Below are 57,671 nucleotides of genomic sequence, written 5' to 3' on the forward strand. Positions count from 1 at the left end.
CTCACCCTCAGGAACGGGGCCACGCTTGCCGTAGGTAAGCTCCGACTCAAAAAAGACAACCGGATTATCATCTCGGATAGCGCTCTTAAGCAGCCCCTTCATATCGTAGGGGGTTGCAGGTGCAAGAACGATTAATCCAGGAGTATAGGCATAGAAATGCTCAAATGAGTTGGTGTGCTGAGCTCCAAGCTGAAAGGCCGCCCCGCCTGCTCCGCGGAATACGATCGGACAAGAGATCTGCCCACCCGACATCAGGCGTGATTTCGCAGCTGTATTTAGGATCTGGTCAATAGCGCACAGTGAGAAGTTAAAGGTCATAAACTCGACTATCGGACGGAGCCCCGCCATGGCAGCACCTATGCCGATACCAGCAAAGCCGTTCTCTGCAATTGGAGCGTCGATCACACGCTTAGGGCCGAACTGTGCCAGCATGCCCTTTGAGCACTTATAAGCGCCGTTATAATCACCGACCTCCTCACCGACAAGGAATACGCGCTCATCACGAACCATCTCCTCTGTCATCGCCTCCTGCAAGGCATCACGGATCTGGATCTCACGAACTGCTGGTTGGGACTGGGTATCATTAAGCATGGCGTTAGGCATAGATATAATCCAAAGCGGTTTCTGGGGCTGGGAACGGCGACTCTTCGGCGAATTTGACGGCATCCTGGATCTCATCCTCGATCTGCAGGTCGATCTGCTCACGTAGCGATAGCATTCCAAGCGCATCCATCTTCTCACCGAGAACCTTGATAGGGTCCTTGGACTTCCAGGAATCAACGTCCTGCTGCGTTCTGTACTTGGCTGGATCGGCCATTGAGTGACCACGATAGCGGTAGGTCTTGGCTTCAATTAACGTTGGAAGCTTCTGCTCGCGTGCCCGTTTTGCAGCGGCATGAATACACGACCTAACGGCGAACACATCGTGTCCATCAACGGTATCACGGGCCATCGGATAGGCTAGCGCACGAATTGAGAGATCGTCCGTTGCTGCTGTTTTCTCAAGCGGCGTGCCCATCGCAAAGTAATTGTTTTCGATCACGTAGATAACAGGGATCTCCCAGAGGGATGCAAGTGCCAAGCCCTCATGGAATGAGCCGATATTGATAGCGCCATCACCTAGAAAGCAGATCGCGATACCGTCGCTACCTAGGTACTTCTCTGCAAAGGCGAGTCCTGCGGCAACCGGAATTTGAGCTCCAACTATACCCCAGCCTCCCATAAAGCGGCGCGCAACGTCGTAAAAATGCATCGAACCACCGCGACCCTTGGCGCAGCCGGTCTCTTTGCCCATTAACTCAGCCATACCTGCGCGGGGCGAGCCGCCACGAGCAAGGAAGTGTCCGTGACAACGGTAGGCCGTCATAACGTAATCGCGCTCAGTTAGTACAGAGAGCGCCCCTACCGCTACGGCCTCCTGGCCAATGTAGAGGTGAAGAAATCCACCGATCTTCTTCTCGGTATAGAGGCGCGCAGCCTCCTCCTCGAAGCGGCGAATGCGCAACATCTTGCTATAAAGTTCAGTGAGTAACTCCTGCTCCATCGCTGCTTGATCCTTCATAAACCGTAACTTCGCAGGTTTATACCAGCGCACCGTGGGACTGTCCACCCGCTCAAAGCCACCCTAGTGAACGGCACCATACGGTAACATCCCTGAGAGTACTCGATATATTGCTAAGATCTATTGCCAAGATCAATTGTCAGTATAGCGGGTTAGCCCATCACAGCGTATTATCCAGGCATGCCCCCATACCGACATCTAATGGCCGTTGACCCAAGCTTAACCTGTTCAGGATGGGCGCTCTTTTCGGTAGCGGGGGGGGTGCTTCTATCCGTTGGTAAGCTACGGGGTTTGGGCCCATCGATATCCATGGCACTGCGGCTCGAAAAACTGCAGGGTGATATCGGCCGGGTTCTTGAGGGTCTAGGGCTTGGAGAAGAGGATGTTCTGGTGTGTGAGGCCCCCACTACGATGCGCGACCCTCATAACGCCATTAAAGTAGAGCAAGTGCGCGGGCTCTTTGAATCCCTCGCCAGAGCACGCGGGGTGATTGTGCCGGGGCGCATAAACCCCCGAACGGTACAGTATGAGGTGATGGGGCTACGCGGCAAGCAGACGCTGCGAGCTGAAGTCAAGTTGGCGGCGCTAAGGACCGTCGAATACCTCTACGCACAACCCCTAGCACAGATGGGATTGACAGATCTCTCTAAGCATCAGGATATAGTAGATGCTATCTTAATAGGACGGTTGGCGCTTGTACGTTTGGAGAATGCAAGGAACGGAGGAGGGCCACTTGAATCTAACTTTGAAGCTCAGGCGCAGCAGAATCGCCGTTCATGGAGGGTAAAGGCATGCGGTGTTTCAGATTAATTGACATAGCAGCATTAAGCTACCTGGGTAGGGTAGGGGTGCTTGTAGTTGCTGCAGTGATAAGTGCCCTTGCCCTGCCGGTTGCTAGCGCAGAGGAGGGGGCAGGCGAACAGGGTCAGGTAGAGAGCAAGGGGGCCGAGCATGCTGATACTAAGAGGAAGCCGGCTCTCAAGCCGGATCTGGGAGCAGACACCCGTGGACAGCATGAGTTGACCGTCTGCAGCCAGAACCTTAAGCTCCTTGGTACATTCGCAGCAACTAAGCAGAAGAATATAAAGTACACAGAGCGCCAGCACGAGGAGAAGATCGAGGACCTAGTTCAACGCTTCCTCTCGGTAAAGTGCGATGTAATCGGAGTGCAGGAGGTTCTCGGTGTTAATACAGCGGCGGCTGAGGCAGCCCTGCAACCCCTTGTAGATCGATTGCGTAAGGTTGCCAATCGAACTTATCAAATCCGAGTCAGCCCACCAGCCGAAGGGGGCATGACGCTAGGATTTCTTGTTGCCGAGGACCGCGCGATTATCGGCAGTACCCTCTCCTATGCCCGCATTGAGCTGCCAAAGCTAGTTGCAAAGCAACGGCCAAGACCCTTCTTGCGCGCCCCGCTTGAGGTGCAGCTTTTGGTGCGATCAAGGGGCGGCGAAGTTACAAAAACCGTCTCTATCGTCAACTTTCATCTGAAATCCAAACGGGGTGGGCAGGGAGATCCTACCGGCCTTGAGTGGGAGACATATCGCATGGAGATGGCTGAGGCGATGCGCCGTATCGTTGAGGTGCGACATCAGAAGGCCTTCGCTTCGAGCGAATCGATACTGCTTCTGCTCGGTGATAGAAATAGTAATTTCGATGTTGCGAGTGCGCGCATACTGGAGGGCTCACTCACACTTGCTAACTTTCAAAATGCTGGGGGATGTCGATTAAGTAAGCGCGGCGTGCCGATTTGTCAGGTGGGAGAGGAGAATCCCAAACGGCTCTTTAGCGTTTTAACGAGCAATCAATCCGTGCAATCGTTGCCCGGAACCTTCGTATATAAAGGGGAGTTCTCGTGGCTGGATGATATATTAATGCCCTCAGAGAGTTTATCCTATGCGTGGCAGAGCTCGACCAGCGAGGGACGTTATGAGTCAGGGGTAGTTTATGAACCTAAACAGGCTTCAGACCACGCCATGATATGGGTTAAATTAAACTGGGGTACAGAGTAGAGGAGAAACAGTAGCTCGCGTATTAGGAAGTGGCACTGCTCTGCCGCCAGACAGCCTCAAAGCTCTTATCTAGACTATTAATCAGGCATGGGTCGCGTAGTATCGGGGCGTAAAAAGCCTCTCGAATCTGAGCGCGCATCTCCGTATCCGGCACACCGGCAGCCTTGGCCTTCTTGACCTCATCGATCAGATCTTGAGTATTTTGAAGTATCATATCTAGGTGCTTACGAACTAAAGCGCCGGTTATTGAGCCCCCATACGAAAAACCTATCCCAGAGATCTCTAGGTTCTTAAACTTATTAATCGATTCTATTGATGCAGCTAGGGAATCGTCCGCTCCTGGAGCAGCAAGCTGTCGACCGTTATAGTAGCCGAAGGTTTCATCGGTGATCAGGAACTCATGTGGCACTACGAGGTATGATAGCGAGTGCGATCTATGTCCGGGGGTTGAGATGGTGCGCAGAGCGATCTCGGCACCAAGCGTCACGGTATCTGACTCGACTAGGCTTTTGTCGATCCGCAAAGCGTCACGAAACTCAGCAAACGGTAAGAGACCTGGCCCAAGGTCTTGAGGAAACCAGGAGCTGATTACGGCGTCCTGCTCCCAGATCTCTTTGACAAACTCGATATTTTTAAGAGCAAAATGCATGGCGGAGCTGCCAAATACCTGTAGCGCTGGATTCAGGCGACGCAGAAGCCCAATACCCGCTACTCGGTCAGCATCGAGGTGTGTGATTAGGACCTTATTGACCATGGAGAGCGAAAAACCGCTTCGTTTGAGGCGTTGCTCAAGAGCACCGATATGCGACGTGGCACCAGGATCGGTTAGGGTAAGTAAGCCGTCATCAGCTACGATGGCGTACCGACAGCTAGCACCGAGTGAGATCTGATGAATGCGCGGAAATATCTCCGCTGAGGCACGTAGGAACATAAGGGACAACCACAACTAGTAGGCACAGCTAGTAGAGAGCTAGAGACACGACCCCATTCTACCATACACCTAAGCAGGTGAGTATGAGAGAACAGGCATCCCCCATACTTCCACAGGAGCTGAGTTATACTCAAGGCCTAACTCAAAAGGAACGTTACCTTATAGGGATAACTATGGCCAATTGCGGGTAGTTGTACCATTACAGCAAAGCCCCGTGCACAGTAGGTGCACGGGGCAGCAGTTGCACCGTAGGTGCACAGGACAGCAGTTGCACCGTAGGTGCACAGGGCAGCTAGGTGCACAGGGCAGCAGCAGCACAGCCAAGGAGCGCGCCCTAGCTATTAGCCGCTAGCTTCTTGCGTGAACGTGGGGACCTCTCCGTCTGCGTCTCCTCGCCATCCTCTGGTAGAGCAGGAGTATTCGCAGTTGATGCCGCGTCAGCAGCAGTTGCTACGGAGTCCATGACGAGGGCGCGGATCTGCTTGGCCATCTCTGGGTTCTCACGCAGAAACTGCTTAGCACCCTCCCTACCTTGGCCCATTCGCTCCCCGCGGAAGCTGAACCAGGCGCCCGCCTTATCAACGATCCCCTTGTCAGATCCGATGTCTACGATCTCACCCAATAAACTTACACCCTCGTTGAAAAGGAGATCGAACTCCGCTTCACGGAACGGTGGGGCCATCTTGTTTTTAACGACCTTAACACGAACGCGGTTGCCGATTACGTTCTCTGCGTCCTTGATCGACCCAATACGCCTAACATCTAGACGAACTGAGGCGTAGAACTTAAGTGCATTACCCCCAGAGGTAGTCTCTGGACTGCCGAACATTACCCCTATCTTTATGCGGATCTGGTTTATGAAGATAATGGTTGTATTGGACTTGGCAGTGATTGCAGTTAGCTTGCGCAGCGCCTTACTCATAAGGCGCGCCTGAAGACCGGGCTGTTGATCTTCCATCTCGCCATCTATCTCAGCGCGCGGCACAAGGGCCGCGACTGAATCGATCACTATTAGGTCAACTGCATTAGAGGAAACGATCGCTTCACAGATATCAAGCGCCTGTTCACCGGAATCTGGTTGGCTAACAAGCAACTTAGAGGTGTCTACACCAAGGCGCTTTGCGTAATTAACATCGAGAGCATGCTCAGCGTCGATATAGACTACGGTTCCACCAGCGCGCTGAACCTCTGCGGCAGCGCTAAGAGCAAGGGTTGTTTTTCCTGAGGATTCAGGTCCGTATATCTCGCATATCCTGCCCTTTGGAAGTCCACCGATACCGAGGGCGATGTCGAGCGAAAGGCTGCCTGTTGAATGAGACTCTATCTCCGTGTTCATGGAGGTCCCCAGATTCATAATGGCGCCCTTGCCATACTTCTTTTCTAGTTGTGAGATCGCTGTTGAAAGTGCCTTGCCCTTTTCGCTGCTAGCACCCGATGTCTCTCCATCTCTCGCGTATAGTTCCATCTCTTTCTCCTTAACAGTTGTATTCATAAATTTAACACCTACTCCAACACGTTCATTACATAACGACAATAATTTAGTTAAGCTCTCGAATCACGCCGATCAGACGACCCTGAATCGTAACCTTATCGACCGTAATCGGTTGCATGGTCGGGTTTGCCGGGATTAGCATAACTTGACCGTTCTTCAATCGGCGATAACGCTTAAGAGTTGCGCTCCCATCCTCCAGCAGCGCAACTACTATCTGCCCATCCTCTGCAGCAGACTGTTTTTTGATTACTACAACGTCTCGGTCGCAGATATGCTCATCGATCATGGAATCTCCACTTACCTCAAGGCAATACACCTCGCCACGACCATTGATCATGCTGGGGGGGATCTCTATCGTAGTAGCCTGCTCTATAGCCTCAATTGGCCGTCCAGCGGCGATTACCCCTACTAAAGGTACGGCGCTTGGCCCTAACTCAGGGGTGACACGATCGAGCAACTCAAGCAGCCCTTCGGCTCCCCTGCGAATAAAACCCTTGTTCTCAAGGCGCTCTAGGTGAAAATGAGCGGTTGATGGGGACTTCACCCCGATAAAATCAGCGATCGCCTTTAGAGGTGGAGCATAGCCATGCTCTGCAAGAAAATTCCTAAGAAATTCAAGTGTTTGCCGCTGAACTGGGGCAAGGGTGCTGGACTGGTAGCTTGAGGCTTCAGGTGATAGTTCATCATCGGCCTGTCTAGTCTGTTTACGAGTCTTGTTTTTCATAGCGATATCCTTTGGATGCTGATCATGGTCGTACCATATGCAAAAAGAATAGAATCGACAAGTCTAAAATGTATTTTAATTATTTTCAGGTGCCAAAAAAGCGACATTTAGCTTATTAGCCCCCCTGTCGATAAACTCTATAGAAAGAGAGAGTCGCTCTTTTTTTGGTCGAGATTACGAGGAACTTTAGATGACGATCATTTCAACGGATAAGCCGGTTAGAGCCGGACTTCGCAGGGAGATAAAGCTCCTTGTCGTTGATGATCATCTCGATCACTTTGCGCAGATCCAGGAGTTCACTGAGATGTACCATCCGGAATTCAAGGTAGAGTGTAAGCTCGCAACGAACCCCTGCCAAGCGCTGGAGCTCTCAGCCTCATGGGAGCCCTCGGTCGTGCTGTTAGATCTGCATATGGTTTCAAGCGCCCTCGAGCTGCTCAGGCAGTTATCAAATACAGGGGCCACCGTAGTGGCTACAAGTAACGTTAGACTGCCAGAACTCTCACGTACAGCAGAGGAGTACGGAGCGGTAGGATACCACTCAAAGGGCCATAATCTCGACGGAATCGAAGCGCTCGTGAACTTCGCATCCTCCCTAGCCACCACAACATACCCAACTCACTAAATATATGGTCTAGGGGCGGTGTTGGGGCCCCCTTGGCCCTTAGAAAGTTTCCTGATGGGTAAAGCACCCCCTTTTTTGAAAGCCACGGGCAGAGTATCCTAGCGGTCAAAGACAGAACGAAGTTAGAGAGGTCACCACTATATGTTGAGCAAATATATCTTAGAAAAGATTGCAGGAGTGCTGGCGATGTTCTCGGTGGCCATAGTGGTGAGTGGTACTGATGCGTGTCAGGAGGACTATGCCATAGGAAGCCAGGTAAAAGGAGTTGGGACCGTAACCGGAACCGGAACCGGAACCGCGGCAGCTACAGCATCGAGCACCGCGAGTGTAACCCCAACTGCAACTGTAACTGCAACTGGAAGTATCACTATAACTGTAACAGCAACAACAACGGAGATTTCAGGCATACTGCCTCTCAGCGCCTCTATAGGAAAGGATGGCGACTTACTCGCACAGCTTGCGCAGATTGATGCTCCCGATAACGCCGGTTCCGGCATTGCTGATGGAACATCTAAAACATCAGGAACTAACTGGCTCGGACAGGCCTTCAACAGGGATGCTACGAGCCCTTGGGGCGACTCAGATGGCGATGGATTTTCAGATCTACTTGAGGAGAGCTCCGGTTCCTCCTCTGATGATTCAATGTCGGTGCCAGGAGCGGTAGTTCGTACCGAACTTGATCAACGGGTTCGTGGTAACGATTCGGACCTAGATGGAATTAGTAACGCGGATGAAGCAAAACAGGGCAGCGATCCAGAATCACTCGATAGCGATGGTGATGGTCGTAGCGATGGAGCTGAGCGACTCTCCGGAGGAGATCCGCAGGATGCAGGCGATAACTATCCAGATAGTGATAAAGATGGATTGAGCGACAGCTACGAGCAGGAGCATGGCTCAGACCCTGCCAATATGGACTCTGATGATGATGGGTTGCGTGACGATCTGGAGATCGTAGTTGGCAGCAACCCTAAACTGATTGACTCAGATAGCGACGGCATCTCAGACGGGAAGGAGTTTATACTCGGCTCCGATCCAATTGTTGCTGAACAACAGCCTTAAATGCAACGTACCCGCTCAGCAGAGATATTCGCAAAAGCGAAGACCCATTTTCCAGGTGGTGTTAACTCACCAGTACGGGCATTCCGCTCTGTTGGGTCAGATCCATTTATCGTCAAATATGGCAAAGGTCCTTTCCTGTTCGACGTCGATGGAAATCGCTACGTCGACTATATAAATAGTTGGGGCCCGCTCGTTCTTGGGCACGCCCACCCGGCAGTAGTTGAAGTGTTGCATCAACAGGCGCAGCTCGGTACAAGCTACGGCGCATGTCATGAGCGTGAGAGCGAGTTAGCTGAGGTTGTTAAAGGGCTATTCCCCTCACTGGAGATGTTGCGCTTTGTTAACTCCGGTACCGAGGCCGGAATGGCCGTTATTCGATTGGCGCGTGGTTTCACAAACCGCAGTAAAATCATAAAATTCGAGGGGTGTTACCACGGACACGCCGACACCCTACTAGCCAAAGCGGGCTCCGGCATATTAACCCTCGGGCTGCCCGATTGTGCAGGGGTTCCAGCAGCAGCGGTTGCAGATACCCTCGTCGCTCAATTTAATAACCTCAGCTCGGTCGAGCAAATTTTTAGTGAGTGCGGAGATCAGATCGCAGCGGTTATTCTAGAGCCAGTAGTCGGCAACTGTGGGCTACTCGTTCCGCAGATAGAGTTTCTCCAGGGCTTAAGAAGTATTACGGAAAAACATGGCGCACTCTTAATCTTTGATGAGGTTATGAGTGGATTCAGGGTGCACCTCGGGGGTGCTCAAGCTCTTTACGGGATAAAGCCAGATCTGACGATGCTAGGAAAAGTTATCGGAGGGGGGTTGCCGGTTGGGGCGTTTGGTGGGCGTCGAGAGATTATGGAATACTTGGCACCCTTAGGGCCAGTGTATCAGGCCGGAACCCTCTCAGGGAATCCTCTTGCGATGGTTGCGGGGCTTGCAACGCTGCGTGAATGGCAGAAGCCCGGAGTATTCGAAAGGACCGCTGCAATAACAGCGCAGCTAATAGAGGCGCTGCGCAGCAGCGCCGAGAAGCACGGCGTTCCACTGCAGGCGCAAGCGCTGGGAACTATGTTTGGGTTCTTTTTTAGCGACCGCCCCGTGGCCTCATTTCGAGATACCCTCGCAACTGATAAAGAGGCATTTAAGCGATTTTTTCACGCAATGCTTGATCAGGGTGTATACTTTGCCCCCTCTGCGTTTGAAGCTGGATTCGTCTCCGCTGCACATGAGGGAGAGGCGCTAGAACTTACTATCGCAGCGTTGGATAATGGCTTTAGCGTAGCGTCTAGCTAAGACACCTCGAATAACGATGAGAAGAACGTTCCAATACGGAGCGACGTATCCGGATAGAGCGCCTCAGCGCAGGTAATGCCAACTATAAACGATCCGATCAGAAGTGGTATACACAGCAGCGCCAGCAGATAAGCAGTTATGGTAGGGGTTTTTCCAATGGCACGAATAGCTCCGACAAACACCAAGAAACCGAGCGCCATCGCGGTGTAGATCAATAAAGGAAAGAGCCCGGTCAGCCAGTCTCCCTCCGATATTTGGCCGGTGCAGAGAAAGGAGAGGATCGTAAGCTCGCCATTAATGGCATAATTTGCGATATAATATCCAAGCATAATAGGGATAGCTGCAACTAACGAATACATAATTGCAGCGATTACCTTAATAATTGCGGCAGAGATGCCTAATATTCGCAACATAATGGTTGTAGAGATGACAAAAAAAACAAAGCTTATCGCAAGTGTTGTTAGGAGCGCATATATTAAACTTCCCTCGGGGGTTGGAAGCTCGTTTTGGTATTGGTAAATAAGAGAGGGCAATACTAGAACAGAGAAGAGCGCCAGGCAGGATGAGATGATGTAGGGAGGATAGGGGCGCTCGACAAGCAGATGCCGCATCGTTCCCTCTTTATCGAGGATTGAGGAGGTCAGAAGATCGAGTAATCCAACTTTTCTTTGATAACTCTTCATATGTTAGGCCCTTAGCTAAAGAAACCTTAGTGTGTAGTTATTTCAAGGTGTTTGGCGAGCCCTAAAAATTGGGCGCAATTGCCCTACGGCTAGAGCGTTGCATTTTATCGCGTTTTGGTGTTCAATCCAAATATCGAACGCGACTAACTGTTGCCGTTGAATTAACGCCTCTTCCCACCCAGGAACGAGGAGTTACTTGAGCGGGAGTAGCTCAGTTGGCTAGAGCATCAGCCTTCCAAGCTGAGGGTCGCGGGTTCGAGTCTCGTCTCCCGCTCCATATTTCTCACGCGGTGCTGCATTTTCCAAGCGGTGCCGTGCCTCTTCAGAGGCCGATCGCTGACATGGAGTCAGGTGCTTACTTACGCTATACTATTGTAATGGGCGCACTAAGTTTTGCTATCCTAATTGTTTTTCTTTGGGTGCTGCTCGTGGTTTACCTTGTATTCACGATAGTTGCGATATTTGCGGGCGCTGCACCGATCCCCTCAGCTGAGTCAACCGTTAAGTGCATGATGGACCTTGCTAATATTCAACCAGGAGAGCTGCTGCTAGACCTAGGCTCCGGAGATGGGCGAATTCTTATCGCGGGGGCAAAAAGAGGAGCGCGGTGTATCGGATTTGAGATTAATCCAATCCTTCTTTGGTACACTCGGCTGCGCGCTAGAATTCAGGGTTTAACCTCTATTTCGGTTCATGGAACGAATCTCTGGGATGCTGATATCAAAGATGCGGACATCCTTACCATATATATGGTGCCAATTTACATGGAGAGGCTGCGAAAGAAGATTCAAGCAGAGATGAAGCCGGGCAGCAGGGTGATCTCCGGAGTGTACCCATTCCCAGATTGGGAGCCTGAAAAAACCAATGGCCGCGTATATATGTACCGGGTCTCGTAACTGAGTGCTAACATGGATTGGCACCGTTTTTATTTAGGGGATCCTTATGCGCGCGAGTATCACAGCTTTGGGGCTAGAGCCCCTTAATCCGGGAGCTTTCGGCCGATCTGTTATCATAAACTCCTCTGGCAAGCAGCTACGGGTTACCTCGCCCATAGATGGCGCAGAGATAGGCCGTGTAATATGTGCCGATGACGCCGCATACGAGCAGGTCATAAAGGATGCGCTTGAGGTCTTTAAGGAGTGGAGAAAGGTCCCCGCCCCCGAACGCGGGGCTCTGGTGCGTAAAATCGCAGATGCCCTAAGGGACTCTAAGCAACTGCTCGGGAAACTCATCTCTATCGAGAGCGGCAAGATCCTCTCCGAAGGAGAGGGCGAGGTTCAGGAATCTATAGATATCGCCGATTTCGCCGTCGGACTCTCTAGGCAGCTGTATGGCAAAACCATGCACTCAGAGCGCCGTAACCACCGCATGTATGAGCAGTGGCACCCCCTTGGAATTATCGGCGTTATTACCGCGTTTAATTTCCCCGCCGCAGTATGGGCCTGGAACGCCATGATAGCGGCGGTGTGCGGCGATGTTATCGTGTGGAAACCATCGGAGCTTACACCGCTTACCGCAATTGCAATTAATAATATCTGTCGTGAGGTTGCAAAAAGCTTAGGCTTTGAAGGGGTGTTCTCGCTGTTGATCGGTGATGGGCCCGATCTAGGTCAAAAGCTCGCAGACGATCGCCGAGTGCCGTGCATCTCTGCAACCGGCTCGTGCCGTATGGGGCGCCTCGTAGCACAAAAGGTCGCAGCACGGCTTGGACGCTCTATCCTTGAGCTCGGCGGAAATAACGCAGTGATAGTCCTGCCCGATGCCGATCTGCAGCTAGTAACCTCCGGAACGCTCTTCGGTGCCGTCGGTACAGCGGGGCAACGGTGCACAACAGTTCGGCGCGCATTGGTGCATCAGGAGATAGTTGAACCATTTATAGAGCAACTCGTCGCCGCCTATAAACAGGTGAAGATCGGAGACCCATTAAAGCAGGGAACCTTAATGGGGCCACTTATCCATGCAGGTGCGGTTGAGGCGTATCGCCAGGCGATCGCACGTGTGCCACAGGAGGGCGGAGAGGTAATCTACGGTGGAAAGGTGCTGGCAGGCATGCCATCCGATCTCTACGTTGAACCTACGATCGTACGCGCAAAACCCGGCATGGCGCTTCTGCACGAAGAGACCTTTGCCCCTATTCTTTACGTCGTGCCGATTAGTGATCTTGATCAGGCGCTTATGATCAACAACGAAGTGCCGCAGGGATTGAGCTCTGCAATCTTTACCAGAAATATTCAAAACGCCGAGAGTTTCCTAGCAAGCACTGGCAGCGATTGTGGGATCGCCAACGTTAACATAGGCACCTCTGGGGCTGAGATCGGCGGTGCCTTCGGTGGAGAGAAGGATAGCGGTGGTGGACGCGAAGCCGGATCCGATGCCTGGAAGCAGTATATGCGCAGACAGACATCCACCATTAACTTTGGCAACGATATGCCCCTAGCACAGGGGGTGGTGTTTTCCTGAGCTGCGTTGCCGGTCAGGGGGCGGGTTTCAATCAGATAGTGGGTGTGTTAAGCATTAAGGACACTATTTCTGCCCTGGTGCTGGAATTGGTAGACAGGCATGATTCAGGTTCATGTGTCCGCAAGGGTGTGGAGGTTCAAGTCCTCTCCAGGGCATTATTATAGAGTATTTTTAGACCATTACGATATATTCAGCGCCGGCATTCTAGTTTTGTGCACGAGGTATCTATGAAAGTAAAAGCTCTCCTCTCCCTCCTTATTATCGGTGTCGTACTATTGGCAGTGTCTACAACAGGATGTAAACGTAGAACACAAACTTATGCTGGAATCAAAGATCCTAAGGCTAGCGAAAAGATTGAGCCAAATGCTCAGTACTAATGTCCAGGTCCAGATCTAGGTTCGGATACAGGTATTTCTCACCCTAGGATTATAGAAATCCTCTTTAGGTCGTCTAGCGATAGTTGACGCTAGATGAAAAAATTAAGATGATCGATAGCTATGACCAAGTCAGTTCTTGAAGCCTGTGCGGCGCGCGGACACGAGCAGGTAGTGTTCTTTAATTATCCAGATGTCGGACTTAAAGCTATCGTAGCGATTCACGATACTACGCTTGGGCCAGCGCTCGGCGGGTGTCGCATGAGCCTCTACCAGAATGATGAGCATGCGCTTGACGACGTAATGCGACTCTCTGAAGGGATGACCTACAAGAGCGCTTTGGCGGGACTACCCCTTGGTGGTGGAAAATCTATAATCATAGCAGACCCTAACATCGTGGAGGGGCGCGAAGCGCTCCTGCAAAAGTTTGGTGAATGTCTTAACGCATTGTCTGGGCGCTATATCACCGCGGAGGACATGGGAACCTCTGTCAGGGACATCATGGCGATCCGCGCCAAATCAAAGTACGTTGTTGGAACAGATCCTGCAAAAGGTGGAACAGGGGATCCCTCACCATGGACCGCACAGGGCATATTCGTTGCTATGCGAGCTGCTGTTGAGCACACATTCTCCGGTGAGAGAAGCCTTAAGGGAAAACGGATCGCCGTTCAGGGGATCGGACATGTAGGTATGTACTTGGTCGAGCTTCTTGCTAAAGAGGGAGCAATCGTGACCGTAGCTGATACCCATGAGGTGTTGCTTAAACGTGCTGCTTCTGAATTTAATGCTGCTGTAGTAGCTCCCGATGCGATTTATGACGTGCCGTGTGATATATTTTCGCCGTGTGCAATTGGACAAACGGTCAATGCAAGCACCCTAAAGCGACTCAAATGTTCGATTATAGCCGGTGCTGCGAATAATCAACTTTCAGACCGCTCCGTATACGAAACGATTAACTCAAAGAAGATCTTGTACTGCCCTGACTTCGTGGTTAATTCAGGGGGGGTTATCTCCGTATGCGCAGAGCTAGCAGAGGGTGGTCCAAATATTGCGTGGGTCAAAGAACGAGTTGACGCCATCTACCACACTACCGTTAAGGTGCTGGATGAATCTAAGCGTCAGGACAGATTTACCGAAGAGGTAGCGATCGATCTGGCCAAGGAACGAATTGCAGTTGCAAAGATGGGTCGTAAGCAGTGAACAGTGAGCCAGCAGCGGCACGTCCTGCGCCGGCTCCCGAGCCATTTCAACTTATAACCACGTTTTCGCCCTGCGGCGATCAATCACAAGCCATCGCTAGTCTTGATGAGAACCTACGGAGGGGCGTGAATTTTCAAACGCTACTCGGTGTTACCGGCTCTGGTAAGACCTTTACGATAGCTAACGTTATTGCCAAGCAAAATAGACCGACTCTCATTATTGCGCCCAATAAGACCCTTGCAGCACAGCTCTACGGCGAATTTGTCGAGTTCTTTCCAAAAAATCGGGTGCGTTACTTCGTTAGCTACTACGATTATTACCAACCTGAAGCGTATATTCCATCAACCGATACCTATATCGAAAAGGACTCGGCGATTAACGAAGAGATCGACAAGATGCGCCACGCTGCTACCAAGGCGCTGCTTGAATCGCGCGATACTATTATCGTCGCAAGCGTAAGTTGTATCTACGGGCTGGGTGACCCCGAAGAGTACTTTAAGATGATGCTATACTTAGAGCAGGGCGATATCGCGCCGAGGGAGCAGGTTATTCGCCAGCTCGTGCACATGCAGTATAAACGCACAGATATTGAGTTCGCTCGCGGTACCTTTCGTGTGCGGGGTGAAAATATCGATATTTTCCCCTCGGATCAGGATGCCTCCGCTACTCGTATAATTTTCTTTGGGGATGAAGTTGAGGAGATCCGAGAGATCGATCCACTCACAGGAGCTACCCTTAAAAAGATCAATTCGTGCGCAGTATATCCGGTCAGCCACTTCGTAACTGAACGGGAGGCCGTCGATAGAGCTATTATATCCATTCGCAAGGAGCTTAAGGAGCGCTGCCCTGAGTTGCTAACACAGGGCAAGCTACTTGAATTGCAACGGCTAGAACAGCGCACCCTGTATGATCTTGAGCTGCTGCACGAGATCGGATTTTGCCCGGGAATTGAAAACTACAGTCGCCATATCGCCGGACGTAAGGAGGGCGAGTCCCCAACGACGCTACTTGATTACTTTCCCAAGGATTTCCTGCTCGTTGTTGACGAGAGCCACGTTACCATTTCGCAGATTGGGGGCATGTATCGTGGGGACCGCTCGCGTAAACAGACCCTAGTTGATTTTGGATTTAGATTGCCATCGGCCCTTGATAATAGACCGCTTAGCCTCGATGAGTTCTGGGAAAAAACAGGGCAAACCATTTTTGTCTCCGCAACTCCAGCTAATCTAGAGCTTGAGAAGAGTGAAGGTATTATTATAGAGCAGGTTAATCGCCCTACGGGCCTATTAGATCCCCCTATATCTATCCGTCCTGCCACTCATCAGGTCGATGATCTTATTACAGAGATTCGAAAGACCGTTGAAGCAGGCGAGCGAGTGCTTGCTATAACGTTGACCAAAAAGATGTCGGAGGATCTCGCCGCATACTTTAGAGAGGTTGGAATACGCGCCCGCTACCTGCACTCAGATATTACCACCATCGAGCGTGTCGAGATCTTGCGCGGTCTGCGGCGTGGAGATTTCGATGTTTTAATCGGAATTAATCTCCTTAGAGAGGGGCTTGATCTGGTTGAGGTCAGCTTAGTTGCTATCCTTGATGCTGATAAAGAGGGCTTCCTGCGCTCTACCAGATCTTTAATTCAGATTATGGGACGAGCCGCTCGTAACATAAACGGGCGAGTGATCTTGTATGCCGATAAGGTCACTAAATCGATTAATGAAGCTGTAGCCGAGACCGATCGTAGACGAACTATTCAGGCCGAGTTTAACAAGCAACACGGCATCACTCCACGCAGCGCTGTGCGTTCAGAGCAGATAGCGCTGGGCGCGGGAGCCTCTGAGGATGCGGCTACTCAGGAAGCTAAGCAGGGGATTCACATCCCGGCGGATCCAAAGGAGGCGCAGCGGCTGATAGAAACTTTGCGTAAGGAGATGTTTGACGCCGCTGCAAAACGGGAGTACGAGTTGGCCGCTGAACGACGCGATTCGATTAAAGCTATTCAGGAGAGCTTGCTGCTACGCTAGCTCTACAGCAATCCGAACCTCTGTTCCATAAAGAGGATCCTCAAACGCAATTGTGCTGCCGGAAAGCGTTCTGCCATCGACCTCAATCGAGCTAACGCCGCGCTCTACCCCAGCCTTATTTGATACTGCGATATGAAAGGTACGTCCCTGACGTTTGTAGATCAGTGAGAATTTATCCCATGTGGTGGGCACGCATGGATTGATAGTGAATGAGGTAGCATGCACCTTAAGGCCAATAATATGCTCTAGCCCAGCCTGATAGAGCCACCCTGCGGAGCCCGTATACCAACTCCAACCTGCACGACCAGCCAGTGTTTTCTCAGCGCAGACATCCCCACACATAACGTACGGCTCAGCCTGATAGCGCCCTATGCCGGTTGTATCCGAGGTAAGGTTTATCGGGTTAATCAACTCAAATAGCTCTAGCGCCTCAGTTCCATGACCCATCTCGGCAGCGGCGATGATGACCCAGGCCGCAGCGTGCGTATACTGACCACCGTTCTCGCGAATGCCGGGTGGATAGCCCTTAATGTAGCCGGGATTCTTAGATGTTTTATCAAATGGTGGAGTAAGGAGCTTTATAATGCGAGCATCACGGTCGATCAGGTGCTCCCTAATAGATTGCATGGCTTGAGCGGCGCGAGCAGGCTCGGCTGCTTTGCTAATAACTGCCCAAGACTGAGCTAGAGAGTCGATCTTACATTCATCGTTTAAGGAGCTTCCGATCGGTGTACCATCGTCGTAAAAGGCACGGCGATACCAGGCTCCATCCCAGGCGTGCTCTTCCGCCGCGTTTTTAAGCGCTACCGCACGCTGACGGAGTTGAGCTGCATTGTCGTGGTCACCCTGAGCATCTAGCACAGCCGAGAAGCGGTTAATTACCTCGATCTGAAACCAGGCCAGCCAGACGCTCTCGCCCTGACCGTGAGTTCCAACCTCGTTCATGCCATCGTTCCAGTCACCTGCTCCTATCAAGGGCAGTCCGTGTGGCCCAACAGCCGATGTAGCGCTGAAGGTGCGCAGGCAGTGCTCAATTAGTAGCCCCTGAGCGCCGTTACTGTCTGGAGTAAAGTAGCTCTCCATCTGCCGCTCGTTAAGGGCTGGACCCTGTAGATAAGGCACTGACTCGGAAAGTATTGAGTAATCACCACTGACTTCGATATAGCGGCTGACAACATACGGCAACCAAAGCAGATCATCCGAGATACGGGTACGGACTCCGCGTCCTGTTGGGGGATGCCACCAGTGTTGCACATCACCCTCAACGAATTGGTGAGCAGCATGCAGCAGAATTTGTGCGCGCGTTAGTTCAGGACGAATGGCGAGCAGAGCCAGGGAGTCCTGAAGTTGATCCCTAAAGCCGAGCGCCCCACCGCTTTGATAGAAACCTGAACGGCCCATCAGACGACAGGCAACGGTCTGATAGAGCAACCAAGCGTTCATCATCGTATTAAAAGATGTGCTGGGTGTAGTGACCTGTACGGTAGAGAGTAGATCTTGCCACCACGATTCAACCCCGGAGAGCTCGATGCGCTGGGTTTGAAGGCTGCGGTGTTTTGCAACATCGAGCCGCATAGCATCACCGCTTGGGTACTCTCCTAGGAAGAAATGCACGACACGCTCCTCCTTTGGTTTGAGCGTAACTGCAATCTGAAGCGCCGCACAGGGATCAATGCCAGCACCGGTCTTAGTCGATAATTTTACCGGCTTGGCCTTGGCAGGAAAGAAGCTAACTTGAGCGCCCTTTTCAAGGACGAGGGGCTTTCGTAGGTCGCCGTTTCGTCCCAGAAATTCAAGGCGTGAGGCGCTATAGCTTGCAATCGGCTCACTAGAACCGAACGCTACGGTTCTGCCTGAGAACTCGTTGTTATAATAGTTTACGGCGCAGAGCGCCTGCGCGGAGCGATCAAAACTAGTTGATATAAAGCGGTAGTTATCATCACGCGCTGCGCCTAGTACTAGATCGCAATATAGGAATAGCTCAAGTTTTTGCTCGGTTGGTTCTAGGTTTGAGAGGGTAATTGAGTACCATTTAACCCGATCAGTTATCGAGCCACTCAGGGTCAACTTTGACTCTATTCCGGCATTAATTGTTTTAAAGCTAGAGGAGCCGAAGCCGTGCTCAACTTTGTAATCGAGACCCTCGCCAGCAGGCTCTGGAGTTAGCGACCAGTAGTCCCCGGAGTCTGCACGGCGCAGATATACAACCTCGCTTGGAGGATCAATAATCGGATCATTACTCCACGGGGTCAGTTTATTTTCACGACTGTTTTCAGACCAGGTGTAACCACCCCCCGACTCAGTTACAAGGAAGCCAAAGGAGGGATTGGCGATAACGTTGGTCCAGGCCAGGGGTGGGCGCACGGAGCCGATCTTAGGCATGATGTAGTGCTTAGAGATCGGGGCGAATCCTCCAATGCCGTTTTCGAGTAGAAGTGGCTGTTGGGGCTCTGGGGGGGCTACAAGCCGTTTGTGAGATGAGATCGGCGCAACCTCCTGCGTCTGTTCAAAGGCCGGTGTTTTTAGGGCCTCTAGCAGCCCGCCGATCTCTCCAACTATAACGATGCGCGCCACCGTTTCAAGCAATATCGATTCAGACTCCGATATCTGACTTGAGGAACGGAGGAATATACCACCTGGGCGATCAATTAGGCCGCCAGCGGTACTTGAACGCACTAGATATTCGAGATCCTCCGCGAGCGGTTGCATGTATGTACCGGGATTATTGTGCAGTACGATCAGATCGAACTCAAGGCCACGCTCGCGCAGGAAGTGGTGCGCAAGGAGTAGCTCCTGCAGAACCTTGCCCTGACGTGAGTCGGTAATCTTTACCAGAACTATCGGGAGGTCACCTGAGATGCCGAAGCGCCACAGTCCAGATTGACCGAGTCGGTTAGCGGCGAGGCTCTCGGGAGCCCCACGCACAGAGGGCTCGTTGTAGACGAGGCAGCCGGCTAGACGATGAAACAGGTCGGCCTGAATAGCGGTGTAGGCGTGGCTGCGCAGCTCTACCTGTGCACGGCTCCAAGAGAGTTCAAACGCTCTATTAACATGTATCAGCTCCTGGTACCGTTCAATCAGGCTCTGAGCACCCTTACGGGTGCGCGCAGCGCCACTTACGAATACCAACGTTTCACTCATGCCGGGGGCTAGTCTAATCTTGCAGCCTAATGATGCTAGGGGATCTATACTGCTGCCAGACTGCTTGAGAGTTTGCCCTAGATCAGCAAAGATTGCCGGTTGAGCTGCGCTCTTGCCACGTCCGATAAAATCAGCGCGAGAGGTATAGAACTTAATCGGCGCATAGCTTGTCTTGAGCGTTACACGGTGGAAGAAGAAGATCTCCTGCTCTGACTCTGTACGGGGCCGGCGTGAGCAAAGAATGGCATCATAATCGGGCAGGATCTCGGCCCGCACAAAGAGCTTATTAAAGGCTGTATGCGCTGTATCGGCGCGCCGATTAACGAGCACCGGTTCCATGTAGCTTACAACGTCGATCTCGCGCTCCTCATGACCGAGGTTAGTTACCGTGATACGGCGCAGCTCAACATCATCCTCTGGCGCAACGGTGATCTCGGTATGCACGAAGATCTTATCGTCAAAACGTTTAAATTCAGCTCGGCCAGGGCTAAAGATCGATTCATATGAGCTTGGTTCAACCTTGGAAGGTTGATATGCAGCCGACCAGGTGCGTTTCTTGGCTGCCTCATGCAGGTAAATGAATGAGCCGTTAGATGTTGTTGTTGGGTCCTCGCGCCAACGGGTCAACATAATGTTCTTGTCGAAGCTGCTAAAGCCTCCGCCTGAAGAGTCAATCACGACCGAGTAACGACCGTTAGAAAGCACACGAACACGGGGCGCAAGGGTATGCGCTGAGGAAACAACCTCAAGACCTGGACTCTCAATAGGGTCATCCTCGCGTTGTACAGCTTGCAGCTCAGGTTCGTGCGGAACGATGGTAGAGACCCGATCCGGGAAGCGTTCATGTAAAAGTAGTTCTGCGGATTTTATAAGTGGTTGCGCATGAAAACGTTCGCACATGATATCGTCGTTGAGCACGTTATTAACGCTAATGAGCGACATCCCCTGATGGTGCGCAAAGAAGGACTGCACGACATGTTTGCCCTCTGTACGGAGGTGCCGACTGCGTGTGTAGTCAACGGCTTCAAAGAATCCGTATCTGCCACGCGCGCCCTCACGCTCAAGGTAGCGTAGATTCTCTGTAGCGCTCCCGATTGAGGGAGCAAATGAGAGCGCAAGGAATGTGGAGTAGGGGGAGATAACGAGATCTTCTGAGAGTCCACGCTTAAGCCCAAGCCCAGGAACTCCGAAGGCGTGATACTGATAGGTCTTTTCAAAATCAACGCCGCTATAAGCCGATTCAGAGATGCCCCATGGAACCTTTTGGCGCTTCGCATAGTGAATCTGAGCTCCGACTATCGCCCGTCCAGTGCGTCCAAGAATAGTGGTTGGAAAATCACGCATGACGATAAACGGCATTAGATACTCAAACATCGTACCGCTCCACGATACGAGCGCCTTGCCACCGGCAGAGGTGGTAAGCGAGCGACCGAGCGAGAACCAGTGCTTCTGCGGCACCTCGCCGCGCGCCACAGCAAGGAAGCTTAGTAGCCGAGCCTCGGAGGCCAAGAGGTCATAAAAACTTAGATCTTTGCGGGCGTGCTCTGCGTTAAACCCGATCGTAAAGAGCGCACGACCCTCGTCATACAGAAATGAGAAGTCCATCTCAAGAATCAGCTTTTTAAGCTGTGAGTCCATGGAGCTGATGCTATCAGCCGTGGCTTTAAGGGTAAGGGAGGCTTCCAGTATGGCAGCTTCTAGCGTTCTAAGAATAGCACCGGCATGTTCGCTGTTGGTTGAACCATGCGCTAAAATAACTACCTGATGGAGCTCCTCTACGGCGCTAGAAAGCAGTGTGGGTGTAAGAGCGGAGCGGGAGAGTTTTTGAAGTAGCTCTATGCTATGCGTTATAAGAACAGTGAATGGATCGGATTGAACGCCATGTTTAAGCTCTATACTTCTTCCAAACGCTACGAGCTCCCGCAGGGGAGCGATCCAGCCGAGCAGGTCGGTGGCTGCTGTTAATTGCTCCATGAGGCGTATGCAACGATCGAGCGCGCTCGGATTAAATGTAGCTTCTTCGGACATCTGAGCGCGAAGATCGTAGAGCACCTGCTGTTTAGAAACTAGGGTTGAGAACCAGACAAGCGAATCTTCACCTGGGTGTGAAACGAGGGCGTTTCTAAAGGCGCGTAGTTCGCGTACGGAGCTCTCAGGCAGAGACTCCCCCTCTTCAAGTACCTGATGCAACTTCTCCGTTAAGCTCGCCAGGTGTTTAGGTGAGATAACCGGTGTTGTTGAGGCCCGCTCTAGAACCGTAAGGAAGGTATAGAAGTGACCCAGCATATTACCGCTATCGACGGATGAGATGTAGCGTGGGCTAAGGGGCGCGAGATCTCGAATGGCGTACCAGTTAAAAAGGTGCCCGCGATATTTCTCCATCTTAGTAATAGTACTGAGTATACTAGAGCAGCGAGCAACCGCGTGGTGAAAGGGAAGAAAACCTAAGTCGTAAGCCGATACGACGCTGAGCATCGATAGAGAGATATTGGTCGGGGAGGTTCTTTCGGCGACAACTTCTTTAGGAACAACCTGCAGGTTGTCCGGCATAAGGTAGTTGTACTCATCCTTTAGATATTGATCGAAGAATAGCCAGGTATCAAACGAGACGGTCTTAAGGTAGCGACGATCCCCTTCAGAGGCCCGTAACGTAACTGTCTCGGAGGGCTTAGAGGCCCAGGCTGCAATCCAGGGCGAGGTGAGCCACAAAAGCGTAATTGGAACCGAGAAGAACAGGGTCTGGGGGTCGTTATACCCAGCATAGGCAAGCGCTGTTAGTACAACCAGAATGACCGGAACAAATAGACGCAGGTAGTCGCGTGTCTCGTTACGGGATCGTTTTTCAGAGCGCTCTGCCGGCTCCCACTCAAGTAGCTGCTTCTTACTGATAAAGACTCGATAAACGGTGGTGAATATAGCGTCTAGCATCAGGCCAGACTGGTGTGGAAGGAAAGCGATGGCGCAGCCAGAACGGATCGTGTTGCGCCATAGGTCACGTCCGATATCTCCAAGGAATCCGCCTAACGAGATTCCTACGGTTGGTAGAGCAAAGACGCTGGCAAGCCCTGTAAAGACAGGGAAGGAGATTACGAGGAGCACAAGAACGGTCCATACCAGCGCGCCGCCAGGTAGAAAGAGCCAGCCTCCAAGCAGGGCTAAAAGTGACGCTGGTGGAAGGAGGCTTCTTCTTAAGTTATCAAACATCTTCCAGCGCGAGAGCCAAGAGAGCTGATTTGGCGAACGCCCAGTACGAGTTGGCACCGAGGTCCAGAGCCACGGAAGGAGCTGCCAATCGCCGCGCACCCAACGGTGTAGACGCTTTGAATACGCCATATAGCGCGAGGGAAAATCATCATAGAGCTCGATATCTGAGGCGAGCGCCACGCGCGCAAAGGAGCCCTCAAATAGATCGTGGCTAAGCAGAGCGTTCTCGGGAACACGACCCCGCAGTACGTGCTCAAATGCCTGTACGTCGTAGATCCCCTTGCCCCAAAAGGACCCTTCGCCAAAGAGGTCCTGGTATACCTCTGAAACTACGCTGGTGTAGGGGTCTAGCCCAGCTTGACCACTAAAAAGTCTTGAGAAGAACGAGTTCGTTGCAGAGGTGAGTGAGATGGTAACTCGTGGTTGAATAAAGGCGTATCCTTTGACAACGCGGTTAACCCTCTCATCGATAATGGGACGGTTCATTGGGTGAGAGATGGTAGCAACAAGCTTCTTGGCAACGTCACGCGAGAGTTGCGAGTCGCTGTCTAGGGTAATTACATATCTGACCCCCTTAAGACGCTCCTGATCTCCAACGACAAGCCTAAGGGTGGTGTCAGTTTCACCGAGCAGATAACGATTAAGCTCTTCTAATTTGCCGCGCTTTCTCTCCCAGGCCATCCAGACCCCCTCGCCTTGATTCCATTTGCGGGAGCGAAAAAATAGGGCGAAGCGTTGCTCGCCGTTTCGGCTGTGACGTCGATTTAGGACCTCAATCTCAGCAGACGCCATTGCAACGATCTGTTGGTCACCCTGAGCGTGCTCGGAGCGCGCATCGGGGAGATCCGCCATAAGCACGAAGGTAAACACAGGGTCGTCGGTTGCTAGAAAACGGACCTCAAGACCATCGATCGCCCGTTGAATCGAAGCGGCTGAATTAAAGATCGTATGTACAACAACGATGGTCTTAGAGTCAGAGGGGACCGGGCCATCTGAGTTAAGTTTTGGAAGGGCGCGTGGGGGCACCCAGCGCGATACGAGATACTGTACTAGGCTTGAGGCAAGTTCAGATACCGGTAGAAAGGCGAGCAGCATGGTGCAGATAAAGAGCGGCACAGCGCTCTCGGCCCACTCCGATAATAGAGTAACGTATCCGGCTAGCAGCATAGTTACGAGGAGGATTGAACCTAGATAACTAAGAAGTGCATTGTTTGTCAGGAGGCGCTGCAGGCGCTGAAGGAGGGGTGGTGAGTAGTTTAGGGCCCTCTCGAGGGTTGTTCGTCCATCACCAAGTAAGAAGTTGCCGACATGCTTCTGTACCAGTGAGATATCGTCCGATCCGGGAGCTTCAAGAGCAGCTCGCTTGGCACAGTTAAGAACTACCTCTGAGGTGGCTGAATCAGAGATCTTAAGCCGCTTGGAGATCTGCTCTATCTCGTGTCGTATCGCATCGCGAGTCATAAAATCGCTGCGGCTATAGAGCCCTGCAGGGTCCTGTCTGAGCACCCTATCGGCAAGGCTTGCCGCTTCAAACCAGTCACGCCAGTTCATCTGATCTATTGCGGTGAGTGAGGTGAGGGTATTTCCGACAGATATCTGACGAGATGCTTGGTTGTGATCTTCGGCTCTTAAGAGATCTTCCGGATCAAGACCCCGTTCACGCAAAGTTTCTTCTAGAAACTGGAGCGCCATAAACGCTTTTCTTCCACGACCCCTGAGACGCTTAAGGAGCTCTAGAGCACCGTGCGGGAGAAAGCTCTCGCGCTCACTGAGACGACCGGCAAGCTCAACCATAATCTCAGTGCCGGTGCGGGAATCATCACCAAGCACCTGCTCTACCAGGGTGAATACATCTCGGCGCGCGACCAGCTCCTTCTCTGCTTCGCGCATCAGTCTGCGCAGGTTCTCAAGGAGAGCAAAGCGCAACATAATCGGGAATGCCCATAGCTCACCTGAGGAGAGTTCGAGCTTAGTTTGGTACGAGCTCAGAAAAACTGAGGCAAGTTGTGGATCTAGTGCGGCATCGGTGTGAACGATAAATTCAAGAGCAAGTTGGTAGACCCTTGGAAATCCCTGCAGGTCGCCCGTTAGACAATTGGGCAGGGTGCGGTAGAAGCTCCAAGGGAGGTATTTTTTGATAGCAGCCGCATGTCGCTCAACAACGTGATAGTTGTCAAGGAGCCACTCAGATCCGGCTGTCAGGGTCTCGCCGCGATGAGCAGCTTCCGCTAGTCGTAGGTATACGCGCCGTAGCGTTTCACGATTATCCCTGTAGCTAAGTAGCAGCCGCTTAGATCGGATGGGGCCAAAGTTCCCAGTGTGTTGCTCTGCGAGGTCAAGCGCTAGCTCCTCCAATCCATCGCGTGAAAGCACCTGAGATCTCCAGGGTGCTTCAGGAGCTCCCATAACGGGCCTTTTAGGCCGAATACCGAGCAACGATAGGGGACGACGAAGCCGGGGGCTTCTAAACGGAGCGATTAAAAGGAGGAAGACGTTCGTCACCGTACTCACCGAATCTCTGTATTGTAAATGCTACCCTGAGAATAGGCCTAACTATACACAATAACACCGAGTTTCGTCGACCCTAAGCGCTATTTATTTAGGGGGCATCGTAATTAGTTAGCATAAACTAAGAGCAGTCGCAGACGTAGATGCTCAGAACCAACCCCGTAGGGGTCGATAAGCGGAGCAAATCGGGCTCTGATTGATCAAGATGTACTATCCCCTTTCCCCTAGGGACCCTTGTTGATAAGGTCTGCGTGTTAGTGAAGGCTAGTGGAAACTTGTATATGATCAACTCAAAAACGCTCCGAAAGATCTCTCTAGCAATCGGTTTTGCTGCAGCCAGCACCCTCTCCGCCTGCTGCCCACTATCGGTTTCCGTTTATAGGGATGAAAAGCCGCGACTTGAAATTGAAAGGTATTTCTCTGGAAACCTCGAGGCTATAGGGATAGTGAGCGACCGTAGAGGAAAGGTCCTTAAAAGCTTCGTATGTGCCATGAAAGGCAGCTGGGACGGGCACGACCTTATACTCAACGAGGACTTCTCGTGGTCAGACAACACTCGTCAAACACGAGTGTGGCGACTTACACGCACATCCCCTGGAACCTTTATCGGAACCGCGAACGATGTCGTAGGACAGGCAAAAGTGGAGGTGGCTGGAAATGCGATGCACCTTGTCTACACGCTTGAGGTTCCTATGAACGGCTCAACGACCCAATTAAACGTAGACGACTGGCTCTACCTCGTTACCGACACCGTAATTATAAACCATTCAAAGCTTACAAAATTCGGTCTCGATGCGGCGGAGGTAGTGCTTACAATTCGAAAGAATTAGCTCAAGCACTAAAATTGGCACCTGCTTTCAGAGGCCAATACCACGTACTGCACGCGCAACAGGTCGAGCCAATCCAACATTTATTTCTTTTTTTCTTAGGGCACTGCTGCTTTAGGGCACTGGTGCTTTAGGGCAGTAGTGCGGCGTTACTTTCTAGTCACACAACTAGGGCAAAAGATCGGCGGGCTTCATATCTGAAATTATAAATTGTGGTGAAAACGATGTTGCGTGGTTGATTGAATAGAAGTACCCCGTACCCATGATCTTCACCCAACACGGTAGCGATGCACCAGAGTGATAAGAGAGGGAATCCCAGCGCGCCCATAGGCTCACGCCTCAGCGAAGCGCTGGGAACGCCGTTCTCCAGAACGGCTAGGTATAAATTAAGGAGTGAGGTCCCTTTCATGACCGGCCTAGAGTCCGGCACGCCCAGGGGCTCACGCCTCACCCAACACGGTAGTGTACCAGACGTGACCCCCTAACAATTATCTCTACCAATAATCTCCGCACGCCGCATAGTCCTGCATTGGCAGGAGTATTTGTCGCTAGACCACTTGATGGATATTAAACGAGCTTTCTCAGAGCCTTAACTACTAATAGCTACTATACACAATTTGCTATGTCACATAACGCGTAATTTACACAATACCTCACTAGTTGTTTACACTTAGATAAAAATGCAAACTTTAGAAGCTAAAAATCTAAATACAGATAATCCTCTTGCTTCTGAGCGTATAACTCCACCTGTAATTACTGAGAAGATACTTAAACCACATCAGATAGAGCTGTTAGAATACTATCGCAAAGCAAGAGAAAGTCAGGGCTTCATACCTTTTCCAAACCGCGACTCAGTTCGAAAAGATTTGATATCTAGTATTGGCCGGCTACAAATATCCTTTCTACTTCCTAATGGGGAACGAGTTGGGAAAGGTGCATATATAGGGCTACCAAACGACTGCAAAAACCCGAAGCTTCTTGGACTTGAGTATAGTGCTAAAGATAATGGCTACTGGTTGCGTTTTACTGCCGAAAATAATGGTGAAACACAGGAATCTTGGGTGCTTGTCTCAGAAGATAAATCTGGAAAAGATGCTATTAAAAGCTTTAAGCCTCATCAAAAGGAAATGCTCGATCTATACCGCTTAGCAAAAGAAAGTCCGGGCTTCATACCTTTTCCAAACCCGGACTTAATTGGAAATGATTTGATATCTAGTAAAGGCCAGCTACAAAGTTCCTTTCTACTTCCTAATGCTAATGGGGAATCACTTGGGGAGCCACTATCGATAGGCCTACCAGAACCCTGCAAAAACCCGAAGCTTCTTGGACTTGAGTATAGTGCTAAAGATAATGGCTACTGGTTGTGTTTTACTGGGGAAAATGAAGGTGAAACACAGGAATCATGGGTGCTTGTCTCAGAAGATAAATCTGGAAGAGAGGCTATTAAAAGCTTTAAGCCTCATCAAAAAGAACTGCTCGATCTATATCGCATAGCAAAAGAAAGTAAGGGCTTCATACCCTTTACAAACCTAGACTCAGTTCGAAATGATTTGATAGGTACTCGTGGCCAGCTACAAGTTTCCTTTCTACTTCCTAATGGAGAACAACTTGGAGACGTAGGATCGATAGGGTTACCCAAAGACTGCATAAACCCGAAGCTTCATGAGCTTAAGTATAGTGCTAAAGATAACGGGTTTTGGATTAAGATTAGCGGTACGAGTAAGAAGAGTGGACGCACAAGGACCGTTGAAATTCTAGTCTCAGATGTTCCAAATGCCCGCGGCGAAGAAGCAATTTTAAGAACAAAGGTTTTGGGCGCTAACTTAGATAAAGCACCCCCACTTCCTGAGGAATTTAGGCGCGGTAACTCTCAAGATAAAGAACTACGTAAAAGTAGAGGCAAAAATCTAGGCGGAGCTTCTAGTACTGTAGCTACCTCAACAAATTATAATCCAGTAACCTTTGTGAAGGGTGAAGCTTTTGAGCAGTTAATGGGAATAGCTCTAGCTCTTAAATATCCTAACGAGCGAGTTGTCCCCCAATACTGCCTAAAGGTTGGAATTAAAGACGAAAGAGGCTTCTACGGCATGCGAGCAGATTATTTAGTAGGTGATAATAAGATCTTCGAAATAAAATGGGGCGCTGCAACAAGCAACATTATTAAAACATTCTTACGTCATACCGATCAGCTAAAAGAAAATGGGGAAGATTCATACTATGAACTAATCATGCTTCTGGAAAATGATGATCTTGAAAAACCACACACTCTTTTCTCAAGTTTTGTTGAGGATCTTGATACCGAATTTTCATCGCTAATCAATAAAACTCAAGAGCTAATAGTACAGCTAGTAGAAAACAAAGACCACCATCGGCTTGAGCAAGTAAGAGACTATCTTTATTCACTACTTATTGAAGTAAAAGAAGGCGATCAGAGCTCGCTGCGCCTAGAAAAGCTTAATGACCGTCTCACACTACTATTAATTAATGAACCAAAGGAGCTTAAAGATTTCTTAACAAATAAGACAGAGAGATATTTCAATAGCCTTGAAGCAAACTTTGAATGGAAAGGCACACTTTACACAGCTAATATTGACCCACTTCAATATTACAAGGAGCATCCTGAAAGTTTTGAAGTTTCCTATACATTTGAAGCTGGTACTGGAAAGCCATTTCGTAAGCTTACCTTTGCTACTAAAATTGACCGTGATCTAGCTGTAGCACAAGAGGTGCTTTTTGGTAAAACTCAAGAATTTCCAGATCAAGAAGTAGTAATTAAAAGTCCCACATTTGATTTTGGAGGAACATTAATTTGTACAGACCCTGAGGTAGCTTCAACAGAGGGCGCAAAATTTGTTAGTTCGCTACCGGAGCTTAGAGAAATAGTAGACGAAACTAGAAACGAAAAATCCAAATTATTTACAGATTTAGTCGGATTTGCCGAAGCTTGGGTGGAAGAGAAAGCGCATATATATGCTGCTTAAGTGTCTTCCATTTCTATTGTTTAATTTGCCGCTTTCAAGAGCTCACATCTCAGAGCTTTCAGATCTTAAACGCCGCCTCTCCAAGGATAGAAAGATCAGGTTCGTCACCAGGAAGAAAAGCCGGTCGAATAATGTAAGATAATGGATGCTTAGTCCCTGCGCTGGAACGTGAACTGCTTCCCGTTACCTGCCCCCGCTTGGGTGGTGGGTAAGTCCCCTGCTTTTTTAACTTAATTTATTGTACCAAATCAACGCTCCTTGAGCGCTATCTCAGAATTCAAATTATCAAAAAAACGTGATTTTTCATGTCTGTATTCATCCATGTCTTTTCCTTCAAATTTTTGTTTTAAAATGTTCAACTCTTCTAAGACATTCGGATGGTTTCTAAGGTAATCTCTTTGAGTAATAAAATAATCTTCTGAACCACCAATAGTTGTTACTTGCACACCAAGATCTCTTAAATCATCTTTAAAACTTGCGAATCCATTAGTCCAATTTTCTGGCTGATTAACCTCATAAATATTCTTGAGTCTTTTGACAGTTTCGTTAAAATCTTCTTTCTTTACACGAACATTGATGTCTAAGTCTCCTTTAGAAATAGAATCTGGTATCGAGGTGCCTCCAATGTGCTGAATGTCTACGCTTGGAATAAACTCCAATAGCCTCTTTTTTTCTGATTCAAAGAGAATGTTTATTTGATCAGCAATATCTGGGGTTTTTATAAATTTAACGATATTCATGAGAATCAATACTATCTACGCTCCTTGAGCGTAATAACCTATCAATATTTTAGAATATTTAGAAAATACGGTTCTTTCCCAAATAGGTGTGGGTGGGAAGCTACTGGATGATAGCATAACTATGCGCGGCAGTTGGAAGAAAAGCCGGTCGATGAATGTAAGATAATGGATGCTGAATCCCTGCGCTGAAGCGGTTCACATTCCCGCGCAGGGGGTTTCCATCTAATGTACCAATACTTATCGGTGAGGAACCCTTAAAACTCCTACGAGTCTTTTGAGCAGCTTGGCGGCCATGCTGTCCAAGCTGGTTTTAAGGGTTAACCTGTATCGGAGCGGGAGCAGGTAACGGGAAGCGGTTCACGTTCCCGCGCAGGGGTTTTCCATCTAATGTACCCACACTTATCGGAGAGGAACCATAAATTCAGGAGTGCGATCCCTTTCGTGGCCGGTTGTATATGGGTACTCCCGGGAGCTACGCCTGATCTAAGCGGTTTTAAGTAGAGCTATGGATTACTAAGCAACCGCTCAAGATGGACCGTCCTGAGGGTCCCGAATGAGGCTGCATTAAGGTCCACGACCGCTACGGTGCTTCTCCAACGGATCGGCAGGACCGTTGTGCTTGGGAAGTAGCGGTTCACTAGGAGCCTTTTTAGGTGCTCCTGCAGCTCAGGCGTAAGGGGGTTGATCTCAAGTAGCGCCAGGACCGCAGCGTAGCGAACTGATGGGGCCCGCTTCTCGCGTAGATTCCAGAGCTTTGAGATGATCGGCACGGCTTGAGCTCCAAGTGCTGCGCCCACACGGCAGGCGCCGACCAGTTTGTCCTGATTATCGCTATTAAGAGCTGGTAGAACTTCATCCAGAACGAGTTGCGGAGGGAGTAAACGGATCACCACAAGGAGGGAATCATAGCGGTCGCGTTGAGCCATCGTATCAATCGTGTTTTTAATAAAATCTTTCCAGTCGTAGCTTGTGTCGTTAAGTAGCGCGAGCGCTCGGATCGCTAGCAACCTTAGCTCTTCGTCGTTCTTGGCGTTTGTGACCACCGTTTGGGTCGCCTTGATTAACTCTGCTGATGAAAGGTCTCTCAGATTTGGCGCGGTAAGAAACTTTAAACGCGACGGCCGAGAACCATGCTCTAGCGCTACCAGCGCAATCTGTGACAGATCTACCGAGCTCATATTTGATCTGAGCGCTGAATCGATCAGCTTTGTTTGAAGCTCATCTGAGATTTTGTGATTACGCAGGGTCTCAGCTATCTGAGCTGGATGGGATAGGACAGATTCTTCGGCTAGCGTTAGCCACTCCCCAGAAAAGGCTTCAGAGGTCTCTGAAAGGCAGATAATAAGGCGCTGTTCTAGCCGATAACGCAGGGCAGGATCTAGCTCCTTTCTATGTAGAAGCGCGTGTAGAGATCCAGTACGGCCATCGAATTGAGAACATCCCTCCCCCATAAGGAAAGAGAGCAGCTCAGTCGTTTCAGATTTTGAAGAGTGTCCATAGGTCTGAAGTAACGAGAGTAGCGCTATCCGAAACTCACCGTTTGAGCGAGGTAGCGACCTCTTTATCATGGGCAGGACGAGCGTTGCCGGTAGGCGAGCAAGCACCCTCTCAGCCCCACGACTAACACCGGGCTGGCCGAGTAGATCGAAAAGGGGTGCGGCTACTTTTTTGGAGAGAGATTTTCTTTTGTAGAGCACCATAAGGACGCGCGAGGTAGTATCTGGGGTACTTGGCTTAAGGAGTTTAAGCAGCTCAGTTTCCCCCTCAATTGAAGTAGAGGAGAATAGGCTTGCTGCGGTGGTATTAAGGTCGGTTGCAAGTGAATTGATAACGAAGGGAGTAAGACGGGCCGTTTCTTTTGAGTATCCCATAGTAGAGATGGTCTCTAGGAGCGCGGCTCTTGTCTCATCTTGAACCTCAGTTGGCATCGATTCCAGCCTCTTAATAATCTGTAGGAGAATTGAAACAGACTCACCCCTACGTTCAGGGAATAGAGCGAGGGCGTGAATCGCCTCTACCTGTTGGGGTTGTTGGGAACGCAGGGCTGTCTCTTTTACTCTGTTTAATAACGATAACTTCTGTTCGCTGTTGAGCAGTTTGACAGCACTTGGGAGTAGTCGCAGCGCCTGCTCCTGCTCAGACGGTAGCGTGGATGATAGGAGCGTAATGACCCGCTTTGCGAAGGATGGTATCGAGCGCACCAGGCACGCCTGTTCTACAGGCTCAAGGCTATTAAGGGTGGTCGCCTGATTAAAAGCGGAGGCAACAGTTGTATCAAGCGTTAATCCATCTAGCAGGAGACAAGCTTTTCCAAGTAGGGGGGCAAAAATTATATTTTTTGAGGGCTCCGCCGCTAAGCGCGCAAACTCTGGGATAAACTGCGCTAAGGCCTGTTTGCTTGGGAACGGTAGATAATTAGCCAGCCGTTGTTGGGCTTGTGGATCGAGTGTAACAAGGAGATCGAGCAGAGTTCTTATACCGCGGCTGCCATCGGGATCTAGCTCCTTGAGAAATGGAGTAATCTTATGTACCTCACCCTCTTCAACGGTTGAGAGGTATTTGGCTATACGTGGTAGTGAGAGTACGACATATTCATGTAGAAAATTTTGCGCTACCAACGGCTTAGCCCCAGGGAGTAGAGCAACAACGGTATCGATCTCCTGATCGGAGGGGTTGATGCCAGCTTTGTGAGCCTGCTCAGCGATCGATGCGGCGGACTCCTCAAGAGTAACCGCTATCTCATCACTGAGATTCTCCTGGCTATAGATCGAGGCAAGTTTAGGTGCAAATGGTAATGCAGTAGCGCCGGCGTTGGAAAATAGCTCTAGTGCACACCGCTTTCCTAGCAATTCACGCTTAGCATCCATAGTTTGCCAGAGGGATCCGGAGATAAGCTCAGGCCCCTTGGCGCTGCCAGGAAGGATTACATCACCGCGATTATTTTGACCGGGTAGGTGCGCAAATGGCTCAGGAGCAGCTGGGGCCTGCGTATTTAGGGTGACAACTCGGGCCAGGAAGTCAAAGAGAGTCCGTTGCTCATCCTGAGATAGTTTAGAGAACTTATCCTTAGCAGCCTCGCAATCCTGGAAGATAATCTCTTCAATCCCACTTGCAGCATAGGATGGAGCAACGCTCAGGGCCGATATGATAGAGAGTAGTAGGGAGATTATTCGTAACGCCATGTTCCATCCCCATGCAATTCGAGTATATGTTCATGGCACCCCTTAAGATCTGTTGGGCTACCGGTGCTGACGTAGCGTTCAACTACGCTTGGCAGAAGGCTATATAGCTCCTCTTCGATCTCACGATCCATCGCCGTAGTAGCTTCGTCTAGAAAAACGATGCGTGGCTTGACAAGTAACATCCGTGCGAATGCTAGACGTTGTTGCTCCCCAGTTCCAAGTACGTTTGGCCAATCAAGGGTGGCATCGAGGCCACCGACACGATCGAACATCTCTCCGAGCCGAACCTTCTTGAGTACGGCGATCAGATCTTTATCTAGAACGGATCGTCTTCTAAGGCCGTATGTAAGTTGGGAGCGTAGAGATCCAAGCACCATGTATGGGCGTTGTGGCAGAAAGAGAGCATCGCGTAGGTCTGGACGAATGACCTGCCCCCTGCCGGCATCCCAGAGGCCCGCGATAACGCGCATAATGGAGCTCTTTCCACTACCGCTCGGACCATAGAGTAACAACGAAGAGCTAGAGAATGAAAAGGTTAGGTTAGTAACTAGTGCTTGCTCACGACGTGGTGTCCAGATCGTAACAGACTTGAACTCAAGCGCAGAGCCGGTTGTAATCTTAATCCGCTCTCCCACTGATACGGGGGCGCTGGCCTGGTCGAGGGCCTCTGAGAATGAGCCTAGACGGTTAATAACGGCGGCGAAGACACTTAGGTTGCCGAAGTGAATAACAACGATAGAGAGCGCATTGATGACGACACCAAAAGCAGCGGCAGCTTGAATGACCGCGCCGAATTCGATCTGCCCGTTAAAGAAAAGGGGCGCAACTAACACGGTCGGCAGAATGATTAGGATATAGTTATATCCGGTGGTAAAAAACTGCAGATTCCGGTTCCATTTGATGACCTCCAGGAGGTTGTTAAGAGCCTCTTTGAGGCGCTGACGGGTTCGTATGAACTCACGCGGCTCGCGACCATAGAAGGCGATCGATTCCGCGCTATCCCTGACATTGATTAGTTTATAGCGGTAGTCGGCCTCTTTCTTAAGTTGGGCAAAATTGAGCACTATCAACGGTCGCCCAAGGTAGTACGTTACTATAGAGCCGACTATCGAATAGCCGAGCGCCGCAACAAAGAGTAGCCATGAGATCGACCAGAGCACGTATACGTAGAGAAAGATTTGGACGGTTGAGTTGAAAAGGATTAAGCAGAACATAAGGCTCTGCGCGCAGAAGGAGCGCACATCCCCCTCGATACGTTGGTCAGGATTATCGATATCACCCAGTATGTTAAGCTTATAGTAGGCGCGTTCTGAGAAGTATCGCGCCAGAAAGCGGTGGCTTAACCAACGACGCCACAAGAGGCCCAACCGCTGCTCCATGTATGAATAGTACACGATGATCGGCGTTGTAATAATAAAGGCCCCGATATAGTGCAGCAACTTCCAGTAAAATAGATCTGTATTCTTGGTCTGAAGCGCGGTCATGAAATCACGACCGATATAACTCATGATCACGCCGATACCGTTTGTGGTGAGCGAGAGCCCCAGCAGCAGAGCAACAAGGCCGGTCGCCTTCCAGCGCATCTCGGAGCGAAAAAATGGAGTTGCTAGTGAGATGAACCTGCGAATAACGGTGCGATCAATATGCGTCATTCGTCACCTCGCAGAGACTACTGCTCAGAAGGTAGGTGGTCGGTGTTGCTAGCGTGAGTGGGTGATTCATCAGCTTTGAACGCTCTCCCCACTTACAATCGTTCGCTCATAATCAGCCCAAGCTGCCGAGAAACCGCGACCTGCTGCGCGTAGCTCAGGAAAGGTTCCGATCTCCTCGATGCGGCCATCTCGTACATAGATAACCTTATCAAAAAGGGGCACTAAGGAGAGGCGATGGCACGCCATCATAACGGTTAATTTGCCAAACTCATGTAAGATCCCAGCGAAGATCTGTTTTTCCGTAAGGGGATCAAGGCTTGAAGTAGGCTCGTCAAGGAGTAATAGATCCTTGCCTGGCACGCGCAGAATTCCTCGCGCTAGTGAGAGGCGCTGACGCTCCCCGACGGAGATGTTTAAGCCGGCCTCCTCGAGGATGCTATCCCAGCCGTGTGGTAATTTCTGCAGGAGGTGGTCTATGCGACAGATCTCAAGGGCTCTTTGTAGCTGCTCGGTAGTAAAGTGTTCGCCGAAACTCAGGTTAAAATATAGACTTTCAGAGAAGATCTCAGGTTCCTGCGGAACGAGGATGCTGACTCCAGCAAGGTCCTCAATTGAGAAGATCGCTCCATCTGGAGTTGTTACCAACCCATGCTGAATCGAGAGCATGCCTGCCATGACCTTAAGTAGTGTAGACTTTCCGCCACCACTTGGGCCAACCAGCGCTATCTTTTCACCTTTGCTAATCGCCAACGAAATTCCGTCCAGGTTTGCAACATCACCACCGTATGAGAAGGAGATGTCGCGCATGGTCAGGCTTGACCAGTTTTTCGGCAGGGTGCTGGCGCGAGCTGGGATCGTGAGATCGCCAGATTCTGTAATAACTGAAGAGGCATCGTCATAGGCGATCGCAGCTTCTATAATTCCTCCGTAATAGCCCGTAAATGAGCCGATCGCTGCCCAGATGCGGTCAAGATAATTAAGGAGAACGTAGGCCGTAGCGATATCGAAGGTGGTGCCAAGAGCTCTTTGGTTATTGAGATAAATAAATAGAGAGACCCCCATTACGAGGCTATAGCCGATGGCAATGGTGCCCCATTTTAGCTCTTGGTACTTCCAGATCTTTTGACTTAAGTTTAGACCCTCCTCACGTTGAGCTTTCAGATAGCCAACGGCTGGAGTTTCGAGATGAAGTGTTTTAACTGTGATAATATTAGAGAGGTAATCAACGCTGGTGCGATTTAGGCGATCGTTAAAGCGGTTGTTTCTGCGGATATTCTTTGTGAGTCTGGCGTTAAATAGGATCATCACAACTATCGTAACGAATCCCATCAAGATAACGGTGATAGCGACCTCGAAATCAAGCACGAAGATTAACATCGCAACGACGACGAACTTCATAACGCCATCGATAATCTGCCAGGTATAGTTTGCGATCACCGATTCAACCGCCCCGACTGAACGATTAAGGCGACTTAGATTCTCTCCGGTATGGTGATAGACATGCCACTTAAGGGGAAACCGTATCAGGGCACTAAAGACCTCTTCGAGCTTCCTGAATCGGCTTGTGTAGGCTGTCAGGCCTTTAAGGTAGCTACCGTAGTGATGGGAGAGGGCGTAGGCCATCTTGAGACCAACGAATAACCAGATGCCGCGCATCGCAGTTGCTAAGGACTCTGGAGATAACCCACCAGTTACGACGGCCTGCAGGATCTCTCCGATTGCCCAGGGCACCATCAGGTCGAGGCTGTACGCGATGATAAACAGTAAGATAAAGGCAAAAAATCTGGTGCGATCGCCAAGGGTAGATTCCCAGGTAGCGATGGTCAGCCGCTTAATGGAATGAGATACAGAGGGGGTAGTGGGGTTGTGGCGGTTCATACGCTATAGCTCCTCCCAAAAAAAGCACCACACAATATCATGTGGCAATTTTTTTGGTTTGAAGAGCTATAGTTGTTGTTTCGTCGCTCATCCGCGCGACAATGGCGCGGTTTCTCCGGACAAAGATATGTTACAGATTTAATCGCACGCGCCATATGAATAAAAAGGGAGCTTAAAAAGTTGTGCGACTATAGCAAAACAGAGCGGCAGTGTCTTGCGGCTTAAACGTCACCTAACGTTACGCTGTTACTAGCTTTTATACCATTTTGATGCTTCCTCTGCTCAATAAGTACCCCCGTAACACCGTAGTGGTGGGATTGATCAAGGGATGCCTACGACTCGGTTTGATCTGAGAGAAAGATGTTTGTTTTTAGCGCGTTTGTGACCCAAATGGGGGCCCAAATGAGGGTGTAGGACGGTAGGTATGAAAGAGAGCCAACGAGGCTACGATTACCAGTACGTTAGCCATTACGAGGTGGGTAATTTTAAGCCAGGCTGGCGCTAGTAGGAGTAACGTAGCTGTTCCTATCAGAATAGCGGTGTAGGTGGTGTATCCGAGGCGATTGAACCAGAGGCGAGCTTGCTGTGATGGGGCGGCGGCCTTAATGCTTGAGATAAAGTATGGCACTACGAGCAGAAGAGAGAGCGCTAATATGGGATGCAGGATCCTTAAACGCAGAGCAGGATGTGCCGTAGGTGCTAGATCTTTTCTCAGTCCTAAGATGAGCGAGAGTGAGGGAAAGAGGTGCGAGGCGAGAGCTGCGATAGCGCCACTCGTCATTAAAAGTAGCAGGGCGATAATTGCTAAGACCCCAAGTTTTTTAAGCTCTGAACTGATAGGGCGACGAGCTCGATCGCCGTAGCGAAAGCTCTCTGCTGCCATAACGGCGCAGAAAAGAAGGAACGAGGTATTGATCAGATGTAGCGGCATTACAAGCATCCGTACAATCTCAGTACTTTCATCTACTAGCTTCATTGTAACGAGCTGTCTTCCGATCAAGGCCTCGGTCAGGGTAAATACGAGTACCAATATTGACCATAGGCGTGCAGGGTGTCCGCGCGAAAAAATACAGCGTGAGCAGATAATTAGCGCTAGCACCAAGAGGCCGTAGAGCGCTGTCGAGTAGCGGTGCGAAATCTCTATCCAGGTTTTAATCGGAGCGTTCAATGGTACGGCCTGCCCGTTACAGAGCGGCCAGTCTTCACCACACCCAGCACCCGATCCAGAGATACGCACCCAGGCCCCCCACGCAACAACCACCACAGTGTAGATAACGAGCAACCAGGCGAAGTAGTAACTGCGCGAGTAAGGTGTTATTTGAGGGAGATCTTTCATATAATCCTAACGTACATGCCCGAGCAGCGCCTTGGCCTCTTTAGGTAGAGCAATCCAGGCACGTTTTGAGATACGCGCATCGGAGACCATCGCCTGAAACATTGGATCGGCATCACTTAGGGTAATGACCTGGCCATCATCGAGTTGTACCAACATCGATTGGCGGGTGTCTCCGGAATGCACATCGGCGGTGGTAATAGTATGCAGATAGTAGCGTGAATCTAAGCCGAGTTTTTCGAGGCAGGCGCGTGCTTCGACAAGTAGCGCCTCCATGTTGGTGTGGCTAGTACATCTAATGGTCTTAAAGAGACGACGGTGCAGGAGGCGCTCGCTTAGATCCTTAAGTATAGCATCAGAGCCCTGAGACCAGCGACAGAGATGGTAGCGCCACCACGATTCACGCATCTGAAAGATAGTATCGGCTCGCAGCTCTGCTACTGTTTTGGCGGCAAGCACCTGTTGCATGATATCATCTGCAAACTCAAGGGTCGGTCCAAGATCGCGCGCCCTTTGAACGATAGCTTGGTTTATTACATCGGCTGCCAGCAGTACACGGTGCTGATAGATCTGCCGGTACATGGCGTGGCGTGAGACCATAAAGTGCATCATTGCATCGAGACGGTTCTCCATCAGGGCGAGCTGCTTGTCGGCTGTAATAACGATCGAATCAACTAAGGCGGCTATATTATACTTGCCGTAGCTGACCCCGGCCAGGACGCTATCAACCGTTGACCAGTTACCTCGGTCAACGTTCCAACCACCACCTGAGATTATCTGCCAGGACCAGGCCGGCACATCCTCCGACTCGCTTAATATAGAGATGACCTTTGAGCGCAGATCTGGAGCGAACGAATCTAGCAGAGCTCCGATTTCAGGGTCCTGCTTTAGGACAAGCTCGCCCAGGGCTTCATGCTCATCGGGTTGACATGGAAACCAGGTCTTAAAGGCCGTATGAGAGCCGGGGGCTATGTGGCCAACGTCGTGAAGTAAAGCGGCGACTAAGATCGCCGCTTTATACAGCTCTACGTCTTTTGGGTAGCGCGAAGCAAGTTTTTCAAGAACCAACTTTGCTAGATATGCAACTCCCAGACAGTGACCGAAACGTGAATGCTCCGAGAACATATAGACTAGGCGTGTATTGGCCGTTTGACTAATGTCGCGTAACCTTTGAAACCAGCACGTATCGATCAGATTAAGGATTAATCTCTCAGCGGGATCCTCTGGTGAAAATGATACCGAGGGGTGCACTACATCTGCGAAGGTTATATCGTTCATACGGGCTACCTTTTATCTGAATCTATCTCAGGAACAGGACGCTGAGAAACTACGGTTATTCCGAAGCTTGTTAAACCTGCTAGCAAACGCGAGCTGGAGGAGAGCACCTCTATCTTTGAGATCCCGAGGTCTCGTAAGATCTGCGCACCAACTCCGTATTCTCGCATCATATTGGCTGAACGTTGATCGGAGCCACTATTTGAGAGGGTCTGCACCTGTCCGCTTTTATCGTTAAGGAAGGGACGCCTAAGGTAGAGCAAAACACCGCAACCCCGTTCATTAATAGCGCTTAGAGAGCGGTGCAGCAAGGTTCTAGAGGAGGGTGCTCCAGCACTATCGCCACCACCAAAAACATCTGTAACGGTGCTCTCAACCTGCACCCTAACGAGAACCGGATTAGCCTCGGTAACATCTCCCTTGACCAGGGCGATATGTTCAACATCGTGTATGCGCGAACGGTAGACGATAGCGCGCAGCTCTCCAGCCTGAGTTGTGGGGAGCAGCGCCTCAGCGGCGCGCGTTATAAGGGGCTCCTTATTAAGTCGGTATTCGATCAGATCGGTTAGCGTTATGATGGGGAGTTGCTCACGGTATGCAAGAGCCGGAACTTCAGAAAGTGGGAGCAGATCGCCGCGCGCGTCAAGAAGATCCATAAAGAGAGCGGCATCGGTATAGCCAGACATTGTGACTAGATCAAGCGCCCCTTCTGCGATAGCGCTCTTAACTAAAACGCCGCCTTCGCGAGCTTCAACCGGAAAGATGTGCCCCGGTTTCACGAGGTCACGGGGTTGAGGATCTTTGCCTCCAAGCACCCGCAACGTTGCAGCTCTATCTGCTGCGCTGATACCGGTTGAGATCCCGTGTCGTGCCTCAACTGAGGTGTAGAGCGCAAGCCCACCCTGATTTTGAAGAACGGGTAGGGGTGAGGGGAGAGCAGGTCGCGCCATCGATTGAAGCATAAACGCGCTGGCTCGCTCAGATGATAACGAGACAAAGGTAAGTCCAGCGCTCAACGTTATGGCACGATTAACCACGCTAGGTGAGATCTCATATGCTGGAGCGATCAGAGCTGAACGTGGGGTTGGGGTTCCTGTATCGTCTATAAGGATTCCAAGACTGGTTGCCTTAAATTGCTCTAAAAACTGGGGGAGTAGCGACATGGTTCGATTACACCAAACTTTGCCCCTACTGTCACGGGCAGGGTGGCCCCACTAAAACCAACAGATATGGGAATAAATGATATGGCTAACTACCTGAATAGTATGAGGCAAAGTCGGCTTTGAGATAGTGTTTAAGGTTTCCACCAAAGGGGTCGAAGATATTCTTAGGCCAAGGAAGTCCTCACCAAGTAGTTCTAGTAGTTCAGGATGTGGTGTAAACATGGAAACAGAAGTAGTTGAAGTTGATCTCTCCAGTCAGGAAGGATTGGAGCTAGCGATAATTAGGGCGCGGCGTACAGCGTTCGTTGCCCGTTTTATAGTTCTGCGAGAATCAAAACGAACCAGAGCGCACCGCGCCATCGAGTTGATGGAGTGGGGGAACTTTACAACGGTAGAGGAGCTCGCAACCCGATTCCGCGCAGCCTTTGTCGCAAACGGGGACAATATGGTGCCCGTTGATCGCGATCTACGGCGCGCATTCGCGCACTCTCATCGCTCCCTTAAGTTCTTTGTCACAGAGTATTCGCTGCGGTCGACGCGCGACTTTATTGAGGCGTTAGAGGATTACGAGCGCTCAAATGAGCTTCTTTTTGGATTGGAGGATCAGCCCAAGCCGGGTGGTTGGCGGTTGCCACAAGAGCTAAGAAAGTTAAAGCAGGCTAAGGGCGTGATTCCTACCAAGAGGGGCGCCAAGAAAGATGGCGCGTCGCAGCGGCAGTAGGGGGAACATTTAGTTATTGGATGCGCTGATTTCGCGATGATCTTATTAGAACAACGCGTAGATAAAGGGCGATAGCGCCGAACCCTGCGTAGTTACTAGCAGTAGTCCTACTAGCAGAAACACTACCACCATTGGAACTAGCCACCACGCTTTTCTCTCGATCAGAAGCTGAAAGATCTGACGAATTGTATCTGTCCTACTCATCTCTATCCTATCGGTGTGGTTCAAGTTTGCTATAACACTCGCCCTGCAGAGAAGCTGTCCTAGCGCTCCGGCGACTACGCGGCAACCCTGCCCTCAAGCTCATCGTGCAACGGCTCAGGCGAGAGCTCCTTAACAATCTTATCAACTTCTTCGATTAGAGACCCGATCGCGTATGCCCAAACATACTGCCCAGCTTTATTGCCAGTTAGAACCTCGGCGATCTCGCTCTTTTCCTGAATGCGGTGTTTGATAAAAAGCTGCTTACTATCTGTAAGAAGAACCATATCGCTTGGATTTTTGTGAAGCTTCGGGAGACGCTTTCTTAGGTAGTCGATACCACGACGGAAGCGATTTACCGGAAGACCCTCACGCTTCATGCGGAAGAGCCAGCACAGAAGTATTAGATCCGGATACGAGTACCTGGGACGGCCACGACTTTTGGTCTTGCCGGAGGTCGGTACAAGATTAGTGCGTGCGTAGTAATTCAACAGGGCTAGACCGATCTTCTCGTTTCCACCGGTTAGCGTGCGCAGGATCCCCTGCACCTGTTTACCCGTGAATTCCCTGTCTAAAATGTGAACACTCATCCTCTGGCTCCTGAACAGCCGGTTACAACTTTATACTGCGAAAGTTACTACAAGCATCTTTAAGTAACGGTACAGCGCAGCTCGGGTTGGTGTCAATCTGGATTGTGCAGCGCAAGGGGGCTTTGCCGTGAAAATGCGAGCAAAGATGCTGAATAAGCTATTAAGGAGAGGTAGTTGCAGTAGCTGGCAGGGCCGAAATAATGGGAAATAATCCAAGCGCAATTGGAACCTCGTCTCGACCTGCAAAGTTTTCCTCACGAACCGCGCCCGCATGCCCCGGAATCTCACCAGCGAGATAGAGCTGAGAGGAGCCGCCCCCGTCAAGGTTTAAGGCATCGAGGCATTCAACAGCAGGGCTTAAGAGCAGATTTTGCAATAGCGGAAGCGATGAGCCAAATACCCCTGCGGTAACACGGTACAGCACAATTCGACCCTTGCTATCTAGGCATACGCCCGAGAGATTAGTTCTAAATGAGGACTCCTTAAGACCAGGGACTATCTGACCCTGAGAGATCAGGCGTGGCCCCGCCTGTGCTGCTTCAACAACCCCATTGATTGAAAAGGTATCGCGGTGAGTAATGCCGACCCCCTTAGAGGTAGCAAAGAGGATCCCGGTTAACGTCCCACCTCCGCGGTGAGCCTTCTGGTGAATTATCCCTCGACTGATTACGACCCCAAGGGCTTTGCCCTGTTCGTCAAAGAAGTTTGAATTTATACAGACTGAGGCCCCTGCAGCTCGGCAGAGAGAACGAATTGTGGCGTGCTTCCAGCCGTACTCCGAGGCCCGAATCGTCTGTAGATTAAAGCGTTGCAAGGCAGATCTAACCAGGACTATCGAGGCTGAAAAAACTGAGTCCTGATTAAGCTTTCCTGTTGCTTGTTCAAGATCGTCCCCGATCTTTTCCCATGCAAGCTGCGGGGCCTCTGCTCGGAGAAGAGATGGCAGTGCGCAAAATACCAGAGATATACAGCAGATGAGCCAAGATATCGCTCGAACTGCATGTATCATAAACATAAAGATACCCCGTTACTGATGTTCAGCGGGCTGCGCGCTAAGGCGCGCTTGCCTATTAGAAGTCCCTTCAAGTAAGCCTCTCTCAATAGATGCAGTGATTAACTGATAAAACTCATCCTTAAATTTGCTAATAAAGCTACGCACCGGCATAGCGATTGAATCGGCAAGCATGCAGATGGTATGACCCGCCATCTGATTGCAGATCGTCTCAAGAAGCTCAAGGTCTCCTGGTAAGCCATTACCATCGACCATGCGCTGAAAGATCTTTTCAACCCAGTGGCAACCCTCACGGCAGGGGGTGCACTGACCGCACGATTCGTGAGCATAGAAATGGGCTAGGTTCAGAATAGCATCAGCCATATCGACTGAATCATCCATAACGATTACCCCACCTGAGCCAAGAAAGGTGCCGAGCTTGTTCCAGCCCTCATAGTCCATGGTGGCGCCCTCAATCTCATCCGCACGTAATATAGGCATAGATGATCCTCCCGGGATAACGGCCTTTAACTTTGCGCCGTTGAGCATTCCGCCACATTCCTCTTCAAGAAAACGCGTGAAGGGATAGCCCATCTCTATTTCGTATACGCCCGGTTTGTTAATGTGTCCTGAGGCGGATACGAGCTTAGTGCCCTTTGATTTCTCTGTGCCGATCGCCGCATGCGCCTCTCCCCCGTTATTGAGGATCCATGGAACCGCGCAGAAGGTTTCAACGTTGTTGAGGATCGTTGGTGAGTAATAGAGCCCCATCGTTGCCGGAAAGAATGGGGGCTTTAGGCGAGGCTGCCCTTTTTTACCCTCCAGCGATTCTATTAGTCCGGTCTCCTCGCCACAGATATAAGCTCCAGCACCGCGGTGCACGACTAGGTGTAAAGAGTACCCAGTTCCGAAGATATTATCTCCAAGGTAACCCTTGGCATAACACTCATCGACCGCTTGTTTTAGCCTTGTGTATGGGAATGCGTACTCGCCCCTTATATAGACGCACATCCAATGGCTCTGAACGGACCAGGCGGCTATCATCATACCCTCGATCACCGAGTGTGGTAGACGCTCCAGTAGGAGCCTATCTTTAAAGGTGCCGGGCTCGCTCTCATCCGCGTTGCAAATGATGTAGGTAGGTTTGCCCGTATTGCGCGGAACAAAGCTCCATTTCTGTCCAGCAGGAAACCCTGCACCGCCACGACCCCGCAAACCAGATCTCTTGACCTCATCTATTACTACTAACGGGTCGGTGGCCAAGGCCTTGCGAATAGCTGTATAGCCACCACGAGACTCGTAGCCTGTTATGGTGTGTTGATCAGGTTGATCGATGTGCTCTAGAAGGATCTTACGGTGTTGTCCCACGCTATGGTCTCACTTATTAAAAACGTAACTACCAGTTGTTACGACAACTTGGAGCAGGTGCGCATCTCTATCAGCAAATGATAGTAGAAGCTGAGCCGCGCTGCAACGAGGAGTGTCTCGATAGCAGTGTCTCAATAGCTTAGTCTACTGAGCCACTACTGTTACGTAGGCCTTATCTTGAGCATCGAACTCAGGGGAATCGACCGAGAACTCGGTTGCATTCGGTTGATCTGGATCGTCAACATCTGGGTCGACCTCTACTAGCCCATCTGAGATCGCATCGATGCCCTCCAGTTGAAGAACAACGGTGCCTGACTCCCCTTCGTACGGCTGCCCACCGCGACGAAAGGATGACTGTGGGATATAGAATACCAGGTAGATCTCGTTATCGGTAGAGGATTGGTTGACCGTCGGTGTAAGATCTATCTCCTTCGTTTCTATTAGGAGAAAGGCAGATGAGGCAACGTATTTAAGCCCCTCCGGATAGCGAAACTTAAGCGCGATGCCGTTCTCATGAACATTGGAAAGCTCTGCAGAGAGCTCTATTCTATCACCCGAATCGATCTCAGATGGCTGTAAGCTAATGGAGACGCTAGCCGCGCCAACGAAGGAGTCATCGCTACCACCACCTCCACCACAACTGCTAAGAGTAAGAGCGAGCATGGAGGCAACGCAGAGGGCTAATAAGCTAGATGGTTTCATAGTTTTCATATGTATAGTGTTCATATGTATAGTGTTCATGTGGGGTTAGCGCTAACTACCCTAGATCTATAGAGGGTTTAACTACCAAGCGCCAGTCGTTAAAATTGGACACTATTGAATTGTAGTCAGTAGCTGATTATCTAAGCCCCTGATAAGCTTGCCTGGTAAATAAAGGAGTGTCCTGTTTTTTGACTTAGCCACCCCTAGGCCTGTATCTTCTGGAGGGCCGGCAGATAGTTATAATCTTTTGCCTAGACCAGTCCTTTAATAAAGTCTTGGTCTTGATGGTATGTGCAGCCTACAGGGAGGTTCGCCCGAAAACCTATTTATTTTAGTGAGAAGTGATGTCTCAGCTTGCTGTAAAGAAAGAAGCTCTGCCGGTAACATCTGAGCCGGTAGTGCCAGAAACGGTACAGATCGTTGCCCAACCCGTAGCGCCTTCATCCTGGTGGCGTAGAGAGGTTACACTTATCAGTCTTGTTACAGCGATTATCTCCGTAGGCTATGCATACTTATTCTATAAAAGCATAGGTCAATTTTGGTTTCACCCACACTGGACTACAGATGATGCCTTGCAACAGGTCTATCCATTTCATGAGGTAGCTCACCCCGGACTCTTCGCCGGAGATATCGTTACCGATGTTATGAAGGGCTACCTGGCGCCTCTGCATTACTGGATCAGTTACGGTATAACGATGCTGACCGGCGATCCGATCATGATGTCTCACTGGGTTATGTTAATTCAGGTGGTGTTGACGGTTGGATTCTTCTTTGCGGCGATTCGAGCAGCCAGCAGCACCGTACCCGCCTTACTTGGAGTCACCTGGTTATTACATGATCGTAATCTGATGCAACGACTGACCGCAGGCTTGCCGCGTGGTTGGGCTGCGGTAATTTTAACGGCCTTTCTTTACTTTGTTTTGAAGGGAAATCACATCGCCATTCTGGGGACGCTGCTCGCTGGCTGTATGCTTAATCCCCCGGCAACCTTAGTGGTAGCCTGTGCTTACGGATTGCTTTTGATTTGGCGCGTAGTATCTGGTCGGGGATCGGTTCGCACCAGCGCGTGGAAGAAATTAATCTCATATATTTGTATCTCCCCACTCTTTGCGATCATAACGCTCATAGTTGTTCATAGACCGGCTCATATCGGTCAGATGGTGTCGTTTGAGCAGGCCACACAGATGCCGGAGTTCTCCCGTCCACGGGGGCGGTTTCCATTTGTTCCGCTTAATCCGGCAGCGGAGGAGCTCAGGGTAGTTGGTCTTGAGGCCTTTATAGGACGCTTCTACAATCCGCCTGCCTCGATTCGTAGCAATATGCCGCTTCTCGTCTTTGGTGGATTAGCTCTTTTGGCCTGTGTTGGATTAGTGCGTCGTCGAACTACCGTTCCTGCGGAGCTAGTTACCTACGGTATCGCAGCGGTTGTTGTATATTTACTCTCTCGTCTCTTAGCATTCAGGTTGTATGTGCCCAACCGGCACCTACAGATTCCCCTTGCACTCTTCTTTATAGCGGCTTTCTGTATAGGATGTTGGAAGGCATTCCACCGAGGAAGTGATGATACCGCAAGCTTGGATGGATCTTTGCGCGATAGCCGTCTGCGCTACAGCTGGGGCAGTTTCATGGCACTCGCAGTTGTTACGACGGTCGTTTTTATCGGCTCTAACTGGGGATTGCGAGGGGCAGCAAACTTTAACTATCCCTCTAACAAAAAGGGTATGGTCTTTGAGTGGATTAAGCAAAATACGCCACTTGAAGCTGTGGTTGCTGGTCATCCAACTCATATCGACGGCGTTTTTCTCTTCGGAGCTCGTCGCGGATATATGACGACAGAGACGGCGCACCCGTTCTACGCGCGATACGCCGCAGAGGTGCGCCGTAGAAACGAGATCTCGTTGCGTGCGCACTACGCCAGCTCGCTTGAGGAGCTCGTGACCATCCTAGAGCCGGAGGGGATTACATATTTTGTCTTTAGGCGGGAGGACTTCCGCGCAGAAACGTTGCCGAAGATTAAGTTTTTTCCGCCACTTGATACCCTAATGAAGGATCTTGGTTCTCGGCCAGTTGATCAGTACGCATATGCGCAGCTTCCAAAGAGCGTAGATACCGAGCACTACCCCTTCATGCCATTTAAGGATGACCAGTCAGTTGTGATAGATGTTCAGGCCCTCAAGAACTATTTGCAGGAGAGGGGCTGGATAGCTCCACTAGCGCAAGGCATCAAGGCCTTGCGACAACTGCAGCTCTCACCAATCGTTCCTGATAGCGGCGCGATCGCAGCGGTGCCGGCGCATGGAAATAACAAGGTTGCCGGATAAGTATAGGTAATTATGATAGGTTCAACGTTTCTTAGGGGCGCTCTTCTTTCAATCTGTACCGTTATCGTAGCGATGTTCGTAGCTTCTAAGCTGCAAACCAGCGCATGGAATGGGCAACAGGCGGTAGATCTTGTCGATAGAGGTCTTTACGTTGATGGCTGGCTAAAGGATCAATCAACTCTAACTATTGAGGGCTTCTCTACTGTTGCTAATAAGCTAAAGCTAACTTTCAATCCGTTGTGGTTGATTCCAAATGAGGCTCCACGTGTAGCGGTTTCCCTGTGTAACGGTCCGATCTCTGAACTTACAATTAAAGATGCCACTCCAAATTACTTTTCAATTCCTACGGGGTGTTCGCCCCTGGTTGTAAAGATGACAGCGCTTAACTCGTTTAGCCTGCTGGAGGGTCGCAGTAGTAGAATGGTAGGGGCGCAACTGCTAAATGTTGCGATCAGCTCTCCGTTTAGATTTGCGATCGTTTCGTTCCCGCAGTTCCTTAAGATATTTTCGGCGGTAGGATTGCTAGTAATACTTGCGCTGTGTGCCGTAGGGCGAGATCGAAGGTTGTCAACGCTAGCCGTTTTGGGGGTTCTAGCTACGACGACTGTAATCGTTAAATTGTCAGACGTTCAGGCGCATAAATTTGAGCCGTTGTGGATCGTTTTTGCGGCGTTGCTGGCTGGTACGGCGCTACTGCCAGTGACCTCTCGTCAAGATCAGGTGCAAAGATCAGCCTCAAAGATCTGGCTATATGCCATAGTTGTATTTGGAGCTTTTCTGCGATTCTATAGCATCGATTTTGGATTGCCTGCTAACTTTCATCCCGATGAGGTTCCAAAGGTTAATGCTATCATGCGGATGGTTGAGCAGAACTCATGGAACCCGCAGTACTTCCTCCATCCTTCGCTACTCCTCTATACCACATACATGATGAACTGCGTGTTGCAGGCGATCGGGGTTGAGGGAAGCTTTAGAGAGACCGCATTTCTGGCCGGAAGGTTCGTCAGCGCCATTGCAGGCACCCTCTCTATAGCGCTGACGTATGAGGTAGGGCGGCGGCTTATTTCTCGCAACGTGGGGCTTTTAGCTGCCGGACTTTTAGCGATTCTCCCGCTGCATGTGACCTGTAGTCGCTACCTAAAAGAGGACGCGCTTTTAACCTTTCTGGTACTTTCCTGTGTTGTGACTACTCTAATAGCTGTCCAATCAAAGAGAAGGTGGATGCTCGTGCTAGCGGGCTTGCTTGCGGGCTTTACTGCGGGAACGAAGTATTCGGGCATCTTGCTGGCTGTTGTTCCGGCCTCTGCGCCGTGGATCGCCTCTAGAGATTGGAAGCCTGACTGGAAGTGGGTTCCATGGGCGCTTGCTGCGCTGGCGATAGCCCCAATAGGGTTTCTCTGCACAACTCCATTCGCACTGTTGGATTACGCCAAATTCATTAAGGACTTCGGCGTTGAATCACGGCATATGCAGACCGGACATACAAATTCTATCGATGCGTGGTCTCAGTTATGGATGTACCACTTCTCGCGCAGTATCTGGGTAGGCATGACCCCCATACTCGCTGTTGGTTCTGTTATTGGTCTCGGATACCTGCTCAGGAGGAGACGTATCGAGGATCTCTTGCTAGTTGGCCTGGTCCTACTCTTCTATCTACCAGCGGAGTTCGTTAAGGCTAAACCCGCCCCGCAGCCTGAGCGTTACATTATGCCCTGCTTGCCATTTCTTGCTATAGCACTCGCGCAGGTTATTCGCGCACTCGGTAGAACTATATCACCAAAATACGGAGTTGCCTTGTTTGCAACAGCTCTGCTTGCCGCGCCGTTATACCGCACGGTTGCGCTAGCCAACGATGTTGGAAGTGATACCCGCGATCAGCTTGCACTCTGGATGCGAGATAATCTGCCGGCGGGCACAAAGGTTCTTATGGACTGGAAGCCTTACTGTCCGCGCCTTGATGGCGACCACTTTGCGGTTGAGCATATTCCAAGGGCCCGTATCATATCGGAGATTGATCCTAAGCTATTGCGCGACTCCGGAGCTGACTACATGGTGCTTTCAAGCCTCTTTTATGCACGTTATTTTAATCAGCCGGAGTCCAATCCAGTTCTTCGGCAACGTATCAAGGATGTCTTTGATAGTGTGCCGGTTGTAGCTCAGTACGCGGCCCCCGCCGGCACCTATGGATTCCACAACCCTGTCCTTACTCTGTTCAGTCTTAAGAAGGAGGACTTCGAGCGCCTTGATGGTGAGCGCAAGCGCAAGCGTCTGGGTGAGCTAACCCAGACGTCAAACGATATGCGTGCTCAGAGAAAGTGGTGACCACCAGGAGCTAATTGTAGCTCACGTTAATATCAACATAGCCATGTGTTAGATCGCATCCCCATGCGGTTGCTGAGGCCTTGCCTAAATTGAGGTCTAGCCGAATAGGGATCTCGCGAGCTGACATAAGCTTTCTAATTTTTTTGCGATCGTGCGGCACCAACTCTCCGCCCCGCATAATTGGAGCACCTGCGAAGGTAAGATCTACCTTACGGGGATCGACCTTGAGGGTAGGATCCTTTCCTGCAGCCGCCAACACCCGCCCCCAGTTCGGATCAGCGCCGTGGACCGCCGTTTTTACAAGGGGGGAGTTAGCGATATTCTTAGCTATCAGCCGCGCATCTTTTTGATTGCGAGCCCCAACAACCTGCACCTCTATTAGTTTGGTTGCGCCCTCTCCATCGGCTGCGATCAATTTAGCCAGATGCTGACAGGCCTTTGTAAGTAGTGCTAGGAAGCTCTTCTTAGCAGCAGTAGATGAGATCTTTTTACCGGTTTCTCCGGTCGAGAACACCATGACCATGTCGTTGGTGGAGGTGTCGGTATCGACCGAGGTCATATTAAAGGAGTCATCAACCGCCAGCTTGAGAAGGGCCTTAAGCGTTGCGCTGTCGATCTTTGCGTCAGTAACGAGGAATCCCAGCATGGTAGCCATATTAGGGGCGATCATGCCCGAGCCCTTTGCAAATCCAGCTATGGTGATGCGCTTGCCCGCAACTAGTCCGCTTGCAAAGACCTCCTTTTGAGTGAGATCCGTAGTCAAGATGGCTTTAGCTGCTGCATCACCATCCCGCTGCAGGGGATTAGAGAGGAGGGTATTGAGCCCAGCGCGAAGAGTATCCATTGGAAGGGGCCTTCCTATAATGCCGGTCGATGATACGGCTACCTCGTGGGCCTTTAGGCCCAGCAGTTTGGCGGCTATGGCAGCGGTTTCCCGAGCATTTTTCAGTCCGGACTTGCCGGTGGCAGCGTTCGCATTGCCTGAGTTTACGACTAGCGCCTTTACGGTTCCACGGGCAAGCGCCTGCTTTGTGACGATTAATGGAGGGGCTATAAAGGCGCTTTGCGTGAATACACACGCGCTTCCGTAGGCATTTGGGACAAATATGTAGGCCAGGTCCCTCTTGCCGTTTGTTTTGATTCCAGCAGCGATGCCCGCTGCGTAGGTGCCCTTAAGAGATGTGATCGTTTTTTTCATAAGTCGTGTGAGTAACATATAGGGGTTTATGCGCAACCCCCTTTAAGGATAGATAGGCAGCAAGCAGGCGTCGCAACCCTTTGATCTCCTTAGGCAGTTCGGCTATGATCCAACTGTAGTTTGGATTGAAGGTGTTAGTCTGGTGGTCGTTGCCGGGCAGCCCATAATTGCCGATTTGATGCCTGTAGTTAATGGGGTGCGACTGTTTTAAGCATGTCGCAGACTTAGTTTGAGGAGAGGCCTCTGCTCAAAATGAACGTTGTGGAGATAATCACATGAACATAGCGGTGGTAGGAACGGGTTACGTAGGCTTAGTTGCTGGAGCGTGTTTCGCAGAGATGGGCAACGAAGTTGTATGCGTCGATGTTAACTCCAAAAAGGTTACTGCGCTACAAAACGGAGAGGTGCCTATATTCGAGCCAGGCCTTGAGGACCTCGTCAGGAGTAACGCTAAATCTGGGCGCCTTACATTTACAAACTCACTGCACGATGCAGTGCAGGTTTCAGATGTTATCTTTATCGCCGTTGGAACTCCTCAGGATGAGGATGGCTCAGCTGATCTTACGCATGTGCTCGCGGTAGCCAGTGGCATCGGCGAAAGCATGAATGCGCCGAAGGTGGTCGTTGATAAATCTACGGTCCCGGTTGGAACTGCGGATCTAGTTAAGGCCGCAATCGAGAAGGTTGCTAAGTATCCGGTCGATGTTGTGAGCAACCCTGAGTTTCTCAAAGAGGGGGCAGCTATCGACGATTTTATGCGGCCTGATCGGGTAGTTGTTGGAGTGGCTAGTGAGCACGCAGCAAACGTAATGCGTGAGCTCTATCGCCCATTTGTTCGCACCAATAATCCGATCCTTATAATGGATATTCGTTCGGCTGAGATGACCAAGTATGCAGCCAATACGATGCTTGCACTCCGTGTCTCGTTTATGAACGAGATTGCGAACCTGTGTGAAGGGGCCGGGGCCGATATAAATAAGGTTAGAGTTGGTATCGGAACCGATTCTCGCATCGGCATGAGCTTTATCTTCCCGGGTATTGGATATGGAGGATCCTGCTTTCCTAAGGATGTGCAGGCCCTGATTAAAACCGGCAAGGATCACGGTATTGATCTGAAAATTGCGCGCTCGGTTGAGGACGTAAATAAGAGCCAGAAGATGCTGATGGTTCGTAAGATCATAGAGCACTACCGCAGTGAGGATCTAGCCGGTAAAACCTTTGCAGTCTGGGGGCTCGCCTTTAAGCCTAAGACCGACGATGTGCGTGAGGCGCCGGCCCTTACGATCTGCAGCGAGCTCGTTAAGCGTGGAGCGCGTGTGCGTGTCTATGACCCCGAAGCGAACGACACATTCAAAGAGAAATTTGGGGCGCACAGCAATCTAGAGTGCGTTAGGGATAACTACGAGGCGCTTAAGGGCGCAGATGCGCTAATAGTGTGCACGGAATGGAACGCATTTCGTCAGCCGAACTTTAAACGCATTAAGCAAGAGTTGGTGAAGCCAGTTGTGTTTGACGGGCGAAATATCTACGACATCGCAGATATGCGTTCGTACGGATTTACTTATTACAGCGTAGGACGACCGAGTGTGACTCAAGAATAGTCGCATTTTGGTAGGGCAGCTTGTTTTATATAATGAAGAGGAGACGGGTATGGCGCGTATAGTTATTACCGGAGGAGCGGGGTTTATAGGGTCGCACCTTAGTGATGTTCTCCTGGCGCAGGGCCACGAGGTTATTGCTATTGATAACCTATTTACCGGCACTAAGCGTAATATGACGCACCTGCGAGATCACGCAAATTTCGAATTTATGCGTCACGATGTAACCGAGCCTGTTCTGATCGAGTGTGATCAGTTGTACCACCTGGCATGCCCGGCCTCCCCAGTGCATTACCAGTACAATCCAATTAAAACTATCAAGACCAACGTGATTGGTACCATCAATATGCTTGGTGTTGCGAAGCGCACACACGCCCGGTTCCTTCTGGCATCGACCTCCGAGATCTACGGAGATCCGCTAGAGCACCCACAGGTGGAGTCGTATTGGGGCAATGTCAACCCGATCGGGCCCCGCAGCTGTTATGATGAAGGCAAGCGTGTTGCGGAGACCCTCACCATTAACTACCGGGAGCAGGGTGGAGTCGATACACGCATCGTGCGCATATTTAACACCTTTGGCCCCCGCATGTTATTTAACGATGGGCGAGTTGTTTCCAATTTTATCCTACAGGCGCTCAAGGGGGATGATATTACGGTGTACGGAGAGGGACTACAGACCCGATCCTTCTGTTACGTTGATGACCTTGTGTCTGGCATCGTTGCGACTATGAACCGGGATGGTTTTAGCGGTCCTGTGAACCTCGGTAATCCGAATGAGATGACTATAGTTGATTTGGCCAAGAAGGTTATCGCCCTTACCAGCTCAAGTTCAAAGATCGTGCAGCGTCCGCTGCCGAAGGATGATCCGACACGTCGCCAACCAGATATCTCGTTTGCAAAGAGTGAGCTGGGATGGACTCCAAAGGTTGACCTAGAAACTGGACTCAAGAAGACGATCGCTGATTTCGACGAAAGATTGCGTCGTGGCGAGACTGTTGATTAAAGATGTGATGTTGTGACAAGCAGAGATAAGATTCGAAATTTCAGTATTATTGCGCATATCGACCACGGGAAATCGACCCTGGCTGATCGCATCCTAGAGGTGACTGGTGCGCTTGAAGCTCGTGAGATGCAGGCGCAATTCCTCGATAAGCTAGACCTTGAGCGTGAGCGTGGTATTACCATTAAGGCGCAGACAGTCAGGCTTTCGTATAAAGCTAAGGACGGCGAGGTGTATCAACTAAACCTGATCGACACTCCAGGTCACGTTGATTTTAATTATGAGGTCTCACGTAGTCTCGCAGCTTGTGAGGGTGCTTTGCTGGTAGTGGATGCCTCGCAGGGCGTAGAGGCCCAGACCTTAGCGAACGTTTATCTTGCGATAGAAAATGATCTGGACATTATTCCGGTGATTAACAAGATCGATCTTCCGAACGCCGATCCAGAGCGAGTTAAAGAGGAGGTGGAGTCTGTAATTGGCCTCGATACATCCAATGCTCTTGAGGTTAGCGCCAAGGCTGGTATCGGCATTAAGGAGCTGCTTGAGGCCATAGTAGAGCGGGTATCCCCACCCAAGCGCGGTTCTCCACAGGCGTCGCTACGAGCACTGGTCTATGATTCGTGGTTCGACCCCTACGTTGGGGTCGTGGCGCAGGTGCGTGTTATTGATGGCTGCATAAAACAGGGGGATAAGATCAAGTTCTTTTCAACCGATGTGGCGTACGAGGTTTATAAATTGGGTGTATTCACACCACACCCTGAAGAGGTCGCAGAGCTTGCGAGTGGCGAGGTTGGATACTTCTCGGCAACCATCAAGAACCTGCGTGATGTGCGTATCGGAGATACGGTCATGCATGCCCAAGATTCTGGCAAGGATCCGCTGCCTGGATTTAAGGAGGTTCGTCCGATGGTGTTCGGCGGACTATTTCCGGTAGATGCGGATGACTACGAAAATTTGAAGAAAGCGCTCGATAAGTTAAGCCTTAACGATAGTTCTTTTACCTATGAGGCGGAGTCATCGATAGCGCTTGGATTTGGCTATCGTTGTGGCTACCTTGGGCTGCTCCATATGGAGATAGTACAGGAGCGACTTGAGCGCGAATTCCAACTTAGCCTTATCACTACTGCACCCTCCGTTGTTTACAAGATGATCTTAAATAACGGCACGGTATTGCAGGTTGATAATCCATCTAAGATGCCGGAGGTGTCAGAGATCCGGCGAATTGAGGAGCCGATAGTTTTAGCAACTATTCACGCACCGAAAGAGTTTGTTGGAAATGTTCTAAAGTTGTGTGAAGATCGGCGTGGAGTCCAGCAGAATATAGCCTTTCATGGGACCGAACGGGCCGTTATCGTATATCATCTTCCCTTAAACGAGATCGTCCTTGATTTTCACGATAGGCTTAAATCGATGACGAAGGGCTATGCCTCATTTGATTACGAGATCTTTGGCTATATAGAGTCCGACCTGGTTAAGCTAGACATTAAGCTAAACTCAGAGCCAGTGGATGCGCTCAGTATTATTGTGCACCGTGATAAGGCCTTTAATCGAGGCAAGGAGCTGACTGAGAAGCTTAAAGATATCATTGATCGACAGATGTTTGAGGTCGCTATACAAGCCGCTATTGGCGCAAAGATTATAGCCCGAAGTACCGTTAAGGCGCTGAGTAAGAATGTAACTGCGAAGTGCTATGGAGGGGATATCTCACGCAAACGTAAGTTGCTTGAGAAACAGAAGGCGGGAAAGAAGAGGATGAAGCAGGTTGGTAGGGTTTCGATTCCTCAGGAGGCGTTCCTTGCAGTCTTAAAGCTAGGCGATGATAAATAGCGCAATAGAGAGGCCTTGAGGGCAGATGCGAGTTATTACAGATCGACCGAAACGCATCTTCGCTATTGGTGATCTGCATGGTTGCCTAGATGAGCTTAATCTTATTATCACGTTCTTAAAGGAGGAGCAGGGCGCCTGTTCTGAGGACCTTTTTGTTTTTATCGGGGACTATATTGATCGCGGCAAGGAGTCGCGACAGGTCATAGAGTACCTACTATCGCTGCAATCAGAATGGCCAAGGACGGTATTTATAAAGGGCAATCATGAGGACATGCTGCTCGATTTCCTGGGGCTTGGTGGGCGGTGCGGTGATGTGTATCTCTCCAATGGGGGGGATGAGTTCTTTAAAAGTTACGGATTAGATCCAGCCTTGCCGCAGTCGGAGCTATTAGAAAGGTTGCCGGTAGAGCACCTTGAGTTCCTTAAGAAGCTTGATGTTGCGGTTTGTTTAGCTGAATTTGTTTTCGTACATGCCGGAGTTAGCCCAGATAGACCTCTTGAGGAGCAAGACTTGCGCGACCTGATGTGGATTCGGGCCGATTTTATCCACGCCGAGCACAGGCTCGGTAAAACTGTGGTGTTTGGACATACCCCATTTGAGGACGTACTTCTCCATTTACCCTTTAAGATAGGGATAGATACGGGGTTGGTTTACGGTAATAAACTATCAGTTGTAGAGTTGGTTCACGGCACCCTATACCAGGTCGAACGGGAGGGCTTAGAGGTTGGGGTCCACGACCTTTCTGCTCGTTTATTCAAACCTTAGATAGTGGATCTGAATAGCTTTCTGTCCTATCGTTGGGTGTCCTGTTAGGACTGTTGTTTTAAGAGTTGTGTACACGCCAGTAATCTTATTGCCGGGTGTAGGAAAGGAGGAGCTTTATGTCAAAACCTAGCGTTGGAATGATCGGTTTGGCCGTAATGGGTTCAAATCTTGCCCGTAACATTGAGAGCCGGGGCACCTCGGTTGCCGTATACAACCGTAGTGCTGATGTTACCAAAGAGTTTATGGCACGCTTTGCAGTTCGAGATGGCCAACCCGCAGGTTTTGTTGCCTCATATTCTATGGGGGACTTCGTAAAGAGCATGGAATCTCCGCGCCAGATCTTTATTATGATTAAAGCCGGAGCTCCGGTAGATGCCATCATAGACCAACTCGCTCCCATGCTCGATAAGGGTGATATTATCATCGATGGTGGCAACGCATTTTTTAAGGACACCATCAGGCGCGAGGAGAAACTTACCGCGATGGGTTTGAACTTTCTCGGTATCGGTATCTCTGGAGGAGAGGAGGGGGCGCTCAAGGGGCCAAGCCTTATGCCAGGTGGCCCAAAGGAAGCTTGGAAGATCGTCGCACCTTTGCTTGAGAAGATCGCAGCGCAAGCTGATGGCCCATGTACTAGCTACGTTGGGCCGGATGGGGCGGGTCATTTCGTTAAAATGGTGCACAACGGCATAGAGTATGGCGATATGCAGCTTATTGCTGAGGCCTACGATATCCTGCGCAACGTCGTTGGCTGCAAGTCTGAGGAGCTAGGCGAGATATTCCAGAGCTGGAACTCCGGAGTGCTCTCCTCATACCTGATTGAGATTACAGCCAAGATCTTTAATAAGCGCGATCCTAACGGAAGTGGGTTCTTGGTTGATAAGATCCTTGATAAAGCTGGACAGAAGGGAACCGGTACGTGGACGGCGCAAGTTGCGCTGGACCTTGGGGTCTCTATACCTACTATCTCTGCGGCGGTTGATGCACGCACCTTGAGCAGCATTAAAGAGCAACGTGGCGCGGCTTCTAAGGAGTTTTCAGGGCCGGTAGTGCAGGATCTTACCGAAGGCCGCGCGGAGTTTATCCAGGCTGTGCATGATGCGCTTTACGCTTCAAAAATTATGTCGTATGCGCAGGGAATGGCGCTTATTGCAGCCGCTTCAACGCAGTGGAACTGGGAGCTAAAACTCAGTGAGATCGCAGCATTATGGAAGGGTGGTTGCATTATTAGGGCTAGATTCCTTGATGAGATTCGTAGAGCCTTTGCCGCACAGCCGGCGCCAAGTAACATGCTGATCGATTCCTTTATGAAGAAGGAGGTTGCAAGGTGCGTACCGAATCTTCGTAAGGTTGTCGGTGCAGCGGTGAGCCGTGGGGTTCCTGTGCTTGGTTTTGCAGCTTCGCTCGGATACTTTGATAGCTTCCGTACAGCCGATCTTCCGCAGAACCTTACCCAGGCCCAGCGTGACTTCTTCGGTGCACATACCTATGAGCGTAAAGACTCAGCTGGCTCATACCATACAGAGTGGGAGTAGCCGATATCTATCGCAGCGCGATTAACCCTAGCACCTCGCAGTGTTTAGTTAGTGGAAACATATCAAAGAGCGCTATTTTTTTGAGCGAGTAGCTCTGCGTCAGCGCTGCTACGTCACGCGCAAATGTTTCAGGGTTGCAGCTTGAGTAGATAATTCTATTGGGGCGTAGCTCATTGATGCGCCCCACCAGATAGCTAGATAAACCCCTACGG

At 50.5% G+C, this 57,671-nt stretch carries 40 protein-coding genes and 2 tRNA genes (1 of these 42 running past the window's edge); 21 read left to right on the top strand and 21 right to left on the bottom strand.

Annotation, left to right across the window (positions count from 1 at the left end; genetic code table 11):
* A partial coding sequence (locus NTV65_09100; protein MCX6115352.1) for an alpha-ketoacid dehydrogenase subunit beta occupies positions 1–603 on the bottom strand: 603 nt, incomplete at its 3' end.
* Positions 596–1,561 carry a pyruvate dehydrogenase (acetyl-transferring) E1 component subunit alpha gene (pdhA, locus tag NTV65_09105; GenBank protein ID MCX6115353.1) on the bottom strand — a complete coding sequence of 322 codons (966 nt, stop codon included), beginning with the start codon at positions 1,559–1,561 and terminating at the stop codon, positions 596–598. The genes pdhA and NTV65_09100, both read right to left, overlap by 8 nt.
* A gap of 201 nt (positions 1,562–1,762) precedes the next feature.
* Between pdhA and NTV65_09110 the strand changes: the two genes are divergently transcribed.
* Together NTV65_09110 and NTV65_09115 are read left to right on the top strand one after the other, a co-directional pair.
* Complete coding sequence (locus tag NTV65_09110) at positions 1,763–2,371, top strand: hypothetical protein (protein MCX6115354.1); 609 nt, start codon at positions 1,763–1,765, stop codon at positions 2,369–2,371.
* Positions 2,353–3,573: a hypothetical protein gene (locus NTV65_09115; GenBank protein MCX6115355.1), complete on the top strand. Its 1,221-nt coding sequence runs from the start codon at positions 2,353–2,355 to the stop codon at positions 3,571–3,573. The genes NTV65_09110 and NTV65_09115 overlap by 19 nt, the downstream gene beginning before the upstream one ends.
* Positions 3,574–3,595: 22 nt before the next feature.
* On the opposite strand, the gene NTV65_09120 is transcribed toward NTV65_09115, so the two are convergent.
* The 3 genes from NTV65_09120 to lexA form a co-directional block, all read right to left on the bottom strand.
* Positions 3,596–4,504 (bottom strand): MBL fold metallo-hydrolase, encoded by a 909-nt coding sequence (locus tag NTV65_09120; protein MCX6115356.1) that lies wholly within the window; start codon positions 4,502–4,504, stop codon positions 3,596–3,598.
* A 334-nt stretch (positions 4,505–4,838) separates the two neighbouring features.
* Positions 4,839–5,969, bottom strand: a complete 1,131-nt coding sequence (gene recA / locus NTV65_09125) for a recombinase RecA (GenBank protein ID MCX6115357.1) — start codon at positions 5,967–5,969, stop codon at positions 4,839–4,841.
* Between the two features lie 73 nt (positions 5,970–6,042).
* Entirely contained in the window at positions 6,043–6,720 is a 678-nt protein-coding gene (lexA, locus tag NTV65_09130) for a transcriptional repressor LexA (GenBank protein ID MCX6115358.1), read from the bottom strand.
* 190 nt (positions 6,721–6,910) lie between these two features.
* Between lexA and NTV65_09135 the strand changes: the two genes are divergently transcribed.
* The 3 genes from NTV65_09135 (at position 6,911) to hemL (ending at position 9,694) form a co-directional block, all read left to right on the top strand.
* A complete protein-coding gene (locus NTV65_09135) occupies positions 6,911–7,345 on the top strand; it encodes a hypothetical protein (GenBank protein ID MCX6115359.1) in 435 nt (144 codons plus the stop codon).
* Positions 7,346–7,486: 141 nt separating this feature from the next.
* On the top strand, positions 7,487–8,404 hold the full coding sequence (locus NTV65_09140) for a hypothetical protein (GenBank protein ID MCX6115360.1): 918 nt from the start codon (positions 7,487–7,489) through the stop codon (positions 8,402–8,404).
* Positions 8,405–9,694, top strand: a complete 1,290-nt coding sequence (gene hemL, locus NTV65_09145) for a glutamate-1-semialdehyde 2,1-aminomutase (GenBank protein ID MCX6115361.1) — start codon at positions 8,405–8,407, stop codon at positions 9,692–9,694. It abuts the gene before it with no gap.
* Here hemL and NTV65_09150 read toward each other — a convergent pair.
* Positions 9,691–10,377, bottom strand: coding sequence for a hypothetical protein (locus NTV65_09150; GenBank protein ID MCX6115362.1), 687 nt, complete (start codon positions 10,375–10,377; stop codon positions 9,691–9,693). The genes hemL and NTV65_09150 overlap by 4 nt on opposite strands.
* Before the next feature lie 200 nt (positions 10,378–10,577).
* Between NTV65_09150 and NTV65_09155 the strand changes: the two genes are divergently transcribed.
* The 6 genes from NTV65_09155 (at position 10,578) to uvrB (ending at position 16,435) form a co-directional block, all read left to right on the top strand.
* Positions 10,578–10,654 (top strand) — tRNA-Gly (locus NTV65_09155).
* 37 nt (positions 10,655–10,691) lie between these two features.
* Positions 10,692–11,273, top strand: coding sequence for a hypothetical protein (locus NTV65_09160; protein MCX6115363.1), 582 nt, complete (start codon positions 10,692–10,694; stop codon positions 11,271–11,273).
* Positions 11,274–11,319: 46 nt separating this feature from the next.
* Entirely contained in the window at positions 11,320–12,837 is a 1,518-nt protein-coding gene (locus NTV65_09165) for an aldehyde dehydrogenase family protein (GenBank protein ID MCX6115364.1), read from the top strand.
* 71 nt (positions 12,838–12,908) lie between these two features.
* Positions 12,909–12,992, top strand: a tRNA-Leu gene (locus tag NTV65_09170).
* A 342-nt stretch (positions 12,993–13,334) separates the two neighbouring features.
* The gene (locus tag NTV65_09175) at positions 13,335–14,411 is read left to right on the top strand and encodes an amino acid dehydrogenase (GenBank protein MCX6115365.1); all 1,077 of its coding nucleotides are present in this window, start codon (positions 13,335–13,337) and stop codon (positions 14,409–14,411) included.
* The gene (uvrB, locus tag NTV65_09180) at positions 14,408–16,435 is read left to right on the top strand and encodes an excinuclease ABC subunit UvrB (protein ID MCX6115366.1); all 2,028 of its coding nucleotides are present in this window, start codon (positions 14,408–14,410) and stop codon (positions 16,433–16,435) included. The genes NTV65_09175 and uvrB overlap by 4 nt, the downstream gene beginning before the upstream one ends.
* On the opposite strand, the gene NTV65_09185 is transcribed toward uvrB, so the two are convergent.
* Positions 16,427–25,186, bottom strand: a complete 8,760-nt coding sequence (locus NTV65_09185; protein MCX6115367.1) for a cyclic beta 1-2 glucan synthetase — start codon at positions 25,184–25,186, stop codon at positions 16,427–16,429. The two genes, uvrB and NTV65_09185, sit on opposite strands and share 9 nt — an antisense overlap.
* A 383-nt stretch (positions 25,187–25,569) precedes the next feature.
* On the opposite strand from NTV65_09185, the gene NTV65_09190 reads away from it, so the two are divergent.
* Positions 25,570–26,118, top strand: a complete 549-nt coding sequence (locus NTV65_09190) for a DUF3833 domain-containing protein (protein MCX6115368.1) — start codon at positions 25,570–25,572, stop codon at positions 26,116–26,118.
* A gap of 677 nt (positions 26,119–26,795) precedes the next feature.
* A complete protein-coding gene (locus tag NTV65_09195; protein ID MCX6115369.1) occupies positions 26,796–29,096 on the top strand; it encodes a hypothetical protein in 2,301 nt (766 codons plus the stop codon).
* Between the two features lie 248 nt (positions 29,097–29,344).
* Here NTV65_09195 and NTV65_09200 read toward each other — a convergent pair whose 3' ends face one another.
* From NTV65_09200 to NTV65_09230, 7 genes are all read right to left on the bottom strand, one after another.
* Positions 29,345–29,836, bottom strand: a complete 492-nt coding sequence (locus NTV65_09200) for a GrpB family protein (GenBank protein MCX6115370.1) — start codon at positions 29,834–29,836, stop codon at positions 29,345–29,347.
* 503 nt (positions 29,837–30,339) lie between these two features.
* Entirely contained in the window at positions 30,340–33,018 is a 2,679-nt protein-coding gene (locus tag NTV65_09205; protein MCX6115371.1) for a hypothetical protein, read from the bottom strand.
* Entirely contained in the window at positions 33,003–34,670 is a 1,668-nt protein-coding gene (locus NTV65_09210) for an ATP-binding cassette domain-containing protein (protein ID MCX6115372.1), read from the bottom strand. The genes NTV65_09205 and NTV65_09210 overlap by 16 nt, the downstream gene beginning before the upstream one ends.
* Before the next feature lie 69 nt (positions 34,671–34,739).
* Positions 34,740–36,548 (bottom strand): ABC transporter ATP-binding protein, encoded by a 1,809-nt coding sequence (locus NTV65_09215; protein MCX6115373.1) that lies wholly within the window; start codon positions 36,546–36,548, stop codon positions 34,740–34,742.
* 370 nt (positions 36,549–36,918) lie between these two features.
* Positions 36,919–37,884: a COX15/CtaA family protein gene (locus NTV65_09220; GenBank protein ID MCX6115374.1), complete on the bottom strand. Its 966-nt coding sequence runs from the start codon at positions 37,882–37,884 to the stop codon at positions 36,919–36,921.
* 6 nt (positions 37,885–37,890) lie between these two features.
* Positions 37,891–39,159, bottom strand: a complete 1,269-nt coding sequence (locus NTV65_09225; protein MCX6115375.1) for an HD domain-containing protein — start codon at positions 39,157–39,159, stop codon at positions 37,891–37,893.
* 5 nt (positions 39,160–39,164) lie between these two features.
* Positions 39,165–40,319, bottom strand: coding sequence for a 3,4-dihydroxy-2-butanone-4-phosphate synthase (locus tag NTV65_09230; GenBank protein MCX6115376.1), 1,155 nt, complete (start codon positions 40,317–40,319; stop codon positions 39,165–39,167).
* 220 nt (positions 40,320–40,539) lie between these two features.
* Here NTV65_09230 and NTV65_09235 point away from each other — a divergent pair, with 220 nt between their 5' ends.
* Positions 40,540–41,040 (top strand): hypothetical protein, encoded by a 501-nt coding sequence (locus tag NTV65_09235; protein ID MCX6115377.1) that lies wholly within the window; start codon positions 40,540–40,542, stop codon positions 41,038–41,040.
* Between the two features lie 45 nt (positions 41,041–41,085).
* Here NTV65_09235 and NTV65_09240 read toward each other — a convergent pair whose 3' ends face one another.
* The 5 genes from NTV65_09240 to NTV65_09260 all read right to left on the bottom strand — a co-directional run bounded on the left by NTV65_09240 (position 41,086) and on the right by NTV65_09260 (position 44,892).
* The gene (locus tag NTV65_09240; GenBank protein MCX6115378.1) at positions 41,086–41,244 is read right to left on the bottom strand and encodes a DUF5989 family protein; all 159 of its coding nucleotides are present in this window, start codon (positions 41,242–41,244) and stop codon (positions 41,086–41,088) included.
* 74 nt (positions 41,245–41,318) lie between these two features.
* Positions 41,319–41,831: a hypothetical protein gene (locus NTV65_09245; protein ID MCX6115379.1), complete on the bottom strand. Its 513-nt coding sequence runs from the start codon at positions 41,829–41,831 to the stop codon at positions 41,319–41,321.
* Between the two features lie 160 nt (positions 41,832–41,991).
* Positions 41,992–42,846 carry a phosphodiester glycosidase family protein gene (locus NTV65_09250; GenBank protein ID MCX6115380.1) on the bottom strand — a complete coding sequence of 285 codons (855 nt, stop codon included), beginning with the start codon at positions 42,844–42,846 and terminating at the stop codon, positions 41,992–41,994.
* A 12-nt stretch (positions 42,847–42,858) separates the two neighbouring features.
* The gene (gene nuoF, locus NTV65_09255; protein MCX6115381.1) at positions 42,859–44,190 is read right to left on the bottom strand and encodes an NADH-quinone oxidoreductase subunit NuoF; all 1,332 of its coding nucleotides are present in this window, start codon (positions 44,188–44,190) and stop codon (positions 42,859–42,861) included.
* A gap of 144 nt (positions 44,191–44,334) precedes the next feature.
* Entirely contained in the window at positions 44,335–44,892 is a 558-nt protein-coding gene (locus NTV65_09260; protein MCX6115382.1) for a hypothetical protein, read from the bottom strand.
* A gap of 344 nt (positions 44,893–45,236) precedes the next feature.
* Between NTV65_09260 and NTV65_09265 the strand changes: the two genes are divergently transcribed.
* Positions 45,237–47,213: a hypothetical protein gene (locus tag NTV65_09265; protein ID MCX6115383.1), complete on the top strand. Its 1,977-nt coding sequence runs from the start codon at positions 45,237–45,239 to the stop codon at positions 47,211–47,213.
* Between the two features lie 12 nt (positions 47,214–47,225).
* On the top strand, positions 47,226–49,535 hold the full coding sequence (locus NTV65_09270) for a glycosyltransferase family 39 protein (protein ID MCX6115384.1): 2,310 nt from the start codon (positions 47,226–47,228) through the stop codon (positions 49,533–49,535).
* A gap of 10 nt (positions 49,536–49,545) precedes the next feature.
* Here the strand turns inward: NTV65_09270 and argJ are convergent, their stop codons facing one another.
* The gene (argJ, locus tag NTV65_09275; protein ID MCX6115385.1) at positions 49,546–50,733 is read right to left on the bottom strand and encodes a bifunctional glutamate N-acetyltransferase/amino-acid acetyltransferase ArgJ; all 1,188 of its coding nucleotides are present in this window, start codon (positions 50,731–50,733) and stop codon (positions 49,546–49,548) included.
* Between the two features lie 275 nt (positions 50,734–51,008).
* Here argJ and NTV65_09280 point away from each other — a divergent pair, with 275 nt between their 5' ends.
* The 5 genes from NTV65_09280 to gndA all read left to right on the top strand — a co-directional run bounded on the left by NTV65_09280 (position 51,009) and on the right by gndA (position 57,459).
* Positions 51,009–52,334, top strand: a complete 1,326-nt coding sequence (locus NTV65_09280; protein MCX6115386.1) for a UDP-glucose/GDP-mannose dehydrogenase family protein — start codon at positions 51,009–51,011, stop codon at positions 52,332–52,334.
* A gap of 49 nt (positions 52,335–52,383) precedes the next feature.
* Positions 52,384–53,334, top strand: a complete 951-nt coding sequence (locus NTV65_09285) for an SDR family oxidoreductase (protein ID MCX6115387.1) — start codon at positions 52,384–52,386, stop codon at positions 53,332–53,334.
* Positions 53,335–53,346: 12 nt separating this feature from the next.
* Positions 53,347–55,158, top strand: a complete 1,812-nt coding sequence (gene lepA, locus NTV65_09290) for a translation elongation factor 4 (GenBank protein ID MCX6115388.1) — start codon at positions 53,347–53,349, stop codon at positions 55,156–55,158.
* A 25-nt stretch (positions 55,159–55,183) separates the two neighbouring features.
* Positions 55,184–55,924: a metallophosphoesterase family protein gene (locus NTV65_09295; protein MCX6115389.1), complete on the top strand. Its 741-nt coding sequence runs from the start codon at positions 55,184–55,186 to the stop codon at positions 55,922–55,924.
* Positions 55,925–56,040: 116 nt separating this feature from the next.
* On the top strand, positions 56,041–57,459 hold the full coding sequence (gndA, locus tag NTV65_09300) for an NADP-dependent phosphogluconate dehydrogenase (GenBank protein MCX6115390.1): 1,419 nt from the start codon (positions 56,041–56,043) through the stop codon (positions 57,457–57,459).
* Between the two features lie 7 nt (positions 57,460–57,466).
* Here gndA and rlmD read toward each other — a convergent pair whose 3' ends face one another.
* On the bottom strand, positions 57,467–57,671 hold the 3' end of the coding sequence (rlmD, locus tag NTV65_09305) for a 23S rRNA (uracil(1939)-C(5))-methyltransferase RlmD (protein ID MCX6115391.1). 986 nt of this gene lie beyond the right edge of the window; only the last 205 of its 1,191 coding nucleotides appear in the window; its start codon lies off the right edge, out of view; it ends in the stop codon at positions 57,467–57,469.

It is taken from the genome of Pseudomonadota bacterium, from assembly GCA_026390555.1.
Lineage (GTDB): Bacteria > Bdellovibrionota_C > UBA2361 > UBA2361 > OMII01 > OMII01.

What these genes read in the sequence shown, in the direction of transcription:
- pdhA (MCX6115353.1), bottom strand. Translation starts at nt 1,561, where the DNA reads ATGAAGGATCAAGCAGCGATGGAGCAGGAGTTACTCACTGAACTTTAT.
- NTV65_09110 (MCX6115354.1), top strand. Translation starts at nt 1,763, where the DNA reads ATGGCCGTTGACCCAAGCTTAACCTGTTCAGGATGGGCGCTCTTTTCG.
- NTV65_09115 (MCX6115355.1), top strand. Translation starts at nt 2,353, where the DNA reads ATGCGGTGTTTCAGATTAATTGACATAGCAGCATTAAGCTACCTGGGT.
- NTV65_09120 (MCX6115356.1), bottom strand. Translation starts at nt 4,504, where the DNA reads ATGTTCCTACGTGCCTCAGCGGAGATATTTCCGCGCATTCATCAGATC.
- recA (MCX6115357.1), bottom strand. Translation starts at nt 5,969, where the DNA reads ATGGAACTATACGCGAGAGATGGAGAGACATCGGGTGCTAGCAGCGAA.
- lexA (MCX6115358.1), bottom strand. Translation starts at nt 6,720, where the DNA reads ATGAAAAACAAGACTCGTAAACAGACTAGACAGGCCGATGATGAACTA.
- NTV65_09135 (MCX6115359.1), top strand. Translation starts at nt 6,911, where the DNA reads ATGACGATCATTTCAACGGATAAGCCGGTTAGAGCCGGACTTCGCAGG.
- NTV65_09140 (MCX6115360.1), top strand. Translation starts at nt 7,487, where the DNA reads ATGTTGAGCAAATATATCTTAGAAAAGATTGCAGGAGTGCTGGCGATG.
- hemL (MCX6115361.1), top strand. Translation starts at nt 8,405, where the DNA reads ATGCAACGTACCCGCTCAGCAGAGATATTCGCAAAAGCGAAGACCCAT.
- NTV65_09150 (MCX6115362.1), bottom strand. Translation starts at nt 10,377, where the DNA reads ATGAAGAGTTATCAAAGAAAAGTTGGATTACTCGATCTTCTGACCTCC.
- NTV65_09165 (MCX6115364.1), top strand. Translation starts at nt 11,320, where the DNA reads ATGCGCGCGAGTATCACAGCTTTGGGGCTAGAGCCCCTTAATCCGGGA.
- NTV65_09175 (MCX6115365.1), top strand. Translation starts at nt 13,335, where the DNA reads ATGACCAAGTCAGTTCTTGAAGCCTGTGCGGCGCGCGGACACGAGCAG.
- NTV65_09185 (MCX6115367.1), bottom strand. Translation starts at nt 25,186, where the DNA reads ATGGGAGCTCCTGAAGCACCCTGGAGATCTCAGGTGCTTTCACGCGAT.
- NTV65_09190 (MCX6115368.1), top strand. Translation starts at nt 25,570, where the DNA reads ATGATCAACTCAAAAACGCTCCGAAAGATCTCTCTAGCAATCGGTTTT.
- NTV65_09195 (MCX6115369.1), top strand. Translation starts at nt 26,796, where the DNA reads ATGCAAACTTTAGAAGCTAAAAATCTAAATACAGATAATCCTCTTGCT.
- NTV65_09200 (MCX6115370.1), bottom strand. Translation starts at nt 29,836, where the DNA reads ATGAATATCGTTAAATTTATAAAAACCCCAGATATTGCTGATCAAATA.
- NTV65_09205 (MCX6115371.1), bottom strand. Translation starts at nt 33,018, where the DNA reads ATGGCGTTACGAATAATCTCCCTACTACTCTCTATCATATCGGCCCTG.
- NTV65_09210 (MCX6115372.1), bottom strand. Translation starts at nt 34,670, where the DNA reads ATGACGCATATTGATCGCACCGTTATTCGCAGGTTCATCTCACTAGCA.
- NTV65_09215 (MCX6115373.1), bottom strand. Translation starts at nt 36,548, where the DNA reads ATGAACCGCCACAACCCCACTACCCCCTCTGTATCTCATTCCATTAAG.
- NTV65_09220 (MCX6115374.1), bottom strand. Translation starts at nt 37,884, where the DNA reads ATGAAAGATCTCCCTCAAATAACACCTTACTCGCGCAGTTACTACTTC.
- NTV65_09225 (MCX6115375.1), bottom strand. Translation starts at nt 39,159, where the DNA reads ATGAACGATATAACCTTCGCAGATGTAGTGCACCCCTCGGTATCATTT.
- NTV65_09230 (MCX6115376.1), bottom strand. Translation starts at nt 40,319, where the DNA reads ATGTCGCTACTCCCCCAGTTTTTAGAGCAATTTAAGGCAACCAGTCTT.
- NTV65_09235 (MCX6115377.1), top strand. Translation starts at nt 40,540, where the DNA reads ATGGAAACAGAAGTAGTTGAAGTTGATCTCTCCAGTCAGGAAGGATTG.
- NTV65_09240 (MCX6115378.1), bottom strand. Translation starts at nt 41,244, where the DNA reads ATGAGTAGGACAGATACAATTCGTCAGATCTTTCAGCTTCTGATCGAG.
- NTV65_09245 (MCX6115379.1), bottom strand. Translation starts at nt 41,831, where the DNA reads ATGAGTGTTCACATTTTAGACAGGGAATTCACGGGTAAACAGGTGCAG.
- NTV65_09250 (MCX6115380.1), bottom strand. Translation starts at nt 42,846, where the DNA reads ATGTTTATGATACATGCAGTTCGAGCGATATCTTGGCTCATCTGCTGT.
- NTV65_09260 (MCX6115382.1), bottom strand. Translation starts at nt 44,892, where the DNA reads ATGAAACCATCTAGCTTATTAGCCCTCTGCGTTGCCTCCATGCTCGCT.
- NTV65_09265 (MCX6115383.1), top strand. Translation starts at nt 45,237, where the DNA reads ATGTCTCAGCTTGCTGTAAAGAAAGAAGCTCTGCCGGTAACATCTGAG.
- NTV65_09270 (MCX6115384.1), top strand. Translation starts at nt 47,226, where the DNA reads ATGATAGGTTCAACGTTTCTTAGGGGCGCTCTTCTTTCAATCTGTACC.
- argJ (MCX6115385.1), bottom strand. Translation starts at nt 50,733, where the DNA reads ATGAAAAAAACGATCACATCTCTTAAGGGCACCTACGCAGCGGGCATC.
- NTV65_09280 (MCX6115386.1), top strand. Translation starts at nt 51,009, where the DNA reads ATGAACATAGCGGTGGTAGGAACGGGTTACGTAGGCTTAGTTGCTGGA.
- NTV65_09285 (MCX6115387.1), top strand. Translation starts at nt 52,384, where the DNA reads ATGGCGCGTATAGTTATTACCGGAGGAGCGGGGTTTATAGGGTCGCAC.
- NTV65_09295 (MCX6115389.1), top strand. Translation starts at nt 55,184, where the DNA reads ATGCGAGTTATTACAGATCGACCGAAACGCATCTTCGCTATTGGTGAT.
- gndA (MCX6115390.1), top strand. Translation starts at nt 56,041, where the DNA reads ATGTCAAAACCTAGCGTTGGAATGATCGGTTTGGCCGTAATGGGTTCA.